Source organism: Desulfitobacterium sp. PCE1 (genome assembly GCF_000384015.1).
Classification (GTDB): domain Bacteria; phylum Bacillota; class Desulfitobacteriia; order Desulfitobacteriales; family Desulfitobacteriaceae; genus Desulfitobacterium; species Desulfitobacterium dehalogenans.
The window spans coordinates 1,116,264-1,173,934 of sequence record NZ_KB913023.1 but is presented as its reverse complement, the minus strand read 5'-3'; the positions used below and the strand labels follow the sequence as shown (position 1 = coordinate 1,173,934).

The 57,671-nt window shown below is 45.2% G+C and carries 48 protein-coding genes, 1 pseudogene and 1 riboswitch (2 of these 50 cut by a window edge); of the genes and pseudogenes, 6 read left to right on the top strand and 43 right to left on the bottom strand.

Features of this window, described 5'->3' with window-relative positions; translation table 11 throughout:
• From DESPCE1_RS0105790 to DESPCE1_RS0105780, 3 genes are all read left to right on the top strand, one after another.
• Positions 1 to 431 carry the 3' portion of an amino acid permease gene (locus tag DESPCE1_RS0105790; protein WP_014793179.1) on the top strand. Its footprint begins 937 nt before the window's first position, so 431 of the gene's 1,368 nt are visible here — the last part of the coding sequence; the start codon falls outside the window, past its left edge; it ends in the stop codon at positions 429 to 431.
• Positions 432 to 550: 119 nt separating this feature from the next.
• Positions 551 to 1,939: a tryptophanase gene (locus DESPCE1_RS0105785; protein ID WP_014793178.1), complete on the top strand. Its 1,389-nt coding sequence runs from the start codon at positions 551 to 553 to the stop codon at positions 1,937 to 1,939.
• 321 nt (positions 1,940 to 2,260) lie between these two features.
• Positions 2,261 to 2,641 (top strand): RidA family protein, encoded by a 381-nt coding sequence (locus tag DESPCE1_RS0105780; RefSeq protein ID WP_019849785.1) that lies wholly within the window; start codon positions 2,261 to 2,263, stop codon positions 2,639 to 2,641.
• A gap of 120 nt (positions 2,642 to 2,761) precedes the next feature.
• On the opposite strand, the gene DESPCE1_RS0105775 is transcribed toward DESPCE1_RS0105780, so the two are convergent.
• Complete coding sequence (locus DESPCE1_RS0105775) at positions 2,762 to 5,011, bottom strand: cell wall-binding repeat-containing protein (protein ID WP_019849784.1); 2,250 nt, start codon at positions 5,009 to 5,011, stop codon at positions 2,762 to 2,764.
• 1,074 nt (positions 5,012 to 6,085) lie between these two features.
• A complete protein-coding gene (locus DESPCE1_RS0105765) occupies positions 6,086 to 6,583 on the bottom strand; it encodes a PspC domain-containing protein (protein ID WP_019849782.1) in 498 nt (165 codons plus the stop codon).
• 202 nt (positions 6,584 to 6,785) lie between these two features.
• Here DESPCE1_RS0105765 and DESPCE1_RS0105760 point away from each other — a divergent pair, with 202 nt between their 5' ends.
• On the top strand, positions 6,786 to 7,271 hold the full coding sequence (locus DESPCE1_RS0105760) for a hypothetical protein (RefSeq protein WP_014793173.1): 486 nt from the start codon (positions 6,786 to 6,788) through the stop codon (positions 7,269 to 7,271).
• Positions 7,272 to 7,299: 28 nt separating this feature from the next.
• On the opposite strand, the gene DESPCE1_RS0105755 is transcribed toward DESPCE1_RS0105760, so the two are convergent.
• From DESPCE1_RS0105755 to DESPCE1_RS0105745, 3 genes are all read right to left on the bottom strand, one after another.
• A complete protein-coding gene (locus tag DESPCE1_RS0105755; RefSeq protein ID WP_014793172.1) occupies positions 7,300 to 8,175 on the bottom strand; it encodes an NAD(P)-dependent oxidoreductase in 876 nt (291 codons plus the stop codon).
• A gap of 170 nt (positions 8,176 to 8,345) precedes the next feature.
• On the bottom strand, positions 8,346 to 9,311 hold the full coding sequence (locus DESPCE1_RS0105750) for a DUF2935 domain-containing protein (protein WP_019849781.1): 966 nt from the start codon (positions 9,309 to 9,311) through the stop codon (positions 8,346 to 8,348).
• A gap of 259 nt (positions 9,312 to 9,570) precedes the next feature.
• On the bottom strand, positions 9,571 to 11,796 hold the full coding sequence (locus tag DESPCE1_RS0105745) for a YcdB/YcdC domain-containing protein (RefSeq protein WP_019849780.1): 2,226 nt from the start codon (positions 11,794 to 11,796) through the stop codon (positions 9,571 to 9,573).
• Between the two features lie 240 nt (positions 11,797 to 12,036).
• On the opposite strand from DESPCE1_RS0105745, the gene DESPCE1_RS0105740 reads away from it, so the two are divergent.
• Entirely contained in the window at positions 12,037 to 12,588 is a 552-nt protein-coding gene (locus DESPCE1_RS0105740) for a hypothetical protein (protein ID WP_019849779.1), read from the top strand.
• 162 nt (positions 12,589 to 12,750) lie between these two features.
• On the opposite strand, the gene DESPCE1_RS0105735 is transcribed toward DESPCE1_RS0105740, so the two are convergent.
• The 23 genes and pseudogenes from DESPCE1_RS0105735 to DESPCE1_RS0105615 all read right to left on the bottom strand — a co-directional run bounded on the left by DESPCE1_RS0105735 (position 12,751) and on the right by DESPCE1_RS0105615 (position 39,989).
• Positions 12,751 to 14,154, bottom strand: coding sequence for a sodium:proton antiporter (locus DESPCE1_RS0105735; protein ID WP_019849778.1), 1,404 nt, complete (start codon positions 14,152 to 14,154; stop codon positions 12,751 to 12,753).
• Between the two features lie 105 nt (positions 14,155 to 14,259).
• On the bottom strand, positions 14,260 to 16,023 hold the full coding sequence (gene cydC, locus DESPCE1_RS0105730) for a thiol reductant ABC exporter subunit CydC (protein WP_019849777.1): 1,764 nt from the start codon (positions 16,021 to 16,023) through the stop codon (positions 14,260 to 14,262).
• Positions 16,020 to 17,774, bottom strand: coding sequence for a thiol reductant ABC exporter subunit CydD (gene cydD, locus DESPCE1_RS0105725; protein WP_019849776.1), 1,755 nt, complete (start codon positions 17,772 to 17,774; stop codon positions 16,020 to 16,022). Before cydD ends, cydC begins: the two co-directional genes overlap by 4 nt.
• Before the next feature lie 140 nt (positions 17,775 to 17,914).
• Positions 17,915 to 18,919: a cytochrome d ubiquinol oxidase subunit II gene (gene cydB / locus DESPCE1_RS0105720; RefSeq protein ID WP_014793164.1), complete on the bottom strand. Its 1,005-nt coding sequence runs from the start codon at positions 18,917 to 18,919 to the stop codon at positions 17,915 to 17,917.
• Complete coding sequence (locus DESPCE1_RS0105715; protein ID WP_014793163.1) at positions 18,910 to 20,298, bottom strand: cytochrome ubiquinol oxidase subunit I; 1,389 nt, start codon at positions 20,296 to 20,298, stop codon at positions 18,910 to 18,912. Before DESPCE1_RS0105715 ends, cydB begins: the two co-directional genes overlap by 10 nt.
• Positions 20,299 to 20,750: 452 nt before the next feature.
• Positions 20,751 to 21,881, bottom strand: a complete 1,131-nt coding sequence (locus DESPCE1_RS0105705; protein WP_014793161.1) for a histidinol-phosphate transaminase — start codon at positions 21,879 to 21,881, stop codon at positions 20,751 to 20,753.
• Positions 21,823 to 22,812 (bottom strand): propanediol utilization kinase, encoded by a 990-nt coding sequence (locus DESPCE1_RS0105700; protein WP_014793160.1) that lies wholly within the window; start codon positions 22,810 to 22,812, stop codon positions 21,823 to 21,825. The genes DESPCE1_RS0105705 and DESPCE1_RS0105700 overlap by 59 nt, the downstream gene beginning before the upstream one ends.
• The gene (locus DESPCE1_RS0105695; RefSeq protein WP_019849775.1) at positions 22,812 to 23,372 is read right to left on the bottom strand and encodes a cob(I)yrinic acid a,c-diamide adenosyltransferase; all 561 of its coding nucleotides are present in this window, start codon (positions 23,370 to 23,372) and stop codon (positions 22,812 to 22,814) included. Before DESPCE1_RS0105695 ends, DESPCE1_RS0105700 begins: the two co-directional genes overlap by 1 nt.
• Positions 23,373 to 23,374: 2 nt before the next feature.
• Positions 23,375 to 24,799 carry a cobyrinate a,c-diamide synthase gene (locus DESPCE1_RS0105690; protein ID WP_019849774.1) on the bottom strand — a complete coding sequence of 475 codons (1,425 nt, stop codon included), beginning with the start codon at positions 24,797 to 24,799 and terminating at the stop codon, positions 23,375 to 23,377.
• Positions 24,800 to 25,384: 585 nt separating this feature from the next.
• Positions 25,385 to 26,350, bottom strand: coding sequence for an adenosylcobinamide-phosphate synthase CbiB (gene cbiB, locus DESPCE1_RS0105685; protein ID WP_019849773.1), 966 nt, complete (start codon positions 26,348 to 26,350; stop codon positions 25,385 to 25,387).
• 5 nt (positions 26,351 to 26,355) lie between these two features.
• On the bottom strand, positions 26,356 to 27,945 hold the full coding sequence (locus tag DESPCE1_RS0105680; protein ID WP_019849772.1) for a cobyric acid synthase: 1,590 nt from the start codon (positions 27,943 to 27,945) through the stop codon (positions 26,356 to 26,358).
• A 15-nt stretch (positions 27,946 to 27,960) separates the two neighbouring features.
• On the bottom strand, positions 27,961 to 28,599 hold the full coding sequence (locus tag DESPCE1_RS0105675) for a precorrin-8X methylmutase (RefSeq protein ID WP_014793155.1): 639 nt from the start codon (positions 28,597 to 28,599) through the stop codon (positions 27,961 to 27,963).
• Positions 28,596 to 28,964 carry a sirohydrochlorin chelatase gene (locus DESPCE1_RS0105670; protein ID WP_014793154.1) on the bottom strand — a complete coding sequence of 123 codons (369 nt, stop codon included), beginning with the start codon at positions 28,962 to 28,964 and terminating at the stop codon, positions 28,596 to 28,598. Before DESPCE1_RS0105670 ends, DESPCE1_RS0105675 begins: the two co-directional genes overlap by 4 nt.
• Positions 28,954 to 29,739 carry a precorrin-6A reductase gene (cobK, locus tag DESPCE1_RS0105665; protein WP_019849771.1) on the bottom strand — a complete coding sequence of 262 codons (786 nt, stop codon included), beginning with the start codon at positions 29,737 to 29,739 and terminating at the stop codon, positions 28,954 to 28,956. The genes DESPCE1_RS0105670 and cobK overlap by 11 nt, the downstream gene beginning before the upstream one ends.
• Positions 29,736 to 30,422: a precorrin-3B C(17)-methyltransferase gene (gene cobJ, locus DESPCE1_RS0105660; RefSeq protein ID WP_019849770.1), complete on the bottom strand. Its 687-nt coding sequence runs from the start codon at positions 30,420 to 30,422 to the stop codon at positions 29,736 to 29,738. The genes cobK and cobJ overlap by 4 nt, the downstream gene beginning before the upstream one ends.
• Before the next feature lie 26 nt (positions 30,423 to 30,448).
• Positions 30,449 to 31,552 carry a cobalt-precorrin 5A hydrolase gene (locus DESPCE1_RS0105655; RefSeq protein ID WP_019849769.1) on the bottom strand — a complete coding sequence of 368 codons (1,104 nt, stop codon included), beginning with the start codon at positions 31,550 to 31,552 and terminating at the stop codon, positions 30,449 to 30,451.
• Positions 31,549 to 32,319: a precorrin-4 C(11)-methyltransferase gene (gene cobM, locus DESPCE1_RS0105650; protein ID WP_014793150.1), complete on the bottom strand. Its 771-nt coding sequence runs from the start codon at positions 32,317 to 32,319 to the stop codon at positions 31,549 to 31,551. The genes DESPCE1_RS0105655 and cobM overlap by 4 nt, the downstream gene beginning before the upstream one ends.
• Positions 32,320 to 33,066: 747 nt before the next feature.
• Positions 33,067 to 33,810, bottom strand: a complete 744-nt coding sequence (gene cobI / locus DESPCE1_RS0105645; protein WP_019849768.1) for a precorrin-2 C(20)-methyltransferase — start codon at positions 33,808 to 33,810, stop codon at positions 33,067 to 33,069.
• 99 nt (positions 33,811 to 33,909) lie between these two features.
• Positions 33,910 to 35,136: a bifunctional cobalt-precorrin-7 (C(5))-methyltransferase/cobalt-precorrin-6B (C(15))-methyltransferase gene (locus DESPCE1_RS0105640; RefSeq protein WP_019849767.1), complete on the bottom strand. Its 1,227-nt coding sequence runs from the start codon at positions 35,134 to 35,136 to the stop codon at positions 33,910 to 33,912.
• Positions 35,137 to 35,301: 165 nt separating this feature from the next.
• Positions 35,302 to 35,482, bottom strand: a riboswitch (cobalamin riboswitch).
• A gap of 41 nt (positions 35,483 to 35,523) precedes the next feature.
• Complete coding sequence (cbiD, locus tag DESPCE1_RS0105630) at positions 35,524 to 36,663, bottom strand: cobalt-precorrin-5B (C(1))-methyltransferase CbiD (RefSeq protein ID WP_172637585.1); 1,140 nt, start codon at positions 36,661 to 36,663, stop codon at positions 35,524 to 35,526.
• Between the two features lie 46 nt (positions 36,664 to 36,709).
• Complete coding sequence (locus DESPCE1_RS0105625; protein ID WP_019849764.1) at positions 36,710 to 37,552, bottom strand: glycosyltransferase family 8 protein; 843 nt, start codon at positions 37,550 to 37,552, stop codon at positions 36,710 to 36,712.
• Positions 37,553 to 37,660: 108 nt separating this feature from the next.
• Positions 37,661 to 39,486: pseudogene (gene ftsH, locus DESPCE1_RS21765) on the bottom strand (ATP-dependent zinc metalloprotease FtsH).
• A gap of 50 nt (positions 39,487 to 39,536) precedes the next feature.
• The gene (locus DESPCE1_RS0105615; protein ID WP_014793144.1) at positions 39,537 to 39,989 is read right to left on the bottom strand and encodes a MarR family winged helix-turn-helix transcriptional regulator; all 453 of its coding nucleotides are present in this window, start codon (positions 39,987 to 39,989) and stop codon (positions 39,537 to 39,539) included.
• 158 nt (positions 39,990 to 40,147) lie between these two features.
• On the opposite strand from DESPCE1_RS0105615, the gene cls reads away from it, so the two are divergent.
• Positions 40,148 to 41,677 (top strand): cardiolipin synthase, encoded by a 1,530-nt coding sequence (gene cls, locus DESPCE1_RS0105610; RefSeq protein ID WP_019849763.1) that lies wholly within the window; start codon positions 40,148 to 40,150, stop codon positions 41,675 to 41,677.
• 103 nt (positions 41,678 to 41,780) lie between these two features.
• Here cls and DESPCE1_RS0105605 read toward each other — a convergent pair whose 3' ends face one another.
• From DESPCE1_RS0105605 to DESPCE1_RS0105535, 15 genes are all read right to left on the bottom strand, one after another.
• Positions 41,781 to 43,157 carry a 4Fe-4S binding protein gene (locus DESPCE1_RS0105605; RefSeq protein ID WP_019849762.1) on the bottom strand — a complete coding sequence of 459 codons (1,377 nt, stop codon included), beginning with the start codon at positions 43,155 to 43,157 and terminating at the stop codon, positions 41,781 to 41,783.
• A gap of 14 nt (positions 43,158 to 43,171) precedes the next feature.
• Complete coding sequence (locus tag DESPCE1_RS0105600) at positions 43,172 to 45,448, bottom strand: molybdopterin-dependent oxidoreductase (protein WP_019849761.1); 2,277 nt, start codon at positions 45,446 to 45,448, stop codon at positions 43,172 to 43,174.
• Positions 45,449 to 45,481: 33 nt separating this feature from the next.
• Entirely contained in the window at positions 45,482 to 45,787 is a 306-nt protein-coding gene (locus DESPCE1_RS0105595; protein WP_019849760.1) for a hypothetical protein, read from the bottom strand.
• Positions 45,788 to 45,821: 34 nt separating this feature from the next.
• The gene (locus DESPCE1_RS0105590) at positions 45,822 to 46,385 is read right to left on the bottom strand and encodes a 4Fe-4S dicluster domain-containing protein (RefSeq protein ID WP_019849759.1); all 564 of its coding nucleotides are present in this window, start codon (positions 46,383 to 46,385) and stop codon (positions 45,822 to 45,824) included.
• 3 nt (positions 46,386 to 46,388) lie between these two features.
• A complete protein-coding gene (locus DESPCE1_RS0105585; protein WP_014793138.1) occupies positions 46,389 to 46,640 on the bottom strand; it encodes a chaperone NapD in 252 nt (83 codons plus the stop codon).
• A gap of 34 nt (positions 46,641 to 46,674) precedes the next feature.
• On the bottom strand, positions 46,675 to 47,517 hold the full coding sequence (gene ccsB, locus DESPCE1_RS0105580) for a c-type cytochrome biogenesis protein CcsB (RefSeq protein ID WP_019849758.1): 843 nt from the start codon (positions 47,515 to 47,517) through the stop codon (positions 46,675 to 46,677).
• Positions 47,514 to 48,863: a cytochrome c biogenesis protein ResB gene (locus DESPCE1_RS0105575; protein ID WP_242835423.1), complete on the bottom strand. Its 1,350-nt coding sequence runs from the start codon at positions 48,861 to 48,863 to the stop codon at positions 47,514 to 47,516. The genes ccsB and DESPCE1_RS0105575 overlap by 4 nt, the downstream gene beginning before the upstream one ends.
• A gap of 188 nt (positions 48,864 to 49,051) precedes the next feature.
• Positions 49,052 to 49,756 (bottom strand): response regulator transcription factor, encoded by a 705-nt coding sequence (locus tag DESPCE1_RS0105570; protein ID WP_014793135.1) that lies wholly within the window; start codon positions 49,754 to 49,756, stop codon positions 49,052 to 49,054.
• Positions 49,757 to 49,848: 92 nt separating this feature from the next.
• Positions 49,849 to 51,507 (bottom strand): ATP-binding protein, encoded by a 1,659-nt coding sequence (locus tag DESPCE1_RS0105565; protein WP_028305468.1) that lies wholly within the window; start codon positions 51,505 to 51,507, stop codon positions 49,849 to 49,851.
• Positions 51,508 to 51,564: 57 nt separating this feature from the next.
• Positions 51,565 to 52,071 carry an iron reductase gene (locus DESPCE1_RS0105560; protein ID WP_014793133.1) on the bottom strand — a complete coding sequence of 169 codons (507 nt, stop codon included), beginning with the start codon at positions 52,069 to 52,071 and terminating at the stop codon, positions 51,565 to 51,567.
• A gap of 82 nt (positions 52,072 to 52,153) precedes the next feature.
• Positions 52,154 to 52,972 (bottom strand): DmsC/YnfH family molybdoenzyme membrane anchor subunit, encoded by an 819-nt coding sequence (locus DESPCE1_RS0105555; protein WP_019849755.1) that lies wholly within the window; start codon positions 52,970 to 52,972, stop codon positions 52,154 to 52,156.
• 199 nt (positions 52,973 to 53,171) lie between these two features.
• Positions 53,172 to 54,014, bottom strand: a complete 843-nt coding sequence (locus DESPCE1_RS0105550; protein ID WP_019849754.1) for a DmsC/YnfH family molybdoenzyme membrane anchor subunit — start codon at positions 54,012 to 54,014, stop codon at positions 53,172 to 53,174.
• Positions 54,015 to 54,016: 2 nt separating this feature from the next.
• Positions 54,017 to 54,595, bottom strand: coding sequence for a DMSO/selenate family reductase complex B subunit (locus tag DESPCE1_RS0105545; protein WP_014793130.1), 579 nt, complete (start codon positions 54,593 to 54,595; stop codon positions 54,017 to 54,019).
• Positions 54,595 to 57,192 carry a molybdopterin-dependent oxidoreductase gene (locus DESPCE1_RS0105540; protein ID WP_019849753.1) on the bottom strand — a complete coding sequence of 866 codons (2,598 nt, stop codon included), beginning with the start codon at positions 57,190 to 57,192 and terminating at the stop codon, positions 54,595 to 54,597. The genes DESPCE1_RS0105545 and DESPCE1_RS0105540 overlap by 1 nt, the downstream gene beginning before the upstream one ends.
• 19 nt (positions 57,193 to 57,211) lie before the next feature.
• Positions 57,212 to 57,671: the 3' portion of a DmsC/YnfH family molybdoenzyme membrane anchor subunit gene (locus tag DESPCE1_RS0105535; protein WP_019849752.1), read on the bottom strand. 371 nt of this gene lie beyond the right edge of the window; 460 of the gene's 831 nt are visible here — the last part of the coding sequence; its start codon lies off the right edge, out of view; it ends in the stop codon at positions 57,212 to 57,214.

Here is a 57,671-nt window from a genome sequence, read left to right as displayed (position 1 = left end):
TGCAAGGAAATGCTCCGAAGATTTTTGGCAAATTAAACAAACGAGGTGTCCCTGTGGCAGGAGTACTGGTCTCTTCCGGAATTACCTTAGTCGCTGTTATACTCAACTTCCTGTTGCCTGGGAAAATTTTTATGTATCTCATGGCCGTAGCGATCATTGCGGCAGTTATTACCTGGACTACGATTATTATCGTAAACCTTAAATTCCGCAAAGCAAAAATCGCTCAAGGTGAAGGAGCAGCTATTGAATTTAAGACCCCCTTCCATCCTTACACAAACTATTTCTGCGCCGTCTTCCTTGTGATGATTGTCATCCTTATGGCCTTTACCGAAAGCATGAAAATGGCCGTGTTTGTTCTTCCCGTCTGGTTGCTCATCCTCTGGATTAGCTTCAAAATCAAAAAATCAAGAGAAATCAAACAAAAAGCTTAACATTGGCATAAATCTTGCATAAAACTAAACTTGAACTTTGTCCCAACTACTCTACCAAATACCGTCCGCTCATCATTTTGATAACCGGGGTATAAATAAACAAAATGGAGGTATTTGTTATGGCTATCAAGTATGTACCCGAACCCTTTCGCATCAAGGTGGTAGAACCCTTGCGGATGCTTACCCACGAAGAAAGAGAGGTAAAAATCGCCGAGGCTAAGTACAATCTTTTCAACCTAAAAGGCGAGGATTGCTACATCGATTTGCTGACTGACTCCGGAACCAATGCCATGAGCCAGGAGCAGTGGGCTGGTGTGATGAGAGGTGACGAGGCCTATGCAGGGGCTTCCAGCTACTTTAAACTCATGGAAGCGGGCAAGGATATTTTTGGCTTTGGCTTTATCCAACCTGTTCACCAAGGTCGTGCGGCAGAGAAAGTTGTATTCCCCTTATTGCTCAGCGAAGGCAAATTTGCAATTTCCAACATGTTTTTTGATACCACTCGCGCTCATGTCATCTTGTCTGGTGCCAGACCCATTGACTGCGTAGTGGCGGAAGCAAAAGATCCATCAAAACGCGCTCCATTTAAAGGGAATATGGACATTGCTAAGATGGAAGAAGTCATCAAAGAAAAGGGTCCGGAAAACATTGGTTTGGTTGTCATGACCATCACCAACAACTCTGCTGGTGGACAACCAGTTTCCATGAAAAATCTTCGTGAAGTTTCTGTTTTAGCTAAAAAATATGGTATTCCTATGTGCATCGACGCAGCTCGCTATGCGGAAAATGCTCACTTCATTAAACGAGATGAGCCAGAATACAAGGATGTATCCATTAAAGATATTGTTCGCGAAATGTTCAGCTATGGCGATCTATTCACTATGTCGGCTAAGAAAGACACTATCGTCAATATGGGCGGTCTTCTTGGTGTTAAAGATGCCGATTCGCCGCTGGTCTTAAAAATCAAAGCTAATTGCATTAGTTATGAAGGCTTCTTCACTTATGGCGGTCTTGCCGGTCGTGATATGGAAGCATTGGCAATCGGTCTCTACGAAGGAATCGATGAAAACTATCTCCGTTACCGGATTGGTCAAATGGAATACCTGGCAGCTCGCTTAGATGATGCAGGTATTGCCTATCAGTCCCCTGTCGGCGGCCACGGCGTATTTGTTGATGCTGCTGCGATGTTCCCCCATATTCCTTACAATGAGTATCCTGGTCAGGTTCTTTGCGTGGAGCTTTATAAAGAAGCCGGCATTCGGACTTGTGATATTGGTTCCTATATGCTGGGCAACGACCCGGATACCGGAGAACAATTAAAGGCCGACTTTGAATTCAGTCGCCTTGCCATTCCACGCCGCGTTTACACCCAAGCCCATCTTGACATTATGGCTGATGCCTTGATAGCAATTAAAGAACGGGCTCACACTATTAAGCGCGGATATAAAATCACTTGGGAACCCCCCATTCTCCGCCATTTCCAAGCATCACTGGCACCCATCGAGTAATATTACTGGGCGGAAGCTTCAACAAAGTTCAATCATAAATTAAACTTCGTAGTATTGGAAGCCCGGAACCCCATTGCAAATAGGGCTCCGGGCTTCCCTCGTTTTCATTGACAAGCCAGTGATGCATGATAATTCATGTCATCTTGATGAAGATATTTAATCGAATAGTACTAAAAATATAATTCTGTTTTTACAGAGGTATTCACATATTGATAAGCAAAACAGAAGACGTTTACACCCGATCAGTGTTATAATAAAACCATAATCCGATTAATTTACTTAGAATTCGCTTCGATGAACATTTGAACAGGAGGTTGCTTTATGTCCATTAATGTTTTACATACCGACAAGGCTCCTGCAGCCATCGGTCCTTATTCTCAAGGAATCAAAGTAGGAAATTTGGTATTTACTTCGGGGCAATTACCTATCAATCCCGCCACCGGTGAATTAGAAAATGATATCCGTAAAGCGACCCAACAATCCTTGGAAAATGTAAAGAACATTTTAGAAAGTGCCGGAACTTCCATGGATAAAGTCGTCAAAGTCGGAGTCTTTCTGAGAGATATGAACGATTTTGCCGCCATGAATGAGGTGTACGGAACCTTCTTTACAACAAATCCACCTGCTCGTTCAGCAATACAAGTCGCCAGGCTTCCCAAGGATGCCATCGTTGAGATTGAAGCCATCGCTTTAGCCGAGTAAAACAGGAAACACAGGCCACGATTTTCAGTCGTGGCCTGTGTTATAAGAGTTTCTTTCTATACAATGGGTTAGAGAGAAGAGGAGGGGTAATTCCCTCCTTTTAATTTTTCAATTTAAGTCTTACTCGTTGCCTTCTGCGGGTGCTTTAGTGACGACCACTTCACCCATGGTGGAAGCAAGGACTTTACTTTCTTGACCCTCTGCAGCAACGGTCATGACTTCTAAGGTGTACTTATAGGTTCCCACTTCACTAAAAGCTACTTTGAATTGGCTTGCAGCATTCATGAAGGGAAATCCTGATTCAGGACCATAAAAGGCGCTGTTCTCTGCATCCAAAGGAAGTGCTTTATAGGTTCCGTCGTTTTCAAGGTATTGAAGGACCATTTTCTCTTTATCCCCTTGGGTTAAAGTGATTTTTACACGAACTTTGGTGGTGGCTGCTGCAGGCTCAGCAACAAAGCTGTTCGGAGCCGTGGTCACTTCAAAATCAACCGTTTCGCCCACCGTTAATTCTTCAGCTAATCCGGAAACGATGGCAGGTGCGGCAAGAAGTTTTGTATCCCCGGTTAACTCAGTGTTTTGAACGGCAAATTTACGTCCGTCTTGGTATTGGATGGTGATAATAGCTTTAGTAGGAACATCATCAACTGTTCCGTTAAAATCACCATAGGTCCAGTAGCCATCGTTTTCAAAGGTCCCATTGATATTGAAAGGAGACGAAAGCTGCTTGTCGGTTGATTCGAAGAGCTTGGCATTATTAGCACGGGTTGCCTTATTGGTTGCCAGGATCGTCTCTTCTATTTGCTCTTCTTCGGAAGCTTCATCTTTAATGGTTTCTACTTTAACCAAGCTCACTTCAATGCTCTGTAAATCTACAGGAAGCTTGTCTACTAAAGAAAATCCAACATTATAACCGTTAACTCCAGATACTTGCATTACACTAAAGTCTTCAGCTTTGATGTGATTAAGCGCTTCTTTGTTAAGCTCTTCCGGATTACCGGCAAGGTTTGTATTGACGACTTCATAGACACGGCCATCCAAATAGGTCACTTTGATGACTGCTTTGGTAGGAACATCAAGAACACTTCCGTTCCATTTACCATAAGACCAAAAACCGTCTGCAGAGAAGTTTCCGTCAATGTTGAAAGGAGAGGAAAGTTGAGTTGCTGTGGGGTAAGAATTAAAGAGTTTATCCATGCTGGTGTTTTTGGAAAGAACGGTTTCTCCTTTGTAAAGGGTGACTTCAACGCTTGCCAAATCTCTTGCGTTTCCATCAACGATTTGGAGTCCTACATTGTAACCGTTAACACCAGATAACTGCATAACAGCGAAATCTTGCGGACGAACATGGTTAAAGGTGAGAACTTTGTCCGTTACGACGGTGGGTCCACCCACAGCCACGATGCTCTTTTCTCCCAATTTTGGAAGCAAGAAATCTTCTGTTTTTTTGCTCAGCTCTTTATCTGTTAAAACAATAGGAGAATTGGTTTTTGCGGCAAGAGCCGATACAACTAAAGCGTCCACGAGATGGTCATCATAACCATTGCCTGCGTAAACCTTGTTATACTCTAAATCAGTGAAGGTTTTTAATACTTCTAAGTTGGTATCGAAACGGTCATCACCGAAAATACGAAATTTACTTTCACCATCGGTTCCAGGCAGTTCTTCATATACTTTTTTATTGACAGTTATTTCCCCACCAAGTACATAGGTTTCTTTCACTTGGTCCTTGATTTCATCAAGGTATTCTGCTTCGACTTCAGGCAACCCATTTTGATCTGCTAAGAGGATGGGCATATTCTTAGCAGCAGCAATAGACGCTACAGAAAGGGCATCAGCATATTTATAAGCTGTGGTTACCATGATCCCTTCTACACCTTCGAGTTGACTGGCGATATTTTTAGCAGTCTCGAAGCGATCTTTACCACCTAATTCTTCTTTAATCTCAATTTCTAATTTGTTCTCTTTAAAAGCCTTTTCCAAGGCTTCTCTTTTAATAGCACCGCTTACAGTGTAAACTTTTTCAACTTTTAAGGTTTTAAGTGCTTCGATGGTTGCTTCCGGAATGTCAGTACCATGAGTCAAAAGAATCGGTGCATCTACAGAATTGGCAAAAGGTGCTGCAGTTAAAGCATCCACTAAGTTTTCGCTTTTACCTGAAGCAAGAATTGCCACTTTAGAGGTTTCCCAGCCTTCCGTTGCAACTTTGGCAGCAGTTTCAAAACGATCTTCACCGTACAGACGATTCAATGATGTTTTACTTTCAGAAGATACTTGAGTACCTGCTAATACGGCAGCCGGAAAAGCTGTGCCAAGAACCATAGTTGCAACAATAACACTGGATAGTACACGAGCTCTTGTTTTCTTCATTCGAATAATTGCCCCCTATAATGTAATGTTGATTTCTCGTGCCGGCATGATATTACTCAGCAACTGCATGTATATATTATTAGTTTCAAAACTATATATAACTATATATACATTGCAATGCCCATTGTAATCACTTACCGCAATACCAATGTTATATCAACAGATGATATAAGTCATTAGGATGTTACTGGAAGCTCTTTTGATATATTTAAACCAATTTTATCTCAAACATCGTATAGAGGCATCTCTGTACAAGGTATGACTCTATGCCTTGGTGCAAATGCTAAAATAGTACAAGTCGATTGGTAACTTATGTAAGATGGCTGGAATATCCTGGAATAGAACATTGGGTACTAGGTAATTATATATCTGTGTTTATCCATAAGGAGGGAATAAAATGCACCTTTTCTCGCCAACAAAACCTCAAGTTAATCCTTCAGGCACCCCTCAAGCCAATTCTCGATCCTTTCAAAATAATATAAATAATCTCCCCAAAGGATCCTCTACACCCTCTACACCTTCTACGCCCTCTTTGCCCTCTACACCCTCTTCGCCCTCTTCTACTCCTCCATCTTTATCTCCTGTATCTTCTCAGTCATCAACTCCAGTTACTAATGCTCCCATGCCACACCCCCCGTTAAAAACGATGGAAAAGAGTCCTCATCCACAAACCCAACTTCAACCATCTGCTCAAACTCCCACAAACCCTGCTTCCCAAAGTAATCCAAAACCCGTTCAAACCAACTTGAAACCAGCTGCAAAAGCTACCAGCAACCCGAATTTCACACCAAAATCTGTTGCACCGGCTTCCGGGAATGTTAATTCTGAACTTAAATCTCTTCTGCAAAAGCAGGGTGTTAATCTTATACAAAACTTCGGCCCTGCTTTAGCCCGGGAGTTTGGGGCACCATTAGCACGAAACATCGCTCCTCAGCTCGCTGAACGTTTGGGCCCTCCCCTTGCCGAAAAAGTTGCTCTACCCTTAATAAAAAGAGTAGGCTTCCCTTTGGCAAAAAGGGTAGGCCTACCGTTAGCTAAAAAATTAGGCGGACTGATTTTAACACGAATCGGCTTTTAAGATCTTCTCCAAATCAATGCGGCTCCTATAATAATTAAAACCAGGGGCCACATTTTACTTATAGTATCCCATAGAGGTAACCATTGATTGGCTAGAAAAAAGACACCGAGAACAATCAGGATTAACCCGGCAGTTCTGCCGCGCTGAGAGTGTCTTGTATCTGAACTATAGGTCGAACTCGAATAGGATGTGGAACCGGCAAAGGAATCCACTCCGAATTCTCGGGCAGTATCCTTGACGTTTTGGACGACTTCATCCACGATATCTTGCACATGTTCTCCTTGTCCTCCAAAAGAGATAGAGGGATCCCGTTGGTCACTGGGGATAATAAGCAAGGCTGCAATATAAAGAAGTATGCCGGACCCTCCCATGAATAACGTGACAAGAGCAACTAAGCGGACCAAGGTGACATCTACATCGAAATACTTGGCCATTCCACCACATACTCCGCCAATCATTTTTTCCTTTGAAGAACGATACAAACGATTTGTCATGCTTAAATTTCCTCCCTGTACTATCTCCAAAATACGATTAATTCTTTGTATAATAAAGATAGGGTCTTTAAAAGTTTACCCATAGTATTCACTGGCTCTTTCACTTTTTAATACGTACAAGATTCTCAAAAGGTTTCATCAAGGACCCCGTGTACATACTCATTAATTCAAGGAATTAAAATACGCTGAGGAGGATTTACACATGGAAAAAAATAAAGGGATTTTAGGAATACTCCTTATTGGATTAGGTACAATTTTGTTATGTTCTAATCTCTTTGGGTTTCGATTCGGAAATATCGCCATTCATTGGCCATTGTTGATTATTGCCTTAGGTGCAGTCTTTGAATGGTTATACTTATCGGATAAGAAAAATCCCGGACTTCTGGTTCCTGGTGGAATCCTCCTCGTCCTTGGTTTTCTCTTCGAGTTTGAGATGCTAACTGACTGGCGCTTTTCTGAGTATACTTGGCCTATCTACCTCCTGGCGGTAGCCTTTGGTCTTTTTCAGCTTTATTTAGCCTCAGACCGCCGAAGAGGGCTTCTCGTTCCTGTAGGAGTTCTTAGCGGTATTGCATTATTATCTTATCTAGCCTATATTTTTAAAGCCATATCCGCCGCGATTAATTTTGGCATACTTGTCCCACTGATTCTCATCGTTCTTGGACTTCTGCTTATTTTCCGAAAATAGCCCCAAAAATCTTAACCCCCAATAATTCTTATTTCATATATAGTTTATATAAAGCATGTGTACCGCTGTTTTCCTCTCCATCATCAGCTAATTGTTCATAAAGTGATTTCGCCAGCTCAAGACCAGGAGTCATCAACCCCATTTCCTTGGCTGATTCTAAGGCAATGTTCATATCTTTGATAAAATGTTTTACATAAAAACCTGGTTCAAAATGTCCGGCAATCATCCTTGGCCCAAGGTTGCTCAAGGACCAGCTGCCCGCTGCTCCTCCCCCGATACTGTCGAGGACCCGGTTGGGATCTAAACCGGCCTTTTGAGCATAAGCTATAGCTTCACAAACTCCAACCATCCCCGCAGCAATGGTGATTTGGTTAGACATTTTTGTATATTGTCCTGCCCCGGCCGGTCCATGCAGGATTATATTTTTACCCATGGCTTCAAAGATGGGCTTAACCTTATTAAATACCTCTTCTTCACCGCCAACCATTATGACAAGGGTACCGTTTTTCGCCCCCACATCCCCGCCGGATACCGGAGCATCCAAAATATCAATACCCTTGCTTTTTCCTTCGAGAGCGATCCTTTTAGCTAGAAAAGGGCTGGAAGTCGTCATATCAATAAGAACGCTCCCAGACTTAGCATTAGAGATTAGCCCCTCTTCACTCAAGTAAACTTCTTCCACATCCTTAGGATAGCCGACAATGGTGATGACCACATCGGATAACCCAGCAAGTTCGGCTACTGAATCCACCCACCGTGCACCTAGGGGAAAAAGTTCCTCAGCACTGGCTTTAGTCCGGTTAGTGACCGATACAAAATACCCAGCCTTCAAGAGGTTTTTGACCATACTGCGTCCCATGACTCCAGTTCCCACAAAGCCAATTTTAAGATTATCTTTACTCATTGCAATTTCTCCTTTTGTAAATCTATATTTGCTTTCATAATCTCATTATTTCTTAATGCTTCTCTATATTATACCAGCTTATCCTGCTCAGAGAAAACCAAAAGGAGCATCGCACCCCCTTTGGGCTTTCCGCAATGCTCCCAGAGTTTTTTGTACTTAACTATATCTTTTTATCCCTTTCCACCCTTGAATTCCGGTAATGGTAAGCCGAGGATGCGCAGATAATGAATAGCCTCTCTTAAGATGTGATCGGCCAGCAAAGGAAGAATCAAAGATCTCAAGCGACAGCATAGGATAGCGTCCGTTCCTGCTGCCTTGTATTCCTTAAACTCTTCGGTTACCCGGATGGTTTCATTGGTAATCCGTCTAAGGTTCTGCGCAGGCACCGACCCATTTCCCAACTGACTTAAGAGCTGTTCATAAGCTTGAGCAAAATGGTCGGCTCGGCTAATCATAGCCTTTTCTGTGGGATCCAGCAAATGGCTGATAACTTCGGCATGCTCCTTCATAATATGGTCCCAGAACATTTGCATTTCCACCATGTGATACGTGGGGTCCATATACTGATGGCTTTGCAGTTTCTTAATCTGCCTCATATACATTTCTGTTTCTTTCATTTGATGTTCATAGAGGGCTGGGAAGTTATGACTGGTGATGCAACACCGAAGAATTTCATGCAAAGCCCGCTCAGTAAACTCGTAGACAAGGCAAGCACAAGCCAGGGCTTTTTCGTTCAGTGCATGGACTTGCTCCGCTATTTCCGGCTCACAGGGAACCATGCCCATCCCCACGCCCATATAAGGGTGTAAGCCCATGGTTTCCACGGTCAACTGAGAGTTTATTGGAATACAGGTAAGTTCTTGGGTCTTTTGCTCCGCCTTTAAGGTTTTATTGGTAAACAACTCTCCTGACTTCATGACTTCAATGCCCACTTTTCCATCGGCTAGACAATTGGCTTCATGCAAGATTTCTTCAAACTGGCACTTAAGAGCATCTGCTTCCTGAATCCAATCTACATCTTTACACATAAAGCCGCTTTCCAAAAAGATAAGATGCTCTTTTATAATCCTAGCCCAAAAGAGGTGCAGTTCCAAGGATTCCCGAATGAAATCACCAGTCATTGGCAGGGTACTCATAGAGGCAACTCCTTTCCATAAATGCCCCAGGGGCATAGTTTTTTCTGACACAGCATATTCAGAAAGAGCACTAATAGCAACCCATTTGGGCTTTCCTTTTTATTCCATCATTTAAGACTAGATCTCCCCTTAACCTAAAAAGACTGTAAAAGGCAATCCATACCTTTTACAGTCTTTCCTTATATCCTAAACCCTGGTTTATCTATCCTGTTCTTTGTACCACTATGCTTTATATTGCAGTTTGAATGAGTCTCTTTAATTAACGATTCGACTGTAATGCTTTTACTAAAGCATAAGCGGCTTCAGCACGAGTCATTTTCTTGGTAGACTCAAATTTATTACCCTCGATGTTCATGATCCCTAACCCCTTGGCCAAAGAAATATAACCAAGACTTCCATCACTAAAAGTATCGGCATCCTCATAAGGAACTTGGAAAAGCTCCTCAATCTGAGCAATTTTCTCCAGTTGCAACATCCGAATGGCTAATTTGGCTTGGAACTCGCGGCTGACTTGATCATTAAGAGACAGGTTCTCTTTTACCCAACCCAGTTCCTTGACTTGCTTTAAGAGCTCTTCATCGCTTAATCCTTGATAGGACCAAACGCCGTTTTTGGCAATCAGCATTGATTTTAGCAACGATTTTACGGTAACCTGCTCATTTGGTCTGAATTCATCACCATACTCACCAAATGCACCGGCTTGACCGAGGAGTCTTATTTCTTCTTCAGCAAAGCTGCCCGAGATATCACCGAAATTATAGGGTCGTGGCTGCTCGGTAATGGGTTTACCTTGCCAATCAAGAAATTCACCGGTTTTGGCATCCATAATGTTAGAAACTGCAAAACTGTTGTCCATTTTAGGCTGATACACTAAGCGGATATCTGATAACTGGCCGTTCTTGTAGATTTGAACATATTTGAGTTCCAGGGGTCTCTTATTTAAGAAGGTATCCTCACCCTGTTTTTGGTTCATAGCCTGGGAGACACTAGGGAAATTCACATCAGAGAAATCCATGCTATAGCTGACAATTTTCTGGGTATTGCGCTCTACGGAGACAGAGAAACCATTGTCGGGCACAGGTACTCCATTGACGATTCGCTCATAGCGGAAATCGTGGTTGGGCTGATCTTCAGGATACTTTTGACCATTGTCCAGAACCTCTAAATACTCAACCTGTTGAACGCGATTAGGCTGAATTTTCTTGATGAAAGCATCGGCAATTGCTTTCGCTGCAGCCCGATCGATGGCATCCGGGCTTTTGGACTGTGGGGTGGAAGAATAGGTATTAAACCCAATGACTTCACCTGTAGCCGCATCCACACGGGCATAGGCATAGTTATATCCATCCACGCTTTCCTCTGTACTCCAATCAAAGGACCATACACGTTTCTGGCTTAAGCCCCCTTCAAAGCCAAGATTGGCGCTGCGCAGGGTAAGTTTATCCGGTATTTCCACCCATTTCTTGACGTTTTCAATAGCTTTTTCCTGAGTAAGCAGTTTAGATGTATCGTCCACTTCTTTTTGCTCGGCAGGTGCTAAAGCATTTTCTGAGGACTTCGCCATTCCACCCATACCACCGATTGCGTCTAAAGCAGTATCGCTATAAAGCCATTCTCCGGAATTAAGCTTTAGGGGTTCTCCCGTTTTAGCATCAATCATACCGCTGAAAGATTGATTGCCTAATTTGTAAACTAAGAGAGCGTCTTTCTTGGCATCTTTTGCCTGACTATCCAGAGGTCTAACACCTGAGTTAAGGAAATATTGCAGCTGGAGAAGATTATTTTTGGCAAATGCTTCACGAGCCTTAGCTGCACTGATAACACCATTGAGATCAGGAATACTTTCTTTGCTCCATGTGAGAGAATACCCTGTAATCGTGCCATCATAAGCATTCACTTGAATGGATACTCCATTGCTTGGGAAAGCAACTCCATTGGCTACCCTCTTCCATTGCACGGAATAGGTCGTATACCCATTGTCTATCACGGGTGTGATTTGCGTGTTTTCCGACACTAACTGTAATTGATTGAGTCGATCTCCTAGGATCTTGTTCACTAGGCCTTGAGCGATATCTTTAGCCTCTTCATAGGAGTATTTGGGAACACTGGTCTGGGAGGATGGACTTATGGGATTCCAGCAATTCATATAGATAACTTCGCCGGTACTTACATCTACTTGAGCATTAAAACTACCGCCGGCATCCTTCTTTGAATTCCAATTTAAGGACCAGGTCTGTCTTTCATTATAACTATTATAGCCCGAAGTAAATTCAGTATATCCCTCAGGAACGGTAAAGTTCTTTTTAACGAGTTTAATTGCATCCTCTAAACTCACTTTAACCTGTGCCGGAATGGCGATCTTTTCAACCGCACTTATGGGGCTTACACTCACCTCAGATGCCGCCATAACGGAGGCAGGTAATGCACCTTGCATTAATAAGGCCACAGCCATAGGAATTGCTAATTTACGTACTTTCTTATTCATTTTTCCATTCCTTTCTTACCTTGTCTTTTTCAACCTCTGTTACCATAATAGACGAAAAATCTTGTTCCAATATGACGTTAAAAAATAATTATAAAATAAAATCATAATTATTAATCATTTTTCTTTTACCACTATTTTCAATATGATACATTTTTCTAAACATTTACAATAATCAGAAGGTGTTTTGGATTTTTCGCAGAATATCTAGATAAGGACTAAAATAACAGGAGTGAGAAGAAAATGAAACGCAGTGTTTGGGTCTTTTCAGTTCTCTTAGCCACCCTATTTCTTCTTGGCCATTGGATTCCTGGCTTTTCGGCACACTCTACTTTGAATACCCCCAACCAACCTGCTCTAGCCTCACCATTCATCGACCCCCTTACTCCGGCTGAGCGTAAAGAGATGGAGACTTTGGCACTTGATTTTATAAAAAGCTATTATACTTATTCTTTGGATAATTATTTGGAAGAGGGTCTAAAACTCCTCCCCCTTTTGACACAGGATTATCAGGAAGCCTATAGCAGTTCTCTCGAGAAAAGCTACATTGCAGCCAAAGCCATTAATGCCAAGTCTTCAGTAGAAAGCGCACTTGTCCTGGCTCTGGAGAAAACTGCTCCAGATACAAGCATAATTAAAATGCAATTTAAAGCAAAGGTTTTGACCCATGATGTTGAAACCTTAAATCGCTATAGTGCAGTTTTAGAGTTAAAAAAAGAGGATGGGGTATGGCTAATTCATGGCATAACGGAAGAAGAGCCTGTTGCTTTCTCCAATCTTCAGGGTTTATTGTAATTCTGAAAAAAATTACGTTTTTTCAGAATTACAATACTTAATATAATACATTAAAACTCCCGTGGAGATGGTCTCGTGATGTTCACTAGACTATTTCCATCGGGAGTTTTTGTTTCATGTCATTAGTATATTGAATACCATGAGGCACCGCCCCTCAAAATCTTAGAGAAAGAAAAGCCAGGTTACTATCCCAAAGAGGGGAAGGAGAATGCAGAAGCTATACGCCATATAGCCGAAAAAGCTAGGCATTTTTACTCCGGATTCTTCAGCAATGGAGCGAACCATAAAGTTAGGGGCATTGCCGATATAGGTAACCGCTCCAAAGAACACCGATCCAGCAGAAATTGCCAGAAGGTATAAGGGCTGGTCGACTAAGAACTGAGCCACTGCAGGGNCTTCAGCCATACCTGGATAGAATTGACCTAAAGCAGTACTAAAGAAGGTTAGGTACGTTGGGGCATTGTCAAGGAAGCTGGACAATGCTCCGGTAATCCAGAAGTATTGAACCGGCTCTTTGACTGCTGCAGTAATAAAAGACAAAGCTCCGGACTCACCAGCCTTCAATATCGCTAAAGCAGGAGCCATGGTTACAAAGATTCCGAAGAAGAGATAAATGATCTCCAAAATTGGCCCCCAGGAGTATTCGTTTTCCTCACGAACTGCCTTGGGTGTGATTTTCATGGAGATAACCACAATAGCTACAAGTACCAGATTACGGATAACATCCTGCCAGCCAAGATGAACCCCCAGAATAGATACTTCGCTCATCTTAACATAACCGCTAAATAGAATAACACCAATAATTGCGGCTAACAGAATAAAGTTTTGAACGCCTAAAACTTCCAATCTTTTTCCCAACGTTGAATCTCCACTGGAGTTATCTTTGGCTGCAACCCCATTGCAAGAAGATGAAGCAAAGGCTAAATTGCCTTCTTTTTGTTCCTTAGCCAGAAAGTACTTATCAAAAGCGATATAAATGAGTAAAAGCCCGGCCAGCACTACAGCCATAGGGGTAATAAGGCGTAAGGTCCAAAAGAAAGGCACTCCGTGTAAAAAGCCCAGGAAAAGCGGCGGATCCCCTAATGGGGTCAATGCTCCTCCCACATTGGCAACCATAAAAATAAAGAATACTACCATAAAGGCCTTATACTTACGATCCTTATTCACACGCAGGAATGGGCGGATTAATAACATAGCCGCTCCTGTAGTCCCCATCCATGAAGCGATAATAGCCCCGATCGTCAGGAAACCTGCATTGACCCAAGTTGTCCCCTTTAAGGATGTACGAACTAAGATTCCACCACCGACTGTAAATAAGGACCCGATAAGAACGATAAAGGGAATGTAATCCGCGATGAGTAAATGGAGCAGCTCATCAACACCTTGTTTTCCATAAGCTACGATCAGTGGAACAGCAAGCAGTGCTGCCCAGGCAGCTGATACCTTACCAAAATGATGATGCCAAAATTTTGGAAACAGAACAGGCCCCAGTGCAATGGACAACAACATACCTACAAAAGGAATGACTGAATACAATGGCAATAAAGTACCTAAAGAGTGTTCCATTTTTTCCTCCTTCAATTTTCTAGCAGATAAAGCAGTCTTCCGGTTTACAATTCATATATTAGTACAAAAATTAATTTATAACAATAAACAAAGTGTTTCAAAATCCTAGATTTCGCTGCCATTTTCCCATAGACGCCGGTACAAACCTTTCCGCTTCATAAGATCCTCATGCTTCCCATATTCAAAGATTCTTCCCTTTTCCAACACTAGTATTTCGTCCAGATCTTTCACAAATCCAAGATGATGGGTAATAACAATCAGTATCCTATCTTCTGTCAAAGCCAATAATTCTTCTTTAAGCTCTCCTTCTGTTACTGGGTCCAGTCCATTGGTTGCTTCATCTAGAATAAGGATAGGTGCATCTTTTAATAGGACACGTGCGATAGCAAGGCGCTGCTGTTGTCCACCGGAGAGCTTCATCCCCCCTTCTCCGATTAGAGAATCATACCCTTGAGGGAGGGAAAGAATAAAATCATGAATTTTTGCCCTCCGAGCTGCTTCGAATAGCTCCTCATTAGTAGCCTCCGGCTTAGCCAATAATAGATTTTCTTTTACCGTAGCATGGAAAAGATGCGATTTTTGAGCCACTATGCCAATCTTTTCCCTAATATCCAGGGGCCTTAGCTCTTTTATATTTACCCCGCCTAGGCGAATCTCCCCAGCATTTGGTTCCCAGAATCGAACCAAGAGATTGACAAGGCTGCTTTTTCCTGCTCCGCTTCGACCCACGATGCCAATCCGCCTGCCTCGTGGTATCTTAGCAGAAATATTATCTAATACCCAGGGACCATCTGGGTCGTATCGAAAACTCACGTTAACAAATTCAAGTTCACAATTTTGAAAGATTGACCTTTCTTCCGATCCATCGCTGATGCCAGTGCTGATTTCCTTACTCTCATCCTTCTCCAGAAGCTTCTGTCCTTTATCTATCAAATTCTTAAGGCGTCTTCCCGCCGCCTCATTTTCCTCTAAATGATGCTGGCTGACAGGCAGCGGAATCACTGCCTCAAAACTGCTCAGTACTCCCAAAGCCAACATACCCAACAGAATCCCGTCAATCTGCCCCTGCTTTACGAGAAAAATCCCCAGAACCAGAACAGCCAGCATTCCTAAATGGGAAATCATCCCCATAAGGGCATTAGATATCCCTGTCACTCTAGCCATCCTTCGATCCGACCGGCTGAGTTCACTCTGGGCTTCTTGAATCCGCTGAAAAACAGCCCCGGTCTGCCCAAAAGCCAGCATTTCCGGCATCCCCTGCAAACTATCCAAAATAAAGGTATGCATTTTGGCTTTGGCCTGGATTTTCATCTGACCGATACCATTCCCTAAGGCCCGGATAAGAAAAGGAAGAGCTACACCTGCTGCCAAAAAGAAAGCCGCCAAGATAGTGGTGAAACCTTGATTAAAATGAGCGAGAAAACCTCCATAGCCAAGCAAAACCAGCACGGCGACGAGAGGAGGAGCCAGTACACGCAAAAATAAATTTTGCTGTACCTCCACATCTCCCACAATGCGGCTGAGTAAATCCCCGCTGTGCACATCCTTAAGTTGGGCGGGGGCTAGTGGTTCAATGCCCTTATAAACGATCATCCGAATACGGCTTAACACCCGAAAGGTAACATCATGGGAAACTAGACGTTCACAATAGCGAAAAACCGCTCGGGAAATTCCAAAGAAACGAACCCCTACGATAGTTATCATCAAATCCATAATCGGGGGCTGTAAGGCTGCCCGAGCCAGCAAATAGGAAGAGGTCGCCATTAAGCCAATATGGCTGGTAACAGTTAAGGCACTTAATAACAAAGCCAGGCATACCCTTGGCCAGAAGGGAAGAATTTCTTTGATTATCCACCTTAGATTTTTCATCCCTCTTCCCTCCCATAGGTGCTTACGAAACGGGCATATAATCCTTGATTATTCAGAAGCTCTTGGGGAGAACCCTGCTCAATGATTCTCCCTTTATCAAGTACCAGGATCCGATCCGCCTGGATTGTAGTCTTCATTCGATGAGTCGTAAAAATTACAGTCCTCCCCTGACAAAGGCCCTCTAAAGCTGTCAGTAGATCCTTTTCATTTTCATTATCCAACCCGCTGGTTACTTCATCCAATAATAACAGGGGGGAATCCTTAAGGAAGGCCCGGCCAATAGCTATGCGCTGGGCCTGTCCTCCGCTTAAACGAGCTCCTCCCTCGCCAACAAGGGTATCATAGCCTTGAGGAAGTTCGGTGATGAATTCATGGGCCATAGCTAACTGAGCAGCTTTTACCACGTCCTCCAAAGATGCTTCAGGGTTACCAAATCGAATATTATCCATAACCGACCCAGCAAAAAGATAAGGCTTCTGGGGAACATACGAGATCACTTTCCGCCAGGTTGCCGGCGGGATCGTGCTTAATACAGTATTATTAATCAGCACCTCGCCTTGGGAAGGCTCTGCGAAGCGAAGCAGAATCTGAAGAATGGAGCTTTTTCCAGCACCACTGGGTCCGATTAAAGCCACGCGCTCACCAAAGCGAAGTGTAAAATTTATATCCTTTAAAACCCTTTCGCCCTCTTTTTCATAGCATAGGTCCACTTGCTTAAAAGTAAGCCATGGTGCTTCTTTATTTCCTTCGAACAAATAAACGGGCTCCTTAGCTCCTTTGATCAGCTCGAACTCTGATTGACTTTCAAGCTCAAGAACTTCAAAAATACGATTAGCAGCATTGCTCCCTGAGAGTCGTGCGTGAAAATGCAAGCCCAAGGTTCTTAAGGGCAAATAGAACTCCGGAGCTAATATCAGGATAAAGAGTGCCTCAGAATAAGGAATCGTGCCATTAATCAAACGAATACCCAAGGTTACGGCGATAATAGCAGTGCTAATCATGCCCATAAACTCCAAGACAAAAGCCGATAAAAAAGCTATTTTCATGACGCCCATGGTATTCTTTCGAAATGTTTCACTGACTCGACCAATCACAACCGCTTGGTCCTTGCTCCGGCCGAATAGTTTCAGTGTGGTTAAACCTTGGAGCATATCAAGAAAATGGGCGCTCATACGGCTTAGACTTTGCCATTGCTGCAGGGACTTTTTCTCAGCAAGTTTTCCAATCAATATCATGAAGAAGGGGATTAGGGGTCCGGTTAGGATTAAGATCGTTGCGGATTGAAAATCCTTGGGGAAGATAAATACTAAAGTAAGTATTGGTACTAATACGGCCAAAATAAGTTGGGGGATATAGCGAGCAAAATAGTCATCCAAGGCCTCAATCCCCTCTACGGCTGTGTTGAGCAGTTCCCCCCCTCGTTCACCCCGGGCATACACCGGCCCCAAGGAGAGGATCTTGTGCAGAAAACGGACTCTTACTCTTTCCTTCACACGGATAGCGGTCTCACGGGCAGTTACCTCACTAAAATACTGAAGAAGCGCCCTAACTCCAATGACAGCCAAAATACCTAAAAGATAACCTTTTGTTTGTAGAAAAGGAGCATCTTCCAGAAAGACTTGAGCAATCACCTGTGAGAGTAGATAAGCTTGAGCAATAGCAAGTAAAGCGATTCCTACACCCAGTGCTACGGTTCCCAAAAGATATTTTTTAACATATTTACCTTCCCGCATCAATCGCTTATCAAACATAATTTAAAAAAGGGGCAAGATAACTTGCCCCATCCCCCTATCAATTAAATTACGTATCCACGCCATGTTTATACCAAGTACCCATGTACTCATAGTTTACATGATAATGGACAATTTTTCATTAATTATTATCGATTTACTTAATAGTGAATATCTTTTGCTGTTATACGCTTGCGGAATACCCAGTAGGTCCAGATCTGATATGCCAAAACAATCGGAACCAAAGTCAAGGCTACTATAGTCATGATCTTTAGGGTGTATGGGCTGGAAGAAGCATTATAAATATGCAGACTCCATTCTGGATTCAAGCTTGATACCATAACCCGTGGGAAAAGCCCTGAGAACACGGAGAGCACTAAAAATGTAATGGTTAAGCTACTGGCTATAAATGCCTTTCCAGCGGCTTTTTTATAAGTGAACAGAACAGTCAAAATCATGGCCACGGCACAAACCAGAATTCCCAGAGCGGCCAAAGTGCTTGCGAAAAGGTCCGTTTGGAAATAAGTCATAGCGGCAAGAAGTACAAGAACTACAAGTGCTCCGACGCTTACTGTTTTAGCGATGCTCCAAGCCCGTTGAACCATTTCACCTTCAGTCTTCAGGGTCAGATAGAGAGCACCGTGCACAGTAAATAAGAGGAGAGTTGTGACTCCGCCAATGAGTGTGTAGGGTGATAAGAGGTCAAAGAAGGTTCCCACATACTGCATTTCCCCATTGATAGGCACACCCCGTAAAATATTGGTAACTGCTACACCCCAGAGGATGGCGCTAAGAAGGCTACCTACGAAGATTCCCCAGTCCCAAGCAGAGCGCCAGCGTGGAGAGCGATCACTGCTACGAAATTCAAAGGCTACGCCGCGAATGATCAAAGCCACAAGAATGAAGAAAAGGGCTAGGTAGAAGCCACTGAAAAGGGTGGCATACCAGTTAGGGAACGCTGCAAAGATGGCACCGCCTGCGGTAATCAACCATACTTCATTGCCGTCCCAAACCGGCCCGATGGTATTGATCACGATGCGGCGCTCTGTGTCATTTTTGCCCATGAAGGGGAGAAGAATCCCCACTCCATAGTCAAAGCCTTCTAAGAAAAAGAAACCAATGAAGAGTACGGAAATCAGGATAAACCACAGAATATTTAAGTCCATAATGATGCCCCCTTCGCTACATCAGTCGAGGAATCTTCATCCTCAGCCTCAACAGGCCCACGCTTGACGAACTTCAGGATGAGGTACACATCAACAATGGCTAAAATACCGTAAAGCAGGGTAAAGCCAATCAGGCTGGTCCAAATATACGCGGCGGGTACAGAAGTTGAAAGTCCATCCGCCGTCTTCTGTAAACCATAAACAATCCATGGCTGGCGGCCTTGTTCTGCCAGAAACCATCCTGTTAAGTTAGCAATGTAGGGTAGCGGAATCATCCAGGGCAGAAGCTTTAAGAACCACGTCGTATTTTCAAAACGCTTCGTCTTATATAAGAAAGCCCCCAGTAATACGACAAGGATTAATAAACTACCGACACCCACCATAATCCGGAAGGACCAGAACAAAGATGTAACCGGCGGAATATAATTTCCCTCTCCATGCTGTTGAACGGCTTCTTTTTGTAAATCATTGATCCCCTTGACTTCGGCATCAAACGTGCCGTAAGACATAAAGCTCAATACACCAGGAACTTTAATCTCAAAACTATTTGTATTATTTTCTTTGTCAACAATGGCAAAAACATTAAACCCGGCTGGACTTTCTGTTTCCCAATGAGCCTCAGCAGCAGCCATCTTCATCGGTTGGGCTTCAACCAAATGCATGCCTTGGGCGTGACCCACACCAAGGACGCCGAAAAGACTAATGACTCCGAAAATCAGGGCAAATTTTGCTGACTGCATGAAAACATCGACATGCTTTTTCTTTAAGATATGATACGCGCTGATACCTAAGACGAAAAACGCTCCCGTGGTAAATCCACTAAGTACCGTGTGAGGAAATTGATAAAAGACATGTTTATTGGTTACTACAGCCAGGAAATCAACCATCTCCGCACGGCCATTGCGTAACACATAGCCCACAGGTTCTTGCATAAAGGAGTTAGCGATTAAAATCCATAAAGCCGATAGATTGCTGGCAATGGCTACAAGCCAAATGCTCATACAGTGGACTTTCTTGGATAATTTATCCCAACCAAAAATCCAAACCCCTAAGAACGTTGATTCAATAAAAAACGCTAAAAGTGCTTCAATTGCCAATGGTGCCCCAAAGATATCTCCCATGAACCGGGAGTACTCAGACCAATTCATCCCAAATTGGAATTCTTGGACTAACCCCGTTACGACGCCCATTGCAAAGTTAATGAGAAAGAGCTTGCCCCAGAACTTGGCCATTTTCTTATAGGTTTCATCCCCCGTCTTGACGTACCAAGTTTCCATGAGGGCAACGAGGACTGATAGCCCTAGAGTTAGCGGGACAAATAAAAAGTGATAGGATGTTGTCACCGCAAACTGCAGCCTGGATAAGATCAGTTCGGTCAACTTTTTTTCCCCCTTACCTTTCTTAAATTAGTAATATTATTATGTATAAAATTTCTCTTGCATTTATTATAAATCTAAATAACGAATAAGTCTAGAGTTTAACGACCTTTTTTTCCAGCTGATAATTAAAAAGAGGCTGATGTTTTTGAAGATCTCCTACATCAGCCTGCCTTGATTACCCTATTTCCTCAGTAGCCCCTTAGGATCAGAGCTTAAATGAACAACACAATAGCCAGAATAAACACCACTACTGCCAAGATAAAGCTGTTGATAATTACAGCCCCGATACTGCAAGCTGACATATAACTTTCACTCCCTTTTAGACAGTTTCGTTGCTTGTCTAATCTATTCTATGACTTTAATCCCTAGGTGGTGACAAGCAGTGTTTTTTGAAAAAAAGGGAATTGGTTTGGCAACTTTTTCAATTTATCCTTATCATAGCATAATTGTTTTTAGCTTTCCAGCGTCTTAAGACCTATTAATAACGAATTCATACTTTCTCTATCCTTAATGGCCACCCTGATGTACTTCCCTTCCAATCCCTGAAAGTTTTCGCAATCCCTGACCAAGATTCCCTGTCGTCCTAGTTTCTGAAGGATTATCTTCTTCCGTCTTTCGGCTTCAACCAGATCAAGGATTGAGTCTTCCACTCCTAAAACCTGAATCAAGGCAAAATTAACTTTACTGGAATATAGGCGTAGACCTAAGAACTTTTGTTCCTTGCTCCCTTCAGCAAAATTCTGGTAAAACGACTCTTTGCTTTCTTCTAAAAGGAACCTTACTCGCTTCCCATACTCTGCATCAGCTAAAGCAGCTATCCCAGCTTCTTCTGCCAGGCAATTAACGGCCCAGGGGTCTCGTTGTTCTTGTAGACGGTTAAGCAGTTTGGGTGCAGCAAAAACTGCCCCCAAGCGCAATCCCGGGATGGCATAAAATTTGGTTAGAGAGTATAACACCAACAGATTGGGATACCTTCGTAAATACTCCCTGCCTGACCAGCGGATCCTATCCTCCATAAAGTCAACAAAAGATTCGTCCAGAACGACCCAGGTTTTATGTTTTAAGGCAAGGTTGAGTATCACTTCGAATTGCTTCTTTGTGAGTGCACTGCCGGTAGGATTATGTGGAGAATTAATAAACACCAACTCGTTTTCTGCAAGGGCTTGCTCCCATTTTCTGTAGGTTTCTTCGTTCTGAAAAGAAAGAGCCCCCCATCCCTCTACTCCAAGAATCATTTTACTTACTTCTGCACCACAGGCCAAGGCTGCCCGCCCATATTCACTAAAGGCCGGCTGGGGAATCAGCACTTTGCGAGGCCGGAGACCGTGGAGGATCAGAAAAATCAATTCCCCAGCTCCATTGCCAAGAAGTATCTCCTCATCGGTGAGCGCGTAATATTCTGCCATCCTCCCCCGGAGACGCCGATATTTCGGATCAGGGTAATGGGTTATACTTTTTATCCCTTTTTGAAGGGCTTCCCATACTCCCTGAGGAGGGCCAAAGGGATTAATATTGGCGGACAGGTCAATAAAGTTCTGTCTTCCATACTGTACTGAGGCTTCCAATAGGTTTCCGCCATGCATTCATAACCCCCCCTTCGATACCTCCATCATAAGTCTCTACCCATTCCACCCTACCTGGTCGGAATTGGATATGACTTTCCCTCTGAAGATTTCTTTTTTCAGTTGTGGAAAGGTGTGCCGGAAAAATCCCAGCTAATAGAGTTCCACTATGAGCTGCGATAACTCCAAGCCCTCCCCTTCCCAAGATCCAGGAGAGAAAATCCTCAAAAAAGGGTTTAGGATTAATGTCCTGATTACATTGGGCACTTACGGTGCTGGCTCGGGCGATTTTCTCCAAATCCCTCTGGTCCATTCCTTCATAAAAAAGAGCCAGGGCATTCTTAATCATAAATTCATATTTGCGATAATGACCAGGTAAATCTCTGCGGGCGTTGAAAGCTAGAGTGTCTAAAAATCCTCCCCCATCCAACATCAGCAACTGTGCCGGAATTTTCGATCCTAGAGATTTGATATACCTGCCATCGCCATGGGCTAATTCTGTAACTCCTGGAAACATAATGGGATCAGAGGGCTCTATGGCTAAGGCTAAACGCGCCTGTTCCTCAGGCTCCCAAGGGATGGCCAAAGCATGAGCTACAGCGCTGACTGCTGCCGTCATATCCGCAGTGGAGCTGGCCATGCCTTTTCCAACAAGCAATTGGGATTTCATCCGCAGCTTACCCGTCAATGAGGGGAGATTCTGACTCCTGGCAAATCGCTCCAAGGCCTGGCGGGTCTTTTCTTTACCCTCAGGAAGTTCCCAGATCCAGTTCTGAAGCTCCTGCTGATGGGCATAATGTCTCTTGTTCGTGGGCTCCGAAAAAAGAATTTCCGCCTTTGCTTCAACGAACCGATTAATGGGACAACCAACTAAAAAGGGTATACCATCTTTCGCTCCTTGAACCCATTCCCCGCAGGTTCCGGGGCATTTTGCCCAACCTAATCCCCTCATCAGTATTCAATCCCCCTTCGGCTGCGTATCCCCGCTTGCAAGGGATGCTTGATTGGATTAAGTTCCCACCATTGCTCTGCAAAGGGAATTAATTCCTCAGGCATATCCCGCCCAGTCAAAATCCAATCCAAGCTTTTTGGTTTTAGCCCGATCAACTCATGCAATATCTCAATTTCTAAGAACCCTTTATTCAGGGCATGACTCACTTCATCAAGGATAATCAGCCCCCAATCCCCCTCTTGAATCTGGGTCTTGAGGAACTCGACTCCTTGTGCCACAAGAGGCAGAGCAATCCCGGGTTCCCGGTTCTGGCGAAAACACTCTCCACACCCATTACAGTGCCTTAAGCCTGTTCGAATCATAGCCGACCAACGGCAGCCTATTCCAAATTGGATTAAGGGTATACCTAAGCGCCCCATTGTATAAAGCTCACCCATATAGGTACTTCCTTTGAGGAATTGAACCATAAGAACTTTAGTACCCTGGGACTGTGCCACCAGAGCTTCCCCCAGTGCAGAAGTGGTTTTCCCCTTTCCTTTGCCTGTATACACTCGAATCATGCCTATGCTCCTTGCCGTATATGCTCCGCCCAGTGCTGCAAAAGCTCCGGTTGTCCTGCGAAGTTGATATGAAGATAAGATGCGACGATATTATCCCGAGCATAACCGTCCATTCTTATGGTCTTTTCCCCTTTAAGCAGTTCAAAAGCAGGACAAACCGAATCATCACAACTTAGATAATCCACTTTTGAATAATGAAATTCATGACCGTAAACCACATTTCCTGCATCACTCAGAAAATTATCCTGTTGAAAGACGCCTTGACGATAGCCCATACCCTGAAGTCTTGGCGTCATCTCGGCTGCAATAGGAATCAGTCCAGTCATGGGGTATGTTCTACCTTCAAAATCCGTAACCTGTGCGCCTAGATACATATATCCCCCGCACTCCCCGTAGATGGGTTTCCCTAATCGCGAAAACTCTCGTAACGATTCCAAAAAACTCTGGTTCTGGCTAAGCTTTTCTAAATGCAGCTCTGGGAATCCACCACCAAAAAAGAGCCCATCCAATCCATCCGGTAGAGACAGGTCATGAAGAGGGCTAAAGGGAACCAGAGTAAATCCTAGGCTTTCTGCACTATCCAAAGCATCTTGATAGTAAAAGGAAAATGCCTCATCCCGTGCCACTCCCAATCGCAAGGAATGTTGATTAAGATTCCCAGCTGCCCCTTCACCCAAGCCTTTATATATAATCGGTTCTTCGATGAATCGCTCATGTATAACCTGTTTTTTCGGCAAGGTTTCCTGCATAATCCCTTGGATCTGTTCCAGGTCAATGGTGCGGGTCACCACGCTGATAAGCTCGTTAAAAAAACTCTCCCGGAAAGCTTGTTCTTGAGAAGGAACCAGTCCCAGGTGCCGTTCGGGCAGACGAATTCCCTCTTCCTTAGGCAGCACTCCCAATATGGGTACTTGAATTTCGCCAAGGGCTTCACGCAATAAGCTTTCTTGGGCTGGAGATTTCACCCGATTGAGAATGACTCCGGCAATCTTAATCCCAGGATCAAAGGTACAAAAACCATGGACTATGGCCGCTGCACTACGTGATAAATTGCCCGCATCCACGATCAGGATCACAGGAGCATCCAGCAGCTTGGCAATATCAGCACTGCTACCATATCCTTTGGTTCCTGATACCCCATCAAAAAGCCCCATAACCCCTTCAATGACCGCCCAGCAATCTTGAGAAGTTTTTTTAAAAATCGGGATTAACTCTTCCCTAAGCATCCATCGATCTAAGTTCCGAGAAGGACGGCCCGTAGCCAAAGTATGATAAGTGGGATCGATATAGTCGGGACCAACTTTATAGGCTTGGATAGGAAGTCCTTTCTTAGCCAGGGCTGCCATGATCCCTGTAGCGATGGTTGTCTTACCTACACCACTGTGGGTCCCAGCGATAAGAATACGGGGAGGCATGGAATGGGGCATTGTCTTCACCTCTTCGCAAAATTTTCTGGGTAGGGTAGCTATTCATGCCGCTGCCGCAATACCAGCAGAGGATGAAAAATGTCGTCCGGGTCGCGTAGCTTTACGCACAACGGTCACTCCAAAGCTCCGGAGCTGGTTTACTCGCTTTCTTAACTGTTACGCCAAACCCCGCTGCTTTCTGCATGCGAACCAGTGGCTCCACAGTGTTAAGAAAGCCTCTTTCACCGGACCGCTCCTCCGCTAAAGCCGTTCCCTTTTGTGCGCAAAGCTACGCTTTTGGGTCTTTTTCAAGTCATCTCTGAGGTCATCTCCAGAGTCTTTCCCAGGGTAGCCGACCATGCCGCAAGCGGCGTCGGCAAGGCTGAAAAAGCTGCTTGGATCGGGTCGTTTATTCCACATCGCCCCGCTCAAAGCTAAAAAACTACCCAAGGATTTTGCTTTACAAAAGGGAGTGAATTTAAGCGAGCAGAAACAAAACTTCGCGGAGAGCTTAAGCGTTAGTTTTGTCCGCGCAGCTTATGGAGCGAACGGTGTAAAGCAAAATCCTGGAGACTCAGCTTCCGGAGCTTTTCCAAGTCAGATCACTTACATGATACTATTGACAAAGACGATACCTGAAAGGATTAGCACAAAACTAATCCAAGTCCCCAGACGAACTAATTTTTGACACCGCTCAATATCACGCCAGGTCAGTTCATGGAGAGGATCGCCCATCTCAGCCCGGTGGTGAACCTTGCCGTGATAGATATTATTCCCTCCCAGCTGGATTTCCAGCAATCCCGCAACCATACTCTCGGGATTACCACCATTGGGACTGGGATGAGTTTTGGCATCCCTGCGCCAGATCGTTAGGGCATAGCCTACCGGCAGCTTATAAAACCATCCTGCCAGTGAAAGAATGCCCACCGAGAGACGGGCCGGAAGATAGTTAGCCCAATCATCGGCTCGGGCGGCAAAGCGGCCAAAGTCTTCATAACGCTCATTGCGATAGGCGATCATAGAATCCAAAGTGCTTACAGCCTTAAAAGCCATAGCCAAAGGTGCCCCGCCAATGAGCATATAAAATAGTGGAGAAAGGATGCCGTCTACAAAATTCTCCGCTAAGGTCTCCACCGTACCCCGAGCTATTTCCCCTTCCGATAATTGGGCGGTATCGCGACTGACAAACCAACCCAACTTGTTTCGTGCTTCATCAAGTTTCCCTTCTTTTAACGGGGTAAGCACTTGACTCCCAGCCTCCAGAAGGGATTTACCGGCAAGGGTAGAGCCAAGGAGAAGTACTTCAATGATAAGGCCAAAGACCGCGGAGATCTCTTTGGCTCCCCCAATTATACCAGCTGTTAAGATATAGCTTCCTATCACTAGAATCAGGGTAAGTAGAGCACCTTTCAGGCGGCGAAGCCGGGGACTCCCCTGGTTAAAGCGCTTATCATACCAAGCGATAATCTTCCCCATGTAGATAACAGGATGAGGCCATTTTGGCGGATCACCCACGGCTTGATCCCATAGAAATCCTAAACAAAAAGCTATGGGATTAAGCAATACTATCATGAACATCATCCTTTGTGCAGACCCATAATAGAACGAATTTTTTCCATATCCATACTATTTCTTACCCAGTCCGCCAGTTCATTAAAGGCCTGCTCGCGAATTGCTGCCTGGGACATGGTCTTGTCTACTGAACGTGTCCCTCCCCTTCTCTCCCAAAGCCATTCCAAGAACGCGGTTCGCAAGGGATCATTATCAAATATCCCATGGAGATAAGTTCCAAAAGCACTACCATTTAACATACCATCTCCATAAACTGTTCCTTGGGCTTCGATCTCAAAAAGGGAATTACCTTCTCCCTGGGAACGCCCCATATGAATTTCATAACCGGTTATCTCTGTCCCCTGACAACGTGACAAGAACAGTTCCTCTCCTACGACCTTGCCCCGACTTTGCACCGTATGTTTATCCGACACAAACTCAGTCTCCATAGGAAGAATACCCAGTCCTGTGATTTCCTTCAAATCAGATTCAGTACCCAACGGGTCCCGAACCACTCGTCCCAGCATTTGATAGCCGCCACAAATTCCAATAATGGGGACATCCTCTTGCCAGTACTTGATAATTTTCTCACCTAGACCACTATCCCATAAAAATCGCAGATCCGATAAAGTGTTTTTGCTTCCGGGGATTATAACACAATCCGGCTGCCCCAGCTCAGCAGGTTCCCGGACATAGCGAAGAATGACATCAGACTCATCTTCAAAAGGATCAAAATCTGTGAAATTAGATAAATAGGGTAAGCGAATGACCGCTACATCTAACGCTTCATCCTGACTCTTCCCTTTGTCCTGTTTGCTTTTATTCTGTTCTTCAAGAACCACGGAATCTTCTTCCGGAATCTTAAATTGATCATAGAAGGGAACGACTCCCACCACAGGAATTCCGGTTCGTTCTTCAAGAAAATCCAAGGCCGGTTGTAAAAGTTTAATATCTCCTCGGAATTTATTCATCACAATTCCCCGAACCAATTCGCGTTCTTCTGGCTCAAGGAGCTCAAGGGTGCCAACCACGGATGCCAAGGCTCCCCCCCGATCAATATCTGCCACCAGAAGCACGGGAGCCCGGGCTTCCTTGGCTACGCGCATATTGACAATATCATTTTGCTTGAGATTCACTTCCGCGGGACTTCCGGCTCCCTCGATAACTACAATCTCATGTTCCTCAAGAAGTTCATGGAGAGCTTTTTCCACAATGGGCCAGGTTTTTCTCTGGTAATCCCCGTGATATTTAAGGGCAGAAAGAGTCCCCTGGGCTTTGCCCAGAACAATCACCTGGGATCCTGTGTGTCCCGTGGGTTTCAGCAAGACAGGATTCATCCGCACATCAGGCTCTAATCCTGCAGCCTGGGCCTGTACCACCTGAGCTCTGCCCATCTCTCCTCCAGAGCGGGTAATAAAGGAATTTAAAGCCATGTTCTGGGCCTTAAAAGGTGCTACGTGATACCCTTCTTGATAAAATATCCGGCAAAAGGCCGCCGCCAAGACACTTTTTCCTACATTGGAAGAAGTCCCTTGGATCATTAACCGAGCAGCTTCTTGTTTCTCACCTGGAACTGAATTTCTATTAACCTCCGGGTTGGTTTCTTCTTTGCTCATTCTCTCACCTCATTTTTAGATCTCTCGATTTACGGCGAGATAGATCAAGGCGTTGACACAGGTTGCTGCTAAAGGGCTTCCCCCTCGATTCCCTAAGATTGTAATAGAAGGAAGCTCTGGATGCTCTTCCCAAAGCAGGTCCTTGGATTCCTTAGCTCCCACAAAGCCAACCGGTATCCCGACGACTAAGGCAGGTCGGGTCTCGGGATCTTTGGCTAACTCCAGTACCTCCAGCAAAGCAGTAGGAGCATTGCCGATAGCCACGATAGCCCCCTTCAGACGTTCTTTATTCAAACGTAGAGCTGCCATGGAGCGGGTAATTCCCAATTCCACCGCTTGATCCGCAACCCGGGGATCACTGAGAAAACATTCTGCAGTGCCGCCTAACTGAGACAATTGCTTCTTAGCAATTCCTGCTCTGACCATTTCTACATCTGTAATCACTGGAGCCCCTTGCTGCAGTGACTTAAGTCCGGCCTCAATCCCTTGAGGGTGAATGCGGATTACCGATTCCAGGGTAGGATCCCCACTGGTATGAATACAGCGCTCCACGATTTTTAACTCCTTCTCAGTCCAATCCTGTTGCAAGTATCCACGAATGATCCGCATGCTTTCCCGTTCAATTTGCAGCGGGTCGGTGATAAATCCCTTCATGCCCCTAAGGCCTCCTTAATTCTTTGGCTTGCCAATTGAGCAATAACATCATCGGCTCCCAGTTCCTTGCTGAATAGAATCTCAACATCGGCGTATTTTTCCTTAAGCTCGCGAATTTCTTCATGGATATCCACGGTGACATGCATTCCCCGGAATAAAAAGAGAGGCATAATGATAATCTTCTTGGCACCCTGTTGAATCTTTTCCAAGACCCCTTCAGGTAAGCTGGGTTCTTGATGGTCCATAAAGACCGGGGTTACCTCTTCTCCCAAAATCTTACTTACTTTATGAGCTACCTCAACCAATCCCTGATTAGCCTCTTTGCGTCGACTCCCATGACCTAAAAGAATAAATTTAGTGTCCAAAGCTCTCTTCCACCTTTCTTATAAAATCTTCAATCGTCAATGTATTCTCTTCAGCCGCCAACTGCGGTTGGGCTTCCCGAGGTCGTTCCAAGACAATAACAGGAATGTTCAGCTGCAGGCAGGCCTGGACTTTCTCATCCGTACCACCGATTGCACCGCTATCCTTGGTAATCACCACATCAATCTTTAACTGCTCCCAGAGTCCCTCATTAAATTTCTGAGTAAACGGTCCCTGCATAGCTATAATCTGATAGGGTTTCAATCCTGCCTCTTCACATTGCTTTAGAACATGGGAGGTGGGAAGCACCCGTACATAAAGCTCGCAGTCGTTTAATTCAGACATCCCCACCCAATCCCGGAGGTTTTTGCTTCCGGTACTGAGAAAAACCCGCTTACCCAGTTGGGCTGCCAATCGGGCAGCATCCTCAAGATTGGAGGCAAAATGAAGGAGAGGGTGAACAGGATAATCTCCTGAAGAACGCTCCCAGCGAAAATAGGGAAGATTACATTTACCGGCAACGCACCGGGCTAAGTTCCGGATATTTTGGGCATAAGGGTGAGTGGCATCAATCAGGGCGTGAATGGCCTGTTCCTGCAGAATCCTCTCCATGGAATGTTCATCCAGAGCACCCGAACAGGTACGTAGACCTTGACGCTCAGCGATTTCGGCACCGTATTCCGTTAAAGTAGAAACCAGAACCTCATGACCATGTTTTTGTAATTCAAATGCTAATTCCCTGCCATCCTCAGTCCCCGCCAGGATGAATAACCTCATAAAACATATCCCCTCGGAGTCACCATATAGGGGCCTACGACACGGGTATGGGAATTGCCGATGATGACTGTGGTCAACATATCAATGGGGGATTGGGTAAATTCTGCAAGAGTCGTGATGATCACTTGAGAGTCACCACGCAACGCTTCCTTTACAATTCCCACCGGGGTTTGGGGATCTCGATATTCGAGTACTGCTTGACGAACCCATTCAATCTGGTCCTGACGGCCTTTACTCTTTGGATTATAAATGGCCATGACGAAATCTCCCTCTGCTGCCAGCTTAACGCGCTTTTGGATAACTTCCCAGGGCGTGAGCAGATCGCTCAGACTAATGACCGCAAAATCATGCATCAAAGGCGCTCCTAACAGGGATGATGCAGCATTGGCAGCACTTACTCCAGGGATAATCTCCAAAGGAATATCCAAGGCATCTTTTTCTTCCAGGCATTCTATCAGAATCCCCGCCATACCATAGACTCCCGCATCTCCACTGCTGACCAAGGCAATGGCCTGACCCTCCAGAGCGATCTCTACAACTTCGCGGCAGCGATCAATTTCTTGCCGCATACCCGTGGCCACCACTTTTTTCTCGGCAAGCCAAGGACGAATCAAATCGATATAGGTTTTGTATCCGGCGACCACATCCACTTCTTTCCATACCGACTGAGCCCGTTGAGTCATATGCTCCGCATCTCCAGGACCAATGCCTACCACATAGATTTTGCCTTGCTGATGGCCACCGTGACCCCATTCCACTTCTGCTTGGGAAGAACTAACTCTCCCTGACTCGTTCCCAGTAAGCTCGCTGCTTCGCATACACCATCCACTCCAATCTTCTCTTTGACATATTCCGATGGCCTTAGCCCTTGTTGTTCATTTATACTCTGTATTTCTTGTGATGAAAAGGTATGAAAGGGTATGCCCAGGATTCGGGCTGCCTCGATAATTCCTGCTTCATCCGCTTTTAATTCAATACTGTATAGCCCCTGAATACTCTTTGGTGATATCCCTATTTGCTTGAGACTTCCCTCAATGGCTTCCATCACCTGCTCCCTACTTACCCCTCTGCGGCACCCTACTCCGATACCAAAGATCCTTGGCACCAAATGAAGGGGCCTGCTTTTTCCCTGGATCCGCTCATGCTGAGCCGCAAGTTGTTCTGTTGTAACCCATAGCTGGGCATGTTCTTTATCTTTATCCTTAAGGAAATGGTAATAAGGGTCCTGACGCAGGGGGTGTTCCTCGGGCAGGCAATCGGTCCAGACCTTGAGATAACCCTGCTCCAGCAACAAAGAATTGACTTCCTTCAGTCCTGATAAAGGTTCGACAGACCAACCAAACCGTCGGGCGTACTCATCAGGTGCGGTCAGCCCTTGCACATCTGTGGCAGTGGTTATCACCGGTTGGGCATGGATCCACTGGGCCACGGATTTCGCCCAGGCATTGGCTCCTCCTAAATGCCCGGATAAGAGGGAGATTACAAATTCCCCTTTTTCATCCAGCACCAATACGGCCGGATCCCGATCCTTACCCTGAAGATAAGGAGCAATATGACGAACCACAATCCCCGTAGCCATGATAAAAATCAAAAGAGAGGAACCTTCCCATAGTTCAGGAAGGACTTCTTTCAGCTCACTAAAATAATAAGGATCGCAGCAAGGGGCAGGCTCTTCTGTTTCATGAATGCGCTTCTGACCCTCAAGACGCCGGTGCAGATAGAGTAAGGTTGGTTCCTCTTCAGGCCATTTCTCGATGATCCGGCAGGCCGTCCTTAAGCCCTGATCCCTTAACACCACAATGGCTGTTTTCATGAGCGTCCTTGCCGATACTCATGAGTAAATTCCGGGTCATACAGTTTAGAGCGGGTCCCTTGATCCCGGAGAAAATCTCCCACAAGAATCTGTGCATGCTTACGGATTCCCGCCTCTTTCACCTGATTTTCAATGGTTTCTAAGGTACCCTCCAGAATGTGTTGATCCGGCCAGCTGGCTCGATACACAACAGCTACAGGTGTATTGGGGGGGTATCCTTTCCTCAGGGTCGCCACCACTTCCCCTATATCCTGTACACTGAGAAAAATCGCCATACTGGCTTGATGTTGAGCCAATAATGCCAGATCTTCCTTTTCCGGCACCGGGGTTCTTCCCGCCAGTCGTGTAAGAATTAAGGTCTGGCTGACCTCAGGCAGGGTAAACTCTTTTTTCACCGCAGCGGCGGCGGCAAACACAGAGCTTACTCCCGGGATCACTCCGTAGGTAATGCCCTTTTCTTCCAGGCATTGCATCTGTTCCTGGATGGCTCCATAAACACTGGGATCTCCAGTGTGTAAACGAACGACTTTTTCTCCTTTTTGTACCCCTTCCGCCATGATGGCTACAGTCTCTTCCAAGGTTAACCCGGCACTGTCAAATAAAGCTATGCCCTCTCGGCAATGCCGCAGGATATCCGGGTTGACCAAGGATCCCGCATAAATAACCCGCTGGGCTTCTTCAAGAGCCTTTTTGCCTTTTAAAGTGATCAAATCCGGATCCCCGGGACCGGCTCCTACAAAGAGAACCGGATTAATATTCTCAGCCAAGGTTTTCACTCCTGTCTTTATAATGATATCCAAAGATCTTTTTAGTGCAGCCGTCTGGGTCGCGTAGCTTTACGCACAACGCACCTTCGGGCGTGATCTCCTGAAACCTTCCACCGGAAGGTTTCTTGATCGGAGACTCACGTACTCCATAGCTCCAGGGCTGGTCAACTCGCTTTCTTAACAGCATCTGCGGCGGATGCGTATGCTTTGGGGAGTGCCGCCTTGAGCGAAACTGTCCACCGGACACTTTCGACGCCAAACCCCGCTGTTTTCTGCATGTGAACCGTGGCTACGCTATGTTAGGAAAGCCTCGTTGACCCGACCGCCCCTCCGCTTAAAGAAAGCTTGGCTTATGGTCAGTGAAGCGAAGCAGAAGCCTTAGCTGCCTTATACACAGTGAAATCCGTTCGCTTTTGTGCGTAAAGCTACTCTTGTGGGTCTTTCTTGCACTTCTTTCGGGTCTTTTTCTGTGTCCTAAAAAGATACTTAAACGAATACTTGAAAAATCGCCCAAGGATTTTGATTTACAAAAGAGAGCGAATTTAAGCGAGCGGGAACAAAACTTCGCGAAAAGACTGCAGCGGAGTCGGGTTGGAAACAGGACGTTTCCAACCAGCCATTGAGCAGGAGCGATTTGGCTGGGCACCCGACGGAGCGAAGGGCTTGAGCGTTAGTTTTGTCCGCGCAGCTTATTGAGCGAACGGTGTAAAGCAAAATCCTGGAGATTTAGCTTTCAAAGGGTCTTTCTCAAGATTGAGGTTTCTTACAAAGCACAAGACTTAAATAGTCCACTTTTTCCAACACTTCCTCCGGGCCAAGCAGGCGAACGTCTTCTCCTGCCTGACCTACCCGGGTAGCTAAAACTGCCTGTGACCCGGTTCTTTGGATATGATTAAGTACATCCGGCAAATTTCGCGATACTTTCATTAAGACAAGATTAGGATATTGCTCATACTCCTCTAAGCCCTCGATCCCCGGCAAAACCACTAAAGGCTCATCTCCCGTAGCCAAAGGCCAATTCACTCGAGCTGCGACTGCCGCCATAGCCGTGATACCTGGAATGGTCTCTATCTGATCCGGTTCAAGCTGATCTCTTAAGATAGCAAGTAGATAACTGTAAGTGCTGTATAAGGAAGGATCACCTAAGGTAAGGAAAGCAACGGAATGCCCCTGACAAAGCTCCTCCTTAATCTTCTCTGCCGCAGTATGCCAAGCAGCTTGAAGTATGCTCTCATCAGCGGTCATCGGCATTTCTAACTCTAAAATGCTAACTCCGGAGGGGCAGTGTGATTTGGCAATTTCCCACGCGACACTTTCCCGCTCCATCTTGGACTTGGGTATGGCGACCACCTGAATAGCTTGTAGAATTTCCACTGCCCGCAAGGTAATAAGCTTCGGGTCCCCCGGCCCTACCCCTATTCCGTAAAGCTTAGCCTTTTCACTGATCTGATTGTTTACTATGTTTGTGTCTTCGTTCCTATCCTTCTTCACTTCGTTCCTCCTTAGCTCTTCGGCCCGCAACCATCCCGCGGTTCTGGAGCTCATTTTCTTTTGAACGGGTTCTTAACTCCTTTGTTTGAAGCAGAGGCCTTAAATAATCCCCTTTCTTCCTGAAAGTATAAATACGGGGTTTTGGGCCTGGGCAAGATGAATATCCTTAATACCCTTCCAGCGTACAGCTTGGATCGAAACCACATCAACATCCTCATATTGCAAGCTTTTTAAGGCTTCCATACCATGAGCTAATGTCTCTAAAGTTACGGCAGTCAATACAACCCTTCCCCCAGGCGCCAAGGGAGCTTGAAGTAAAATCTCCCGAATCTGCCCATGACTACCGCCAATAATACAGACATCCATAGGGGGGATTTCCTGTAACGTTTGAGGCGCAGATCCACGAACCAGTCGCAAATTTCTTACCCGAAACTTCTCTTGATTCTTCAGAATAAGCTCCTGTGCCTCCGGATTTTCTTCTATGGCATAAACGCAGCCACGATGAGCTAAAAGCGCTGCTTCAATGCTTATGCTACCCGTCCCTGCTCCCACATCCAAGACCCGGGTCGAAGGGGTAATCTCTGCCTTAGCCAGAACTTGAATCCGAATCTCATTCTTAGTCATGGGAACATTGCCACGAACAAACTCCTCATCCTTGATACCAAAGCTCTTAGGCAATGAAAGCAAGGATTGAGCCGACTTATCCTCTGGATTTTCAGGGTAGAGGATCATCACCGCATTAGAGAAATCTTCTTCCAAATCCATGAGCTGATGAGCATCTGTATTTAACCAACGCTCTTCCGGATAAGTCAAGGCATTGCCAAGAGAGATCTGCGGATTGAAGTCATAGGTATGATAATACTCAGCAATCTTCTGAGGTGAGTTTTCACCGCCAGTGAGAACTCCCAAGGGGCGGCTGAGATGTAAAGGTAAGCAATTCAGCGGACGGCCGTGGACACTGAGCAACTCTGCATCCTGCCAGGGGATCCCTGCTCGTGCAAAAGCAAGCTGAATGGAGCTAAGGCCAGGCAACACCTGGATTTCTTCTTGCGGGAACTCCCTTTTCAACCAAGGAAGCAGACTATAAAAACCTGGATCGCCAGAAACCAGGACACTTGCCTTTTTTCCCTGCTGTAATACTCTCTGCAAGGTTTTCAAGGTTTCGGCTAAATTTCCACTGACCCGGTATGACTCTCCCTTGAAATCCGGAAAGAGCTTTAAGGCTCGTTGCCCTCCTACCAAAACATCGCTCTGATGGACCATTTCTTCAACAGCCTGGGAAACCCATGCTCTTGTACCAGGGCCTATCCCCAATATTTGGATCATCCCATCACCTTCCCCTTTGTTTAACCTATATTTCGTTAATTAACCAAGCCTTCGGCTTTGCCCAATTCTGCCGCGATTTATAGTGAAATAAAAAAGAGCCCTGAGCGGCTCTTTGGTTTTTCCCTTCGGTTATTCCGAAATAATCACCACACCCATCGCTCGTGGGCGTAATGCAATGTTCAAGGCAGGTCTCCTGACTTCCAGTCTTCATGCCTCCCCCCCTTCCCAGGATTATCCCAGTGGGCTATAAGGAGGCACTCGTGGTTCACAGTGGCGGGACCGCGCCGGATTTTCACCGACTTCCCTTTTCATCCTCAAAAGAGGAACCTTGAGTATTATCCGATTGTTGTGACAATTTAATTCGAATTACTAAGTTATTCTCTACTTTTACCTAAATTCCTTCTCTATCTGCGGCCAATGCCAAAATTCTTTGCAGATCTCTTTGGCCTGATCGTCCCAGGCAATGATCTCACCGTTAAGCAAAGTAAAGGCGGTTCCCACCTGCACTTCCCCATGCACATGCTCTTGAGCCCGACAACTCGCCCTTTCTGCTAATTTAAACAGAAGATTTCCCCAACCCTTGGTACGAATTTCTTCAGCAGCACCTTCAACCGTTGGATACTCCGCTATGGTCTGCAAAAAGTTCCGGTCAATACCATTCAGTGCGGCATGAGCCACTAAAATTTCCATCCGGGCATCGGCAACATGGGTATGGGTATGGAAAATCCCCCCGGCTACTTTAATCAATTTACCAATATGACCAAAGAGAAGCACTTTCACGATCTTGCGATAGGCAGCCTCCTCCAGCAGAAAGCCCACAAAATTGGCCATCTGAATAATGGCTTCCTCAGGAACTTTCAGTTCCGCCGTAGCTGCTCTGAAACCATAATTGCCAGGAGTTAGAACAATGGCTTTATGTCCATAAGCAACGGCTTGATCCAGCTCAGGCAGAATAGACTTCTTGAACGCTTCCTCTGACATAGGCCGAACTATACCTGTTGTGCCTAAAATCGATATTCCTCCCATAATTCCCAAACGAGGATTCAGGGTCTTCGAAGCAAGCTCTTCTCCATCAGGCACCTCAATCACCACCAGGACTTCTTCCTGGGGAAATACTTCTCGTACCGCTGCCTGAATCATTGACCGGGGAACAGGGTTAATAGCGCTTTCCCCTGGAGGAATCTGAAGTCCTTTTTTGGTAACGACGCCAATACCTTGACCCCCGCGAATGAGGATTTCTCCTTTTTCAGAAAGAACCCGCACTTGAGCTACCACTTCCAAACCATGGGTGACATCAGGATCATCCCCTGCATCTTTGATAATACCTACACGAGCTATATCCTTTTCAATTTCCATTCGATGTATGGATAATTGAAGCCGTTCCCCTTGGGGCAGTGGGATATCTACTTGTGTTCCTTGATTTAATCCTTTCAGTAAGAAGCATGCGGCTTTTGCCGCCCCGGCTGCACAGCTGCCCGTAGTAAAGCCCATTTTCCATGAATGCCTGTCCTTCATCTCTTTCCTCATATCAGCCGCCCCATCTATTATCGTATTCAACTATAATGCTATCATTTCACCTCATCGTCTCAAAATCCTTCATTTTGTCATGAACCTTTTGTGCATAGTCTTTATAGAAAACATCCAATTCCCCCATATAATTTTCCTTCCAGGGTTTGTTGCGGCCACAATAATGGATAATCACGGTATTATTGCGGACCCAATCCAGGTCAATCTTCGCATCCCAATACTTGGGATTCAGGTTATAGAGAACATAATACCGTTCACTAAGATTATAGATTTTCGCATCCACAGTCAGCGTTCTATCACTATAAACTCCATTAAGGACATCTTGGTCAGGTAGAAATAAGCGATGCTTATATCCCTCAATATATTCATAGACTTCATGAATATCCTGTTCCTGGCGCAGCAGAGACAAGTTCATCATCATAACCCCCGAATTGACATAGGTGCTGTCTTCAGCCATATTAAGCCTGACATGATTAATCCTTTTCAATATTTCCTTGACATGGGAGGCCGCCGCGAAGAAATTCCCTTGGAAATCTATGGTATAGAACTCCTTTAAGGGATTTATCACCACTAGATCCGGATCCAGGTACAAAATCCGCTCGAGGTGATCCGGGAGATATTTGACAGCGAAAATCCGATAATACATTTCTTTGGGGTAGCGGCTGGTAATGGGGGCATCGCTTAAACCCTTATCGGAAATTTTAATGTCTTCAATTTTACATCGAGAGGTGTCAATGGCATGATTGATGCGGGTAAAGTCTTCTTTTGACATGCCGGAATGAGCCACATAAACTGTAAACTGCTCCCCTGGATTGGACTCAATCAGAGAGGTGAGCATGACGATCAAGTGTATAATATAATTCGAGTTTAGGGTGACTAAAATATTCATGGATTTACCCCTTTGCTGGTTTTATCTTTGGATATGTGGATTATGCTTTGTCACCTATTCAGAATAAAACAGGGACCGGGATGTTAAAAACATCACCAGTCCTTCATTTTACCTTGAGAGCACCGCCATAAATTCTTCTCCGGTGATGGTTTCTTTCTCTAACAAAAAACGCGCCAACTCATGGAGTTTGTCAATATTCTCTTTTAAGATTCCGAAGGCCTTTTGATGGGCACTTTTAATGATGGATAGGATTTCCTCATCAATTTTGGCTGCGGTTTCAGGGGAACACATCAAAGAGGTATCGCTACCAAGATAAGGATTATTCACTGTTTCTAAGGCCATCATATCAAAATTCTTGCTCATCCCCAGACGGGTAACCATGGCGCGGGCGATTTTGGTCGCTTGTTCAATATCATTGGAGGCTCCTGAAGTATAGGTTCCGAAGATCAATTCTTCGGCTGCCCGGCCTCCTGTAAAGGTCGTGATTTTATTGAACGCCTCCTCCTTGCTCATCAGAACACGCTCATCCTCTTCCACTTGCATAGTGTAACCCAAGGCACCGGAAGTCCTCGGAATGATGGTAATCTTATGAACGGGTGCAGAATCAGTTTGTTTGGCCGCCACTAAAGCGTGACCAATCTCATGGAAAGCAACAATCTCTTTTTCTCGATGAGAAATCACTGCCCCTTTCCTCTGATAGCCTGCAATAACGACTTCCACAGACTCCTCCAAATCGCTTTGGTTCACCCGGCTTCTCCCACAACGAACAGCCCGCAAAGCCCCTTCATTGATAATATTAGCCAGCTCAGCCCCGGATGCTCCGGCAGTGGCTCGGGCGATAGTTTTAAAGTCGATAGAGGGTTCCATTTTCACCTTTTGTCCATGAACCCTTAAAATGGCTTCTCGGCCTGCCAAATCCGGAAGCTCTACAGGGATTCGGCGATCAAAGCGTCCAGGGCGCAATAAAGCCTTATCCAGTGATTCCGGCCGGTTGGTAGCCGCGAGAATCACAACACCCTTCTTCCCATCAAAGCCATCCATTTCGGACAAAAGTTGATTCAAGGTTTGTTCCCGCTCATCATTACCTCCTCCGAAAGATCCTCCATCACGTTTTTTCCCGATAGTATCAATCTCGTCGATAAAAACGATGCAGGGGGCTTTTTCATTGGCTTGTTTAAATAAATCTCTGACTTTTGCAGCACCCATTCCCACAAACATCTCTACAAATTCGCTCCCGGATATGGAGAAAAAGGGGACTTTAGCCTCTCCGGCAACAGCCCTTGCCAGCAAGGTCTTCCCCGTTCCCGGAGGCCCAACCAAAAGAACCCCTTTAGGCAAATTCGCTCCAATGGCTGCATAACGGCTGGGGTCGTGAAGAAAATCCACTATTTCCGTGAGGGCTTCTTTCGCCTCATCCTGACCCGCTACATCGGCAAAGGTCTTGCCCGTCTGGGCTTGAACATAGATTTTAGCATTACTCTTGCCAAAGGTCATGGCATTCATGCCGCCGCCCATCTTTTCTGCATCAGATTGCCCAGCAAATGCCAAAGTCCAAATAATAAGATCATGGGAAGTATCCAAGTCAAGAGAAAGTTCATTAAGGGCGAGTTTTCCCGGGGGATAACCTGAGAATATTTATCCACTCCGGCAGCCTTAAGGCGATTAACCAATTCGGGATCATCCATGGCACCTGTAACAAAGACAGTTTCTTTACCTGTGGAGTCTTTGGTCACAAAAGCAATCTGATTATCCTGAACTTCGACTTCAGAAATCGCTCCACTCTCAAGATAGGACAGGAAAGAGCCATAATCCACTTGAGTAATTTGTCTTTTAAGCAATTCTGGAAAAACAAAAGCATTAAGGAACAGAAGAATTAACAAAGCAATCAGGGAATAATAGATAAGCGGTTTCTTCGGGGTTTGTTTTCCGTTCATTTTTTTCACTCCATTATTTTTATATCTAACCGCTCACAGGAATTCTGATTCTACTTCGGATCAAATCGATACATCTCTTGCATAAAGGCTTTCACATTGTCCATGCACTCAATAAATCGTTGGTATTCCTTTTCGCCCTTATGTTCCAAAAAAGCACCGTAACGCCGTTCAAGAGCCTCCTCTATCCTATAAACCGTGTCTTCCCCGTGCTGTGTAAGGGTAAGTTTTACAAATCGTTCGTCCTCAGGAGTACGAATCCGTCTTAGAAATCCTGCAGTCTCCAATTTCTTGCACATTGAGGAGGCATTCCCACTGGTAAGGCCAATGATTCCTCCCAGACTCCCTATAGTGTGAGGTCCTCCGTCCTTAACTTCCACTAAGATTCGCGTCTGCATTAAGGTCAAGCCGTGTTCCTCAACAATGGGGCGGAATGCATTGGCCATACCTTCGGTTATCGTCCTTAAGAAATCCCAGATTTCATTCTCAAATACCATGCTTTTCATGCTTTGGCCCCCACCACGCTCTCCGATATTGTATTTACACCATATATATTATAGTGTATACTTTATCTAGTCAATACATTATAGTTCCTTGTTTTTTATCAAGTGGACAAAAAGTCCGGAATTTACATATACTAAGATAACGAATGGGAGGGAGAATCATGAAAAATTTGCCTATGCTTTACCGTGTGATATCTATCGCCTTGCTTCTCCTCCTTCAAATCTTTGCACTGGTTATGATCATTTGGAGGTTCAGCAGTTATTTTATTTATTTCTATACTATTTGTACATCTCTCAGCATTGTCGCCCTGCTTTATATATTGAACAGCAAATCTGACCCCGCTTATAAGATTGCTTGGGTTATCCCCATACTTATCTTCCCTATCTTCGGGGGTCTATTCTATCTTTTGTTTGGCCGCAATAAGTTAAGCAAGCGTAAAAAGCGTGAAATGAAGGCTGTCAACGAAAAAATGAACCAGTCTTTAATACAGAATCAAGTCATCGTTCAGGAGCTTGAAGTAGAAAATCATCGTGCAGCTAACCTTTCTCGATATATCGAGAAATATTCCTATTGCCCCGTTTATAAGAATACCATTACAGAATATCTGCCTCTTGGCGAGATAATGCATGAGCGTCTGCTAAAGGAATTGAGAAAGGCTGAGAAGTTTATTTTCTTAGAGTATTTCATTATTGATGAAGGGGTCATGTGGGATTCTATTCTCGATATTTTAGTAGAAAAAGTCCAACAAGGTGTGGATGTTCGAGTCCTTTATGATGATGTGGGCAGTCTCTTTAAGTTGCCCTATGGTTATGAAAAGAAACTGGAGGAGAAAGGAATTAAGTGCAGTGTCTTTAACCGCCTGATTCCTGTTCTCTCTATACACATGAACAATCGAGATCATCGCAAGATTGCCGTGATCGATGGAAAAATAGCCTTTACAGGTGGGGTCAATCTGGCTGATGAATATATTAATGCCTATGACCGGTTAGGCCATTGGAAAGATACCGCCATACTCATCCAAGGTGAGGCCGTCTGGAATTTTACAGTGATGTTCTTATCCTTATGGGGTTATGAGACTGAGACGAATGAAGATTATACCCGATACAAATTACCTGCGGACGAGGCAGAGGCCCACCCAACCGACGGATTTGTCCAGCCCTTTGGAGACAGTCCCTTAGATGAAGAACCTATGAGTGAAAACGTTTACCACACTCTCATCGCTCAAGCAGAACGCACTATCTATATTAACACCCCTTACCTAATCCTGAATAACGTAATGCTTTCGGCCCTCTGCTCTGCTGCCAAACGAAGTGTTGATGTTCGTATCGTGACTCCTTATCGTGGGGATCGCTGGTTTGTTCATTCCATGACCCGTTCGAACTATAGGCTCCTTGTCGAAAGCGGCGTAAAGATCTACGAATATTCACCCGGCTTTATCCATGCCAAATCCATCCTTGTGGACGATGTCCACGCTGTGGTTGGAACCATCAATATGGACTACAGAAGCCTTTACCTGCACTTCGAATGCGGTGTTTATCTCTATAAGACTCAAAGTATCTTGGAAGTAAAGGAAGATTATTTAGAAACTTTGGCAAAATGCCAGCAAATTACCGTAGAGGATTGTCGTGCTGTCAAATGGTACCGTAGATTAGGACGTACGATTCTTCGTATTTTCGCTCCGTTGATGTAAAAAACAGGAGCTTTTCAGCATTTTCGTAAATCTGCTGAAAAGCTCCTGTTAGGTTTATAAGCACTTAGCCTATTTATTTTTAGGAGGAGATGGCGATAAGAACCTACATCATCCGTTTAATCTGAATAGCCGGGTATTCCATCACACAAACATACTCACAGATTCCACATCCTGTACAGATCTCCGGATCAACCACCGGATATTGAAATCCTTCCATCTTAATCGCTTCGTCAATCAACGGGCAACTGTTGTAACAGGAGCGGCATACATCATCCTGATAAGCATAACATCGGTTTTTATCAATTTCGGCAATACCGATTTTTACTTCTCGCATGCCCAAAGGTACAAGGGCACCACTGGGACACACATCAGGACATTCCATGCACAGTGAGCAGGGTACTCGACGGGGAATAAAATAAGGGGTTCCAAGATTTAATCCTTGATCGAGATGCGCACTTAATAAGGTCTTATCCGGGCAAACTTCAATACATTTGCCACAGCGCAAACACTTAGCCAAAAACTCTTCATCCCTAACTGCACCCGGCGGGCGAAAAACCCTGGGAGCAGCGGCAGCAAGAGCCTGAGAAGGTTTATAGGCCAATCCTGCCAGAGCAATCATTCCTGCCCCTTGGAGAACACTCCTCCGGGATATTTTTTCCCCTCCCTCTTCCGAAAGTAGATCTGCAACAGGTTGCAGAGAAAATTGCAGAGCTCCGCTTGAACAACTATCAATGCAACGTCCGCATCGGGTACATAGACTCGAAACACAAAATTCGCTTGTGCTTGTGATAGTACTTTTCAAACTTTCAGCAGTATAATTACATGCCTTTACACATTTAAAGCATTGTACACACTTATCCGTATCGCAACGAACCTTGATGGGGCTCCAGCGAGAGCCTAGCGCATAAAACACCCCGATTGGACAAAGCGTCCTGCACCAACCACGCCTGTATCCTGCCAGCTCCAATAGGATGATCATCAGGATAAGAAAAGCTTCCAGCCCTAACCCGAACAAAAAGGTCCTATAAAGGATACCTAAAGGGGATAGAGTCTGAAATATAGGAATCCCTACAACCAAACTAAGCACCAGAAAGAAAGGTAAGGCCCAATAATATTGCTTTTGTTCATGAGTGACAGCTTTTTTAAGCTGTATTCGTGTCAACCATTTCCATTTCTTCTTTAGAGCATCAACGCCTTCAATCAGGAACCCTATAGGACAAATCCAACTGCAGAAAACTTTCCCTAAGAACAGATAGATCCCGACAATTAACAGTGCACTCATCAGGAAAGTAATTGTGACGGCTTTTGATGCCAATAGGATTTCTAAAAAAGCAAATGGATCTGTTAGCGTCAAACCGAGAATCCTGCTGGAACTCAATGTCCCAATGACCTGGTAAATTCCCATAAGGGGTAATAGAAAGATTAAGATCATGCTTACTTGAACAATGCGCCGACACCGATTCCAAGAAATTTTAAGCATTACCCTGATTATTCTTAGACTTTTTCTATTTTAACAGCACAAATCTTGAATTCAGGCTCTTTTGAAGCGGCATCTACAGCATCAATAGTTACAGCATTCACCAAGGGGTCCGGTTCAAACCAAAGAGCAAAGAGCAGACCAGGTCGTGGTTCGCCAGGCTTGCCAACTTTGGTCGGTAATTCAACTTTTCCTCTACGGGATACCAGTCGGACCATATCTCCCTCTTTAATTCCTAATTCAGTTGCGTCTTGAGGATTCAATTCCACATATTGTTTGGGCACCGCCCGCATTAAGGTGGGACATTTACCTGTCATGGTCAAGGTATGCCAGTGTTCAAGAATCCGGCCGGTCGTTAAATAATACGGGTATTCCTTATCCACTACTTCCGCAGGACCCAGATACGGTCTTGCAAAAATAACTGCCCTATGATCCTTTGCGGAGTAAAAATCAATTCCTTCTTTGACATAAGGGTCTTCGGGAGCCACATAACGACGCACGGCCCCTTTACTCCCCTGATGTCCCTTTAACGGCCACTGAATACCATGGGCATCTCGAAGGGCCGGATAAGTGGCAAGCTCCATATGAGTTCCTGTTGTACATTTAAGATATTCGTTCCAGACATCTTCGGGAGTTTTGAAAGGGAAAAGATCACCGTAACCCAGACGGCGAGCAAGGTCGAGAAGAATATCCAAATCAGGCTTGGCCTCACCGGGAGGATTGATGGCTTTAGCCAAGTGTTGGGTACGGCGGTCCGTGTTACCGTACACACCTTCTTTCTCACACCAGAAAGCTGCAGGAAGAACCACATCTGCATACTTCGTAGTAGCTGTCGGGTGGAAAACCTCTGCAACAACCATAAAGACCTTTTCAAACCCTTCCCGATAGGCATTGACATTCGGTAAGGAGTGTGCCGGGTTAGTACACATAACATAGAGACACTTCACTCTGCCATCCCCGCAGGCCTTAAACAATTCCATGGTATGTAGACCGACCTGGGGACTAATCCGATCAGCCGGTACGCCCCATAGCTCGGCTATTTCTTTTCTATGTTTCTCGTTAGCAATGACACGATGCCCGGGGAGTAAATGAGATAATGCTCCAGTTTCTCGAACACTTCCGCAAGCACTGGGCTGACCGGTCAAAGAGAAAGGAGTTGAACCAGGTTTGCAGATTTTCCCGGTGATCAGATGCAAATTATGAATAAGATTATTTGCCCAGACACCGGCTACACGCTGATTGATACCCATCGTCCACATTGACATCGTGTTCTTGCCTTTTTCGCCGAATAGGCGTGCAACCTCCCGGATTTGGTCAGCGGTCAGACCTGTCACTTTTTCAGCTTTCTCCGGTGTAAATTCCTTAAGAAACTCCTTATAGTTCTCAAAATTTATAGCTTCTTTACCATCTGAGAAACTTGTATGCTTCGCAATGAACTCCTCGTCCGCCATCCCTTCTGCGACGATAACATAAGCCATAGCGTGCAGAAGAGCCATATCGGTTCCCGGTATAAACTGCAGAGAAATATCGGCAATTTCATGGGAGCGATGACGTCGCGGATCGGCGATAATAATCTTGGTCTCAGGATCTTTTTTCTTTTTGTCCGTCAGTCTGGCAAACAGAACAGGATGTGCTTCCGCAATATTGGAACCAATGATAAAGAACACATCAGCATGTTCAAAATCCTCCAGACATCCCATGGGCTCATCGGCTCCAAAAGTGGTTGTAAAGCCACCTACCGCGCTGGCCATACAAAGCCGCGGATTCCCATCAATGTTATTGGTACCGATTGCTCCCTTGAAGAGTTTATTCGCCACATAACCTTCTTCCGCCAATTGCTGCCCGGAACCATAGAAGGCCACAGAATCCGGGCCATTTTTTTCAATGGATTCTTTGAACTTTGAAGTAACCAGTTTCATGGCTTCGTCCCAAGTACCGGGTTCCAATTTGCCATTTTTACGTATCAATGGCTTAGTAACACGTTCGCTATGGGTAATGACCTGTGGCAAATAATAACCTTTGGCACAAAGCAAGCCTTTATTCCCTTCATTATCGGGATCCCCTTTAACGGCGATTACTTTGCCATCTTTTACACCGATCAGCACTCCGCAACCGGTTCCGCAATATCTGCATACGGATTTAACCCACTTTTCCGCATCGGTTTGCTTGGGAGCACCGGGTTTTGGTTCCACTTGGTCAACTTGAATCGTCTTTGTTTGATTCGTACATCCTACTGTCATCATTGCCGCAGAAACTGCACAGGTTTTGAGAAAATTTCTTCTGCTTAACTCCATGTTCTAACCTCCTTCAAAATCAACTTGCACCGATTAAACATGACATTGCCGACAGACCGTAAGCTCCGGATGAGGCGTCTTCGACGCACCGCCCACACCCTCGTTATGACATGAGCCACAATTATCTCTTCCTTCAATGGCGTGGGGAGTTGGTGGAGGAAAACCTTCTACAGTGGTATTTACAACTGCTGCTTCAGGTTCTTTCTCCCCAACAGGAGCGGGCGAATTGACAGACTGGTTCACAGGCTGACTTTGGCAGCCGGTGAACATAACTACACTAAGAGCTAGAACAAGAAGCGTTAAGAACAGAGCCTTTGATGATCTTTTAGACCGAACCATACTTCTCTCTCCTTTTCATTTATTCTTTTTTTGATCAGCATGGTATCACAGTGATTGCCGAACCTTCCGCGATACATGCCTTGATACATCGGCCGCAGCCTATGCAGTATTCCGTCCGGATTAATGGATAGCGAAAGTCTCTTAATTCAATAGCTTTAATTCCCGTTGGACAAGTGTAAAGGCAAGAACTGCAAAGCTGTTCATGATAAGCCAGGCAAAGATCCTGGTTAATCTTTGCCACCCCTATGGCATAGGATTGAATTGACTCCCGGTTCTCAAGGACCCCACTTGGACACACTTCAATACATCTCAGACAGAATGTGCAAGGCTGTTCGTCAGGGACAAGGTAGGGAGTCCCTACTAAAACCCCTTCATCCGGCCCGGCTATGTGAATAGACTTATCTTCACAAACCAAGCTGCATTTCCCACAGCGCTGACACCCAGCCAGAAAAGCGATTTCCTCTATCGCTCCAGGAGGTCTTATGAGTTTCTTCTTTGGGGCCATGGTCCTGACTGCTGTCATTGTCAGCTTGCAGATATCGTTGAACACAGTTCCAAAGAAATCTCTACGATTGATGAGTTCATTTCCCTTAAGCAAAATTCACACCCCCTTCGCAGGGAAATCCGTATCCATAGCTATATAAACCGGATAGACTCCAGTGACTCCTGGCAATGAACCAATCCCGCTTTCGATCACCCGAACGGCATCGTTGACCAACTCACTTTCTAGGACAAGGATGATATCCCCATTAATGACTCCTTCCACAGAAACTCCTTCCACTTCTTTTAACTGAATTGGAAGAATATCTTCAAAACCATGTAAGCATTTTACTATTAAGCTTGATATCACCATAAAGTTTAGCCCCTAACACAATTTATTTTTGCCTTTATGCATAGGAATGCAAGCTGATTACAAAGTAATTTACCCCAAAGAAAGTGAACAGTACGGCCAAAAAGCCAATGACAGCCACCCAAGCCGTACGTTTCCCTTTCCAACCGTGCATAAGCCGGACATGGAGGTAGACCGCATAGATCATCCAAGTGATCAAGGACCATGTCTCCTTCGGATCCCAGGACCAATAAGAACCCCAAGCGATATTTGCCCAGATAGCTCCTGTAATAATGCATAAGGTCAACATGGGAAACCCGAGCATGATCATTTTGTAGCCGATTAAATCCAGACGACCTAAATCAGGGGTGCGAGTAGATAAGTTTGTATGGGTTCCCTTATCCAGCCACCGCTGCTTGATCAGGTACAGTACCCCTACCCCAAAGGAAATCGCCAAAGCTCCATAGCCGATCATGGCAGTCAGCACATGAAAGGTCAGCCAATTGCTCCGGAGCGCGGGTTGGATATTGGTTAACACCCGCTCATTATTACTCATAAAAAGTACGACAAAGGCCAGAAGGAAAAAAGCCAAAGGGAGAATAAATGCACCAATAACAGGTGCTTTATAACGGGACTCTACCCAGAGATACACGGCGATGATACCCCAGGCAAAGACTAAAACAAATTCGTAGCCATTGGCTAAGGGCGGGCGACCGGCAATGCCCATTCGCAGGAGAATCGCTATAGTGTTGCCTACTAACCCTAGTATCGCTGTATATCTGGCTAACTGACCCAATCTATTGTTCTTAAGCGGAAGGAGAAGAACATAGAAAATCATGGCCAAAAAGTATCCGACAAAGGCCATATAAAAGGCAATAGGCTCAAGATTTTGCAGACTCATCCTTCAAATCCCTCCACTTCTTCGAGTAAACCATGTATTTTCCTGGGTTTGGGTTCTTTCTCCACCTCAGCCTTAAATTCTTCCAACAACTCCTGAGCATGCTCTGAGCCTCCTCCACTCCAGAGGGTTATCACCAAGCTTCCTCGATACCCCTTCCGTACCCCTTGAGTAGTCAGGGCAAACCATAAAGTCTGAGGTTTCAAATAGAAAGAGAGCACGAGACCGAGAAACAGCATTCCACAGCCTAACCAGATAAGCGGAACCCCTGGATCCTTTTTAACCACGAGACCTGTAAAATTAGTGGGGCCTGTAAAGACGATATCATAAACCCCTTGGATACTGATCTGCTCTCCCTGACGTATCGTCCCCTTTTGAACAGGTCCCTCCCTTTCCGGACTCAAAACCTGGTAGTCCACAGTTAAATGTCCATCGTTCATTTTCAAGCGTTCGATAATCAGGTACAAAGTAGTACCCGTGGCCTGAAAATAGCTCTGTCCAACTTCTGCCAAGGAAAAGAGGGTCTTCTCCCCCCGCAGAGTTGCCTCAAAGGATGCTCCATATTCGAAAAAAGTCTGGTAAAAGGTGATCCCTTCATAGGTCAAAGGCGAATTCACACTCACCGTCTTATGAACCAATTCTTTACCACCCTGGGATATGCTAATGTCGGTATACCAATTCTCGCGAACGCCTTGTGCATCAAACTTTTCTTCGGCACTATGAACCTCGATTTCCCAGTCGCTTTGCAAGGTTCCTTTTTCCAGGGTGATATCCTGCATCTTCAGGTGTGTGCCCTCAGCCGACATAAAATACCCCATAAAACCCCAATGTCCCAAGACCACTCCAATAACCAGAATAATAAAGCTGCTGTGAACCAGTACAGACCCCCATACCCCAAGACGATTTTTATCGGCCCATCCTAGGATTTCTTCAGAAGTCTCTTGGAAATCATAACGATAATGCTTACTATCCAACTTTGTCACTAACTTACGTTGGAAATCGTCCGGACTTTGCGTCAATTCAATCTTTGTCCTAATGGCTGCTCCCTGGATTTGAGCCGCTGTTTTATGTTCGGGAATATGACGATAAATCTGTACGATCTTGGGAATTCGTTTTATGGTGCATGACAAAAGATTAATGACAACTAAGGCTACAATGATACGATACAAAACACTACTATAAAGATGTGTCACGCCAAGAGTTTGCCACAAAGGCGAGATCTGAGCCGCTTGTTCAGGTGCAAAGGATTCTTGGGGTACAAACGTTCCAATCATGGAGACTCCAGTAAATAAAACCAGTAAAACGACACCAAGTTTCATGGAAGTCAAAATTGCCCATAAACGCTTCATCTGTTGCAAACAGTACCCCCTTTTCTCTTCCCGCACATTCATTGAGAATGTGGCAATTTTCGCATAAAAAAATACTTGCTTCTAATATAGCAAGTATTTCTTACGAGAACGTTAGTCAAAACTTTATATATAGTTAATGAAATCTTTACATTTTCTTACACGAATCTTAACAAAAGATTAACCGAATTCTACTCGGAAAACTTATACCCAATTCCCCATACGGTTTGGATATATTGGGGCTTAGCAGGATCCAGCTCAATCTTTTCTCTGAGCTTGCGAATGAATACGGTAATGGTGCTTGTGTCGTTCACATACTCGTCTCTCCACATATGAGCAAAGAGTTGCTCCCGGGTAAAGACTTGAGCAGGATGTTCCGCCATAAAAGTAAGCAATTCAAACTCTTTGGGAGTTAAATACACAGGCTTGCCGCGAACAAAGACTTCGTGGCTCTCACAATTGATTTCCAGATCACCTTTACTTATTTTCGTGGTTTTTCTTACTTTGGGAGCCGACTGCTCTTTGTCAAAAGAACGTCTCAAAAGAGCCTTAACGCGCAACCCTAATTCAACTGGACTGAAAGGCTTGACAAGATAGTCATCGGCACCGAGATTAAATCCCACACTTTTGTCGATTATCTCCCCTTTGGCTGAAAGCATAAGGATAGGAACCTTACTGTTTTCTCTTATGGTTTTACAGACCTCATAGCCATCGATCAAGGGCAGCATCACATCAAGTATCACTAGATCCGGATTTTCTTTTTGAAAGCATTCCAAGGCCCCTTCTCCATTGTCTGCATAAAGTAGTTCATAAGCTTCCCTCTTTAGGACTTGCTCGACAACTTTATAGATACTTTCTTCGTCGTCGACCAACAAAACCTTATAGGTGCGCTTCATCCCTTTTCCTCCTTGTGCATCACTATGTATTTTTATCCACTGCGTGGATAAGAGCGACTAACTTTCAGATTGGGCTGAATCCCCGCCTGAAGCTAGTCTACTTTATCGGGATCCTTCGGTAAATAGACCACAAAAGTACTGCCTTTATTTATTTCGCTCTCGACCCATAGTTCTCCTTTGTGAAGAGTTACTAATTCCTTAGCCAGGGCTAAGCCCAGACCGGTTCCTCCATATTTTCTTGAGTTGGAACTATCTACCTGGGTGAATCGTTCAAAGATCTCTTCCTGCTCTTCAGGAGGGATGCCAATTCCTGTATCAATGACGCGAATGATGATCCAATTCTCCCTCGGAGTGTTAGTCACCTGAATTTCTACACGCCCTCCAGAAGGTGTGAATTTAATCGCATTCCCCGCTAAGTTCTCAATAACCCGGCGAAGTTTCTCCGGATCCGCACGAAGTAAGGAAACTTCAGGGGCAAGGTTTATTTCCCAGACAATCCCCTTCTTCTTTGCTAAAGGCGCTACTACACTGTCAATGGCTCCCAGAACATCGGCCATGTCTACATATTCTAATTTTAATTCCAGGCGACCGGCTTCGATCTTGGCAAGATCAAGTATATTATTAATCAATTTTAAGAGGTTCTGGCTGTTGGCTTTTATGTATTTAAGGTTCTGTCGTTCTTGTATAAATTCCTTGGGAAGCTCTTGAAGGAGAAGGTCCGTAAAAGCCATGACGGATGTCAAGGGAGTCCTTAATTCATGACTCATAATCGCCAGAAACTCCGATTTATAGGTATTGATCTCATTCAGTTTAATATTGGCGGCTTCCAGTTCATCCTGCTTAATCCTCAAGTCTTCATTGACCAATTCCAATTGATGGGTTCTTTTTTCTACCTTGGCCTCTAAATTTTGATATAAATCCTTCAGTTGATTGGCCATCTCTTGAATATGCTGAGTCAGTTCCTTTATTTCTCCTTGTGCTTTAATACAATTGAGGTCAATATCGAAATTTCCTTGCCCCACTTGAGCAGTAGCAATCTTTAGCTCCCCTAAAGAGCGGGTGACAAGACGGGTGACAAGCAAGTACATTGAGATTACAATCACACCGATAAGTAAAAGGGAGAAGGATAAATGGCGATAGACATCGACCTTCATCCCTTGGAGGAAAATATCCATGGGCATAATCAGACTGATGGCCCCACCTAAATCCTCGGCTTTGTACCCTTCTTTGAAATGTCCAGTGATATCTATATCTCCAATCGGTTGGCCATGACAGGAGAGGCATTCTTCCTTCATATGCAAGGGAACCATATAGCGAAAAACCCGCTCTCCTTCTACCACATCTTCCCCCCAGATTTCGGCAAGATGTGGCTCCTGACCGAACCTTAGCAGTCCTTGTGCTTCAAAAGCATCCGGTGCATTGCAGCTGGCTCGATAATCAATCCGCGTCTGTTTGATGGAGTAATTGGTCAGCTGCCCAAAGATGTCACCGATTTGCATGCCAATCGCCGCCGGATTAAGATGCTTAAACTCAAAATTTCCTTGTGAATCATAATTAATACGGTCCTGATTCTTCGCTATGACTTCACGAGTAGCAATGAGCTGTTTTGTGATAACTTGAGCCTTTTCATGCATCTCTAAAGTGGCTTGAGCCCTTTGCGTGCGATAATCCCAAGTAAAATGGATGAGCATAATAGATACCACCACAAAGGTGGTAAATAGCATAAACCGATGTGTTAAACTATCCTTCATCGTATCAGCTCACTTGTCATGTAATCATATATCCAATTCAAGACTCTTAAAGACTCTTTATTGAAAATTGATATGGATGATAATAAGTACCGCAAAGAGAATGGTCATAAAAACATGGTTGAAATAGGCGGATTTTATCTCCTTGCTTTTCGCCATGATGTTTTTATCCAAGCCCGAAGTCACGACTAAACTCATGGGAATCAAGGCTAAGACTCCGGTGATGTAATAATTGGGAGAAATCTCATTTTCCGGCCAAAAAGCTAAGGATAAGAAATACAAGCTATGATAAATAACCAAAACAAAAACAATCCAACCAAAGCAGGTATGCAGAAATTCTATGATCCTCTTACCTTTCATACGCCGACCCGGTTCTTCGACAAATTCCAGAAAAAAAACTTTAAATACCGCAAGAATCAATATACCCGCTATAAAGAAGCAGGCTATTCCTCCGGCTTGCTTAACAGTACTTCGGGTCACTGCCGTAATAAGTAAGAATACTATAGACAGACCTAAGGCAAAAAGCACTTTTTGATAGGTTTTGTTAAAGCGGTTAAGGAATAGCACTCAATCACCTCATTATTTAAATCTTAAACTATTTTGAAGAAGGTTTAAAGATGGTTAGACAAAAAAGTCAACCCTAGCGCTTTTACCCCATAATGGGTATTGCATTGGCATAAAATAAGTAACGTCCTAAAATTTGTGCACTAAAGAGCAGAACTAAGCTCAGATAAAAGACCGGGCGCAAGCCTTTGCCTGGGTTTTTAAATCCTTGAAAGCTATACCCTACAAAGTTCATTCCCCCCAGCAATAGGAGCGCACAGTAGAGCAATGGGAGCAAAGAATACGTCTTTGAGTTAAAGAAAAAGAAAGCTAACTGAACGAGCAATACTCCCATGGTAAGGAGTGAGAGCTTCCAAAGCAAATCTCTTACCCCTTGATGACCCCGAAAATCTCTGACCGTCTCCATGAATAAGGTACAGGCGATGGAACCCAGGGTGATCATGGTAGCGAAAAAACTAATGTAAGTATTGGGAGAAGCCCAAGCAGGAATAGGTGTGGTGTAATATATACTGGACATACTGAATACCGCAATCAACCCCAAAAGGGAAGTGAGCCATCCTAAAGCCTTACTTGCCCCCTCGCGCCGGTAGAACAGGATAGAGATAACCCAGAAAAATAAAAACAACCCACTGAAGACAATCTCACGGCTCAGCCATGAGGTGAGCAAATTACCTACCGATGCATAGGCCTGCGTCGGTGAACCAAGGTGAAATATGGAGATCACTAAGGCGACACACATGAGAGGCCCTACCACTAACAGAGGACGCCAGGTCAGTTGAGTTGCAAAGCCAGGGTCTATCCTTCTGGTCATAAACGTTCTAAATCCAATGGCAATGACCCAGATTCCTACAGCACATTGGGTTAAAACACTGAAAATAATTAAAGCCCATTCACCGCTATACATTTCTAATCCACCTCATTTCCAGTTTAAAAGCGTCGTTGCGTAGTATGTATGTAGTTTAGCATGATTTCCAATAGAGAAATATACGAAAAATCTATGAAATATTTGTGTCCTCAGCTAAAAAGAATCCTGCTTTCTATGGCTAAAGAAAGCAGGATTTAAAAAAGGTATTGTACTAATTGGGGTAATTAGGGAGTTGTTATTAGGTCAGCCCAATCGTAGAAGCAACCATCCCTGCATAAAACACATAGCGGCCGATAAATTGTCCACAGATCAGGGCAGCTAGCGAAGCGTAAAGTAAGCTGGAGGATTGGGTCTCAGGTTTGGCGGATTTTTGCAGTGTTGGCCAGAGCAGAATAACGGCTCCTCCCAGGACAAGAATCCATTTCACCGTAATGATAAAACTCATACCACTGAGGATTTCCGCACTGGCTTGAGCAGCCGGTCCCCCAAGGCCTAAGTTGATAGCATAGGGTATGGCCACTGCGGCTTGAATAATCACCGCAGCCAAAACCAGATAACCGAAGATCTTTTTATCGACACTTTGCAGTTCTTTCACGCTTACGACGAGGAACAAAAGGGCACCCACAGCAATGGCTGTGGCATAGAAGTCCACGAAAGTATTGATCCCCTGCCAGACCGGTACGGAAGCGGTGGTGTAGAGCTTGCTCATGGAAAACACCGCAATCAGACCGATACCGCTGCCCAGCCACCGGAGTCCGGCACTTAAAGCGGAGGCATCCGCTTTAAACCATTGGACCAGGGCATAGAGGACGGCAACACCCATGAACATTCCGCTAAAGAGCACTTCCCGGCTTAACCATGAGCTGCCCAGATTGAACAGGGAATTCAAGGCGTGAAACGGTTGACCAAGATGGGCCAAAGAAGCCAGAACACCAATGACACTTAATCCGGCGGCTGTTGCCGCTGCACCTTTGAAGACTTTTCCTTTATACAGCTGATGACTTAGAGTCATGAAAAACATGATTCCGATCGCGGCCTGCATGCAAAAGGAAAAAATCAATAACGCTGTTTCTCCTCCCATGATCAGTCCTCCTTCACTATAAATTCTTTATTGAGAGCAACAGTTTTGGGTTTGATCAGAACGGAGGGGGTTGTTTTGGAAGAGTTCGGCAGCACCGGCAAGTCACTTACAGCATCCGCCCCATATTTTGCCCGCAGTTCGTCAAGTTCTCCCCATTTGATAGCTCTCATGGTGCAGGCATCGACACAGGCAGGGTTCTCTCCTTTTTCCACTAAGTTTTGGCACATATCGCATTTGCTGACCTGGCCGGTTTCTTCGATAAATTGAGGAACCCCGTAAGGGCAGCTCCAAGTGCAATAACGGCAGCCGATGCATTTGCTTTTATCGTGGGCGACAATCCCATTCTCCAGCTTATGCATAGCCTGAGTGGGGCAGCCTTCCACACATTTAGGTTCTTTGCAGTGGTTACAGGTGATGGAAAGGTAGTAAATCCAAGGCGCGGGGAATTTCCCGCCTTCAAAGCCTTTAACTCTTCTGAACAAAGTTCCGGGCTTCAGGTCATTGCGATCGTTACAAGCAATTTGACAGGTTTTGCATCCGCCACAAGCGGTCATATCAAAGTAGAATCCATATTGCGCCATTATTTATTCCCCCCTTGTGCAGCAACAATCCGTTTGGGCCATAAATAGTCGGTTTGCAGTTTGCTGTCGTACTTCTCGACTTGAACATTACATGTGTTGTATGCCTGCACCCCTTGTCCGGTAGGAAGTCCGCCATTCAGTACATTGGTGGCGCCTGCCTTACAGATACCGGTTTCATCGTCCACTTCTGCCCAAGCGCCCTGACCTAAAGTAAGAGTTCCCGGCATGATTCTTTCCGTGATATACACAGGCCGGATCACTTGGCCATGGCGGCTGCTGATTTTCACGATATCATTTTTAGCGATTCCTCTGGCGGCAGCATCGGCAGGATGAATATAGAGTCTGTTTTGGAACGCCTCTCTGAGCCAGGAGATATTATCCAAAGTTGAATGGCTGCGGCGTGCATAGTGGATTGTGGTGAGCTGGAGCGGATAGCCGCCCTTCTCTTTCTTCTCAAAGTTGGAGAAGGTTTCTTCATAGCCTTCAGTAACATATTGATACTTAGGGATGGGAGCTAAGGTGTTCCAACCATAAGCATTGATCGTATCGGCTAAACCTTGGCTGTGGATTTGGAATTTGCCGCTTTCGGTGCCCAGTGGGTTCTTTTCAGGGTCCTCAATGAAGTCTTTATAGTCAATATAGGTGTATTGGTCTCCAGGGGAACGGGGCACCTGATAGATTCCTTGTTCTTTAAATTCTTTATAGCTGATGCGGCCTTCCTGGGGAGTTCCTTTCACTCCCAGGGCGGCGATATCCTCAGCGGTAATGGTCACCAGCTTCTCGTAGCCTGATCCGTCTTCCTTCATCACAGTGCAGCCAGCCACCATATTGAACAGCTTCTGCTCAGGGGAAAGGGGATCAAAATCAGCAGGATCCAAGCCCAGCCGCTTGCCGATCTCGGCATACATCCAATCATCATCTTTCGCCTCAAACATGGGTTGGGTGATTTGGCTGTAGAAAATGATCATTTCCGGGTTACCCGTTAAGAAACCGCCCAGTCTTTCCCACTCGGTGGTAGCCGGAAGCACGATATCTGCATATTGGGCCGTGGCGGTAAGGAAATGAGCTGATGTTACCACAAATTCAACTTTGCGGAAAGCTTCGATTCCTTTCATGATATCGGTATTCTGATTGAGTACATTGCCCGAACCGATATTCCAGATCATGCGGATATCGCAGGGCTGTTTGCCTCTTACTCCCGCCGTGTACTCCCCATTGAGCACTGCGTCCCAGGCTTCGTCGATGACCACGCCATGCCAGTCTGTTTTAAAAGGATCTGGTCCTGGGAAGGTTGGCTCTTTATAGAGAGGATTAGCCGGAGATTTGCCGCCGGCAGTTCCTGCTTTGACAAGAGCCGGTCCGCCATAGCTTTGAGTATTATGACGATTATTAGTGCACACGCTGGCCCCTGGTTTCCCCACATTTCCTGTCATCCAACCTACTGTCAGGAAGGCTTGGCAGAATTGTTCACCAACGGAGGTTCTGGCCGCTGCCGATGAACTGGAGAAGGTCATGGGTTTCGTGACAGCTACCTCATGAGCGAAAGAGCGGATAAGATCCGGATCGGTTCCACAATGCTCGGAAGCCCATTCCGGAGTTTTAGGTGTACCATCATAGGTTCCCAGAACATAATCCTTAAAGTTCTCTTTCGGATCAGCACCTTCCGGCATATGCTCGGCATCAAAGCCCACACAGTATTTATCGAGGAACTCCTGATCATGGAGGTTATTGGTGATCATATAATGGGCCATTCCCAACAGTAAAGCTGTATCTGTTCCAGGTCTTACCGGGATCCATTGATCGGCAAGGAGTTGGGCTGTGTCGTTATAGAATGGGTCCACGATAATGAATTTGGCACCTGCTTCTTTGGCCTGTTTAAAGTTGTATGCGGGATTACCGCCGCTGCTCCATACGGGATTAGCGCCCCACAAAACGATGAGTTTAGAGTTTCTGAGATCCAGGCGGTCGTTAGACCCCTTGGAACGGCCACCGTTCATAAATTGCTGGGGTTTTGGCCATGCTCCATCCGAAGTACATCCCCAGTAGGTCATAGCTCCGCCATAGGCATTAAGAGCCGGACCTGTACTTTTAGCCAGAATTGCTTTATTGCCATAGGTTTCTTTGACTCGTTTTAATTCTGTGGCGATATGATCCAGAGCTTCTTCCCAAGAAATTCTTACCCACTCATCTTTACCCCGGAGCTCTCTCTTGCCACCGTCCCCTGGGTTCCAGTTCTTACGTTTCATGGGGTATCTTAAGCGATCGGCACCAAAAATCTGCTGGCGCTGAGATCTCCCTCTGGCGCAGCCCCTTTGTTGTGGATAATCCGGGCTGTCTGGATGGGTATCATCGGTCTTTTGACGGACAACAACACCGTCCACTACCTGGGCCTTGTTCAGGCAGCGTCCGCCGCAGTTATGCCAGCAAGCTGCCGTAATCCATGTTCCTTCTTCATTGGCTGCCTGACCCGCATTCGTCGTGGTCAGAGTATTGCCACAGCCCACCAAAGATAAGCTGGCAGCAGCAGCGGTGCTGGCTTTGATGAAGTTTCTGCGGCTGATTGTCATTTCATTGATCTTATCAAAGAACTTTGTCATGAGTATGAGTAGCCTCCTTTTAAATTAGTCCAATATTCGTAACGACCATGGCAGCGTAAAAAATATACCGGCCAATAAACTGACCACAGACCAAAGCTATACCGGCCAGATAAATCATCCCTGTGGCTGACTTCGCCTCCTGCTGAAGAGTGGGCCAAAGCAAAAATCCTGCTCCACCAAGAACAAGCAGCCATTTTAAGCCAACCGCTACACTCAGGCCATTGAGGATTTCGGCGCTGGCATGGGCGGCCGACCCGCCAAGACCCAGGTTAATCCCATAAGGTACCGCTACTGCAGCTTGAATGACGACGGCGGCCAGGACGATCAAACCAATGATCTTTTTATCCTTACCCTGTAATTCTTTAAAGCTTAAGGCCAGGAAAAGCAAGGCGCCGACGGCAAGGGTTGTTCCATAAAAATCAGCAAAGGTATTGGCCCCCTGCCAAACGGGAACCGAAGCTGTAGAATAAAGTTTCGCC

Bases quoted from the DNA above. Each gene is read 5' to 3' on its own strand.
- DESPCE1_RS0105555 (WP_019849755.1), bottom strand. From the start codon at position 52,972: ATGTATAGCGGTGAATGGGCTTTAATTATTTTCAGTGTTTTAACCCAA.
- cydC (WP_019849777.1), bottom strand. From the start codon at position 16,023: ATGAAAAATCTAAGGTGGATAATCAAAGAAATTCTTCCCTTCTGGCCA.
- DESPCE1_RS0105655 (WP_019849769.1), bottom strand. From the start codon at position 31,552: ATGAAAACAGCCATTGTGGTGTTAAGGGATCAGGGCTTAAGGACGGCC.
- cydD (WP_019849776.1), bottom strand. From the start codon at position 17,774: ATGTTTGATAAGCGATTGATGCGGGAAGGTAAATATGTTAAAAAATAT.
- DESPCE1_RS0105640 (WP_019849767.1), bottom strand. From the start codon at position 35,136: ATGATCCAAATATTGGGGATAGGCCCTGGTACAAGAGCATGGGTTTCC.
- DESPCE1_RS0105545 (WP_014793130.1), bottom strand. From the start codon at position 54,595: ATGGCGCAATATGGATTCTACTTTGATATGACCGCTTGTGGCGGATGC.
- DESPCE1_RS0105540 (WP_019849753.1), bottom strand. From the start codon at position 57,192: ATGACAAAGTTCTTTGATAAGATCAATGAAATGACAATCAGCCGCAGA.
- DESPCE1_RS0105570 (WP_014793135.1), bottom strand. From the start codon at position 49,756: ATGAAGCGCACCTATAAGGTTTTGTTGGTCGACGACGAAGAAAGTATC.
- DESPCE1_RS0105695 (WP_019849775.1), bottom strand. From the start codon at position 23,372: ATGATTCGAGTGTATACAGGCAAAGGAAAGGGGAAAACCACTTCTGCA.
- DESPCE1_RS0105750 (WP_019849781.1), bottom strand. From the start codon at position 9,311: ATGAGTACCCTGCCAATGACTGGTGATTTCATTCGGGAATCCTTGGAA.
- DESPCE1_RS0105565 (WP_028305468.1), bottom strand. From the start codon at position 51,507: ATGAAGGATAGTTTAACACATCGGTTTATGCTATTTACCACCTTTGTG.
- DESPCE1_RS0105575 (WP_242835423.1), bottom strand. From the start codon at position 48,863: ATGAAGCGTTTATGGGCAATTTTGACTTCCATGAAACTTGGTGTCGTT.
- DESPCE1_RS0105785 (WP_014793178.1), top strand. From the start codon at position 551: ATGGCTATCAAGTATGTACCCGAACCCTTTCGCATCAAGGTGGTAGAA.
- cobK (WP_019849771.1), bottom strand. From the start codon at position 29,739: ATGAGGTTATTCATCCTGGCGGGGACTGAGGATGGCAGGGAATTAGCA.
- DESPCE1_RS0105740 (WP_019849779.1), top strand. From the start codon at position 12,037: ATGAAACGCAGTGTTTGGGTCTTTTCAGTTCTCTTAGCCACCCTATTT.
- DESPCE1_RS0105775 (WP_019849784.1), bottom strand. From the start codon at position 5,011: ATGAAGAAAACAAGAGCTCGTGTACTATCCAGTGTTATTGTTGCAACT.
- cbiB (WP_019849773.1), bottom strand. From the start codon at position 26,350: ATGATAGTATTGCTTAATCCCATAGCTTTTTGTTTAGGATTTCTATGG.
- cobJ (WP_019849770.1), bottom strand. From the start codon at position 30,422: ATGACTCAACGGGCTCAGTCGGTATGGAAAGAAGTGGATGTGGTCGCC.
- DESPCE1_RS0105585 (WP_014793138.1), bottom strand. From the start codon at position 46,640: ATGGTGATATCAAGCTTAATAGTAAAATGCTTACATGGTTTTGAAGAT.
- DESPCE1_RS0105600 (WP_019849761.1), bottom strand. From the start codon at position 45,448: ATGGAGTTAAGCAGAAGAAATTTTCTCAAAACCTGTGCAGTTTCTGCG.
- DESPCE1_RS0105755 (WP_014793172.1), bottom strand. From the start codon at position 8,175: ATGAGTAAAGATAATCTTAAAATTGGCTTTGTGGGAACTGGAGTCATG.
- ccsB (WP_019849758.1), bottom strand. From the start codon at position 47,517: ATGAGTCTGCAAAATCTTGAGCCTATTGCCTTTTATATGGCCTTTGTC.
- DESPCE1_RS0105705 (WP_014793161.1), bottom strand. From the start codon at position 21,881: ATGCATGGCGGAAACCTATTGGAAGCCTCAGTACAGTATGGAAGACAG.
- DESPCE1_RS0105690 (WP_019849774.1), bottom strand. From the start codon at position 24,799: ATGCCCCATTCCATGCCTCCCCGTATTCTTATCGCTGGGACCCACAGT.
- DESPCE1_RS0105550 (WP_019849754.1), bottom strand. From the start codon at position 54,014: ATGGGAGGAGAAACAGCGTTATTGATTTTTTCCTTTTGCATGCAGGCC.
- DESPCE1_RS0105700 (WP_014793160.1), bottom strand. From the start codon at position 22,812: ATGAGGGGATTAGGTTGGGCAAAATGCCCCGGAACCTGCGGGGAATGG.
- DESPCE1_RS0105680 (WP_019849772.1), bottom strand. From the start codon at position 27,945: ATGAGCAAAGAAGAAACCAACCCGGAGGTTAATAGAAATTCAGTTCCA.
- DESPCE1_RS0105745 (WP_019849780.1), bottom strand. From the start codon at position 11,796: ATGAATAAGAAAGTACGTAAATTAGCAATTCCTATGGCTGTGGCCTTA.
- DESPCE1_RS0105605 (WP_019849762.1), bottom strand. From the start codon at position 43,157: ATGCTTAAAATTTCTTGGAATCGGTGTCGGCGCATTGTTCAAGTAAGC.
- cbiD (WP_172637585.1), bottom strand. From the start codon at position 36,663: ATGAGGAAAGAGATGAAGGACAGGCATTCATGGAAAATGGGCTTTACT.
- DESPCE1_RS0105625 (WP_019849764.1), bottom strand. From the start codon at position 37,552: ATGAATATTTTAGTCACCCTAAACTCGAATTATATTATACACTTGATC.
- cls (WP_019849763.1), top strand. From the start codon at position 40,148: ATGAAAAATTTGCCTATGCTTTACCGTGTGATATCTATCGCCTTGCTT.
- DESPCE1_RS0105760 (WP_014793173.1), top strand. From the start codon at position 6,786: ATGGAAAAAAATAAAGGGATTTTAGGAATACTCCTTATTGGATTAGGT.
- DESPCE1_RS0105780 (WP_019849785.1), top strand. From the start codon at position 2,261: ATGTCCATTAATGTTTTACATACCGACAAGGCTCCTGCAGCCATCGGT.
- cydB (WP_014793164.1), bottom strand. From the start codon at position 18,919: ATGGACTTAAATATTCTGTGGTTTATCCTGATTTCCGTACTCTTCATT.
- DESPCE1_RS0105615 (WP_014793144.1), bottom strand. From the start codon at position 39,989: ATGAAAAGCATGGTATTTGAGAATGAAATCTGGGATTTCTTAAGGACG.
- DESPCE1_RS0105675 (WP_014793155.1), bottom strand. From the start codon at position 28,599: ATGAAGGGATTTATCACCGACCCGCTGCAAATTGAACGGGAAAGCATG.
- DESPCE1_RS0105765 (WP_019849782.1), bottom strand. From the start codon at position 6,583: ATGACAAATCGTTTGTATCGTTCTTCAAAGGAAAAAATGATTGGCGGA.
- DESPCE1_RS0105595 (WP_019849760.1), bottom strand. From the start codon at position 45,787: ATGGTTCGGTCTAAAAGATCATCAAAGGCTCTGTTCTTAACGCTTCTT.